The organism is Nocardioides sp. LHD-245 (genome assembly GCF_030929495.1).
Lineage (GTDB): Bacteria > Actinomycetota > Actinomycetes > Propionibacteriales > Nocardioidaceae > Nocardioides.
In genome coordinates this window covers 1-57,671 of the sequence record NZ_JAVFWN010000003.1, presented here as the reverse complement: position 1 = coordinate 57,671, position 57,671 = coordinate 1, and the positions used below count along the sequence as shown (strand labels likewise).

The window sequence follows — 57,671 nt, the reverse complement described above, 5'->3', positions numbered from 1 at the left end:
GGCGTTCCCCGGCAAGTCCTACGCCGTCCTCGAGATGCGCGACTCCCTGGGCGGCACGTGGGACCTGTTCCGCTACCCGGGCATCCGCTCCGACTCCGACATGCACACCCTCGGCTTCGGCTGGAAGCCGTGGAAGGGCGCCAAGGCCATCGTCGACGGCCCCGACATCCTCGACTACCTCCGGGAGGCGGCGGCCGAGAACGGCATCGACCGCCACATCCGCTACCACCACAGGCTGGTGCACGCGGAGTTCTCCACCGAGGACGCACGCTGGACCGTGACGGTGGAGCGGACCGACACCGGGGAGACGATCGAGCTCACGTCGAGCTTCCTGTGGTCGACGTCGGGCTACTACCGCTACGACGAGGGCTTCACCCCCGACTTCGCGGGCGCCGAGGACTTCGAGGGCCGGATCGTCCACCCGCAGCTGTGGCCCGAGGACCTCGACTACCAGGGCAAGCGCGTCGTCGTCATCGGCTCGGGCGCCACCGCCGTGACGCTGATCCCCGCACTGGCCGACTCCGGCGCCGGGCACGTCACCATGCTGCAGCGGACGCCGACGTACATCATCAGCCAGCCGACGTACGACAAGGTGTCGGCGCAGATGTACAAGCGGCTGCCCGACAAGGTCGCGCAGACGCTCGTACGCACCCGCTACCTCACCAGCCGGATCGCGTTCTACGAGTTCTGCCAGGCCCGGCCGAAGGAGTCGCGTGCCCTGCTGCGCAAGCTGCTCGAGCGCCAGCTCCCGAAGGACGTCAGCTTCGACGAGCACTTCAAGCCGCCGTACGACCCCTGGGACCAGCGGCTGTGCGCCGTCCCCGGCGGCGACCTGTTCAAGGCGCTGCGCCACCACACGGTCGACATCGTCACCGACCACATCGAACGGTTCACTCCGAAGGGCATCCTGCTGACGTCGGGCAAGGAGCTCGAGGCCGACATCATCGTCACCGCCACCGGTCTCAACCTGCAGATCTTCGGCGGCGCCACCCTCGGCATCGACGGCACCAAGATCACCCCCGCCGAGACCATGGCTTACAAGGGCCTGATGCTCAGCGACATCCCGAACTTCGCGTTCATCATCGGCTACACCAACGCCTCGTGGACCCTCAAGGCCGACCTCGTGTGCGAGTACGTCGTCAAGGTGCTGCGCCACATGGAGAGCACCGGCACCCGGATGGTGGTGCCCCGCCGCGACCCGGCGGTCGCCGAGGAGCCCTTCCTCGACTTCGAGGCGGGCTACGTCATGCGCTCCATCGACGCGCTGCCCAAGCAGGGGGCGACCTTCCCCTGGCGGCTGAAGATGAACTACTTCAAGGACGTGCTGGTCTTCCGCAAGCCGGTGGCCGACGACACCCTGGAGTTCACCGCCTGAACGGCGCTCGTCTCGTCGACCGCCTGCCCCAGGCAGGCTGGTCACGTACGCCGGAACCTCGCCGAGCGGTGGCCGAGCCCCACTCCGGTCAGGTCACCCACGCGAGCAGGACGTCCAACGCGGCGACCGGATCGACGCCGGTCGGCTCGGTGGCGCGCCGGCTGGTGAGCGCGGCCAGTCCGTGCACACCCGACCAGAGCGCGAGGCACTGCTCGGGCGAGGGGGACCGGCCCGTGGTGCGGGCCACGACGGCGCCGAGGTCGGCGAACCACCGACCGGTGATCTCGCGCAGGTCGCCGCCGGCGCCCTCGAGGAGGTCGTGCCGGGAGCACAGCGCGAAGAGCTCCGGGCGCTGTCGGCCGAAGTCGAGATAGGCCCGCGCGGCGCGGCGCAGGTCGTCGTCGGCCAGGGCCGGCGCGATCCGCGCGTCCAGCTCCTCCAGGCCGCGTCGGGCGATGGCGGCGAGCAGACCGTGGTAGGTCGGGAAGTAGCGGCGCGGGGCCCCGTGGGACACCCCGGCGGCGCTCGCTATCGAGCGCAGCGAGATGCCGGCCAGGCCGTGCTCCTCGAGTAGCTCGGTCCCGACGGTGACGAGGCGGTCGCGCGGATCCACGTAGACATTGTCTACGAGCATCGGGCAGACTGCCAGTAGACAATGTCTACGGGCCGTCGGCCGGGAGGAGCACACATGTGGTTCTGGGTGTTGAGACGGGTCCTCCTCGGGCCCGAGGTCCGCTGGTACACGCGCCCGCGGGTCACCGGCCTCGACCACCTCCCCGCGACCGGCCCGGTGATCGTGGCGGCCAACCACCGCGCCGAGGTCGACTCCTTCGTGCTCTCGCTGGTGCTGCCGCGGCAGCCGCGGTTCCTGGCGAAGGCGGAGTACTACGACGGCACCGGGCTGCGCGGCCGGGTGGACCGCTGGCTGTGCTCGGCGACCGGTCAGATCCCCGTGGACCGGGCCGGCGGGGACGCGGCGGCCGCCTCCCTGCGTGCGGCGGAGGGCCTTCTGCACGACGGCGGGGTGTGGGCGATCTATCCCGAGGGCACCCGCTCCCCCGACGGCCGGCTCCACCGCGGCCACACCGGGGTGGTCCGGGTCGCCCGGGCGGTGCCGGACGCCGTCGTGCTGCCGGTCGGCCTGCTCGGGACGGAGGCCGTCGATCCGCCCGTCCGGGCGACCCACGGAGCTGGCGCCGCGGGCGGGTCACGGTCGCGGTCGGCGCACCGGTCGACGTACGCGAGGGCGAGGTGCGGGAGGCGACCGACGCACTGATGGAGGCGATCGGCGAGCTGACCGGACAACGGCCGCTCGACAGGTACGCCGCGCGCCGCTGAGCCGGGTGCGGCGGCGGCACCCGATCATCCGGGGGATCTCGGCCGACCGGCCCCAACGCCTCTTGTGAGAATGGTCGCGTGCACTCCCCCGCGGACCTGACCGTCGGCTCCGCGTCACCGGTGGTGGTGCGCCGGGCCGGCTGGACCGTGCGTCGATCCCTCCGCGGCGCCGTGTCCCGGGGACTGGCCCTGTGGCAGCTGGTGATGGTCTGGGCGGTCCTGACCTCCACGACGACGCGATCACCGGCCCTCCTGGTCCTGCTGCACCTCGCCCTCGGCCTGTTCGCCCTCGCGGCCCGGCACCGGACACCGCGCGTCGTCGCTCTCCTGGTCGCGCTCTACGCGCTGCTGCTCCTCGACTACCGCGCGATCGCCGACGCCGGAGACGCCTTCGGCTTCGTGACCACGTGGACCTCCGTCCTCACCGCGGCCACGCCCTTTCTGGTCCTCTCCTTCCGGAAGGCCACCGCCACTGCCGCTCTGGCGCTGATCGGCCTCGTCCTGGGGGCACGGACGTTGTCGCTCGACGGCGGCTCGCTGGTCGTGGGCCTGGTGCTGGCACTCACCATCGCGGCCGCTGCCGCGCTGATGCGCGCCCAGCTGCTTCTCCTGGCCGCGCGCCTCGACACCGAAGGTGTCATCGAGGAGCAGGCGCTCCACGCCGCCGCCGTCGCGCAGGCGGTGGCGGCGGAGATCGCCGAGGACGCGCGCACGGTTCACGACACCGCCATCAACACGCTGGGTGCGCTGGCGTCTCCCCGGTCGTGGAAGTCCGACGGCCCGACGCTGCGCGCCCAGTGCCGCCGGGACGCGGCCACCGTCGAGTCGCGTCTTCTCCGTGACCGCGAGACGGTCGGCGACGACATCGGACAGCCGCTGGTCGACCACCCAGCCATCGCCGTCCGACGCACCGGCCTCAACGACCGGGAGTTCCGGCGCTACAGCGCCCTGCTCCCCCGCCCGACCGCTCTCGGGCTGCGGAGTGCCGTCGCGGAGCTGATCCGCAACGCCGAGAAGCACTCGGGCGCCGAGCGCGTCGTCGTCGATGTCCGCCTCTCCGGTTCAACTCTGGTGTGCAGCGTCGCCGACCGGGGCCGCGGATTCGACGGGCTGCTCGTACCAGGCCGCGGCCTGGCGGAGTCCGTCGTCGGGCGGGGTCGCGACGTCGGCTTCACCACCAGCATCGCCACCCGAGCAGGCGACGGCACGACCGTCACGCTGCGCTGCGCCCTCGACGGGCCCCTGCGCGGCGACGAGCCCACTGCCGTGGTCGAGCCGGGCGCCTCCCATGCCGTCCTGGGGCGAGCGGCCTCTCAGATCTGGATGGGGCTGGTGATCGGCGTCGGCCTGGTGATCACCGCGGTGACGCCCTCACCGCAGCGCTGGCCGATGGCGGCGATGGTCGGCTCGCTCATCGTGCTGGGGGGAGCGGAGTACGTCGCCACCCGGCGCACGAACCGGGCCCCGCGGTGGCTGACCTGCACCTACGCGGCTGCGATCCCGCCGCTCTTCACCTTCGGCGCCCTGGTCCCGGACGCCGCCACCACACCCGTCAGCTACTGGCAGGCGCTCAGCGTCACCCCGCTGCTGTCGATGCCGCTGGCGCGCCGTCGTCCACAGCGTCGAGCGCCGAGCGTGCTGCTGGCGTCCTCGGTGCTCCTGGCGAGCAGCGTGGCCGTGGCCGGCGGCGTGACCGTGGCCGGAGCGGGCACCGCCGCGCCGACCGCCGTGCCCGCGTGGGCCCTGGCCCAGCTCGGCCTCTTCGCGGGCATGGCCGAGCTCCACCGACTCTTCGGCACCATGACCGCGCAGTTGCACCAGGAGCAGCGCGAGGTCCGGCGACTTCGCCTGGCGACGGCCACCGTTCACGCCCGCACGACGGCCCGCCGTCGTTGGACGGCCGCGGAGCTCCACGCCTCGCTGGAGGTGCTGAAGCGGATCGGTGCCGGCATCGACGACCCCGACGACCCGGCCGTCCGCGAGCGGTGCGGGCGCGAGGAGCACTACCTACGACAGGTCGTCTCCCTCAGCGCGATGCAACCTCATCTGAACCCGTGGCTGGCGCGCGCCATGACCGACGCGCGATCGCGCTCCGTCACTCTCACGGTCAAGAGCGACGACACCGCCACCGTCGGTGAGCCGGCGGCGTCCGTGGTGGGGACTGCCGTTCTGCGGATCGTCGGCGGCGCTCCGTTCGGCGCCCGGCTCCAGGTCACCGTTCTCAACACACCGGGCGCCCTCCGGGCCTTCCTGGTGTCCGACGGATGGTCGCTCGCGCCCTGGGCGACGATGCCCCTGCCACCGGGGTGGCGGTCGTCCCACCGGGAGCTCGGCGCTCAGGAGGTGCTCGAGCTTCATCTCTCCGCATCCACGCAGAGTCCCGCGCCGGGTCGGCGCCGTCTCCGATTCAATCTGCGCCGGGTCGGCGCCATCTCAGATTCAGACTGCGCCGGGTCGGGGCTCACCAGGCGAGGTCGTGGACGAACTCGCTGAGCTGGGTGAGGTTGCGGCACTCGATCATCCGGACGATCTCGCCGTAGGTCGGCGCGGCGGAGTCGCCCGTGCCCCAGTTCCGCTCGTGCTCGGGGTTGAGCCAGAACGCCCGCTTGACCGAGCCGGTGAGCCTCTTCAGGGTGTCCTCGTGCAGGTCGCTGTAGTTGGAGCGGGCGTCGCCCAGGATGAGCAGCGTGGTCTTCGGCGTGAGGGCGTCGAGGTGCGCCTCCTCGAACTTCGTGAACGCCCGGCCGTAGTTGGTCCGCCCCCACAGCGCCGCGTGGCTGGCACTGGCCGAGAGATCGGCGAGCACGTCCACGGGATCCGCGCCGGGGCGGAAGTGCCCGGTGACCTCGTGGACGTGGTCGATGAACGTGAACGCCCGCATGCTCTGGAAGACCTCGCGCAGCGCGAACACGAAGAGCAGCGTGAACTGGGCGAAGTTCGCCACCGAGCCGCTGACGTCGCAGAGCACGACCAGGTCGGTGCGATGCGGGCGCTTGGGCCGATGGTGGGTGGTGACGGGGACACCGCCGGTGGCGATGGAGGCCCGGACGGTACGCCGGAAATCGAGCGGGGCCGTGCGCGCATGGCGGGAGTGCTGCTCCTTGGCGAGGCGGGTCGCGAGCCGGCGGGCGAGCGGGAAGATCTCCTTGCGCATCTCCTCGAGGTCGGTGCGCCGGGCCGCCATGAACGCCAGCTTGTCGATGCTGGGGCGGATCGCGACCTCGGCGACGTGGTCGGGTCCCTTCTCCTCCGCGATGCGGCGGCGGGCGTCCTCCTCGACCATCGCCGTGAAGGAGCCGATCCGACGGTTGGCCCGCCGGCGGGTGTCCTCCTCGTCGGCGCCCTCGCCCATCAGTCCCGCGACCAGCCGGTCGACCAGCTCCTGCGGAGCGACGCGCTGGAGCGCGGTGTAGGCGGACCACGACGACAGACCCGGCCCACGGCCGGGCATCGCGCCGAAGACCCCGACCATCTCGGCCGCCATCCGGCGTAGTTCCGCCTCGTCGATCTCCTGCGCCTCGAGGGCCTCGGCGAGGCGGTCGCGGAAGTCGACGAGCGCGGTCGCGTTGTCCCGGACCGCCCCCTCGCCCGCGTCGGGGCCGCCGGCCTCGTCGCCGCCGACGGCGGCGGCCCCGTCGCCCACCATCGCGGGGAAGTAGACGTCGAAGAGCGCATCGAAGGTCGTCCGCTGCGCCTGCTTCTTGACCAAGGTGGCCGCGAAGACATCACGCACCGTCGCCCGGTCGCCCCAAGGCACCGCGCCGAGCGCGGCCAGGGCGTCGATGTCCTCGGCCAGCGACACGGACAGTCCGGCGCCCCGCAACGCCTCGACGAACGCCAGGTGGCGGTCGAGGAGCCCGGACTGCTCGGCGTACTCGGTCACGACGGCCTCAAGCCCGGGCGAGCTTGAGCTCCTTGACCGCGCGCTCGTGGTCGGACTGGTGCTTGAGGACGGCGCCGAGGGTCTCGGCGATCGCCTTCGCGTCGAGGTCGCGGATCTCCAGTGCGATCAGGGTCCGCGCCCAGTCCACGGACTCCGCGATCGAGGGTGCCTTCTTCAGCTCCAGCTCCCGCAGCCGGGCCACGGTCGCCACCAGCTGCTCGGCGATCCGGCCGTCGAGGTCGGGCACCTGTTGCTGGAGGATCTGCCGCTCACGCGCGGCGTCCGGGTAGTCGATGTGCAGGTAGAGACAGCGCCGCTTGACCGCCTCGGACAGCTCGCGGCTGGCGTTGGACGTGAGGACTACGAACGGCCGGCGGGTCGCCGCGACGGTGCCGAGCTCGGGGATGGTCACCTGGAAGTCGCTGAGCACCTCGAGCAGCAGTCCCTCGACCTCGATGTCGGTCTTGTCCACCTCGTCGATGAGCAGCACGGTCGGCTCCTCGCGGCGGATCGCCGTCAACAGCGGCCGGGTCAGCAGGAACTCCTCGGAGAAGATGTCGTCGTGGGTCGCGTCCCAGTCGACGCCGCCCGCCGCCGTGCCACCGGCGTTGGTGGCCTGGATGCGGAGCAGCTGCTTCTTGTAGTTCCACTCGTACAGCGCCCGCGCCTCGTCGAGACCCTCGTAGCACTGCAGCCGGACCAGGTCGGCGCCCGTCGCGCGCGACACGGCCTTGGCCAGCTCGGTCTTGCCGACGCCGGCCGGCCCCTCCAGCAGCAGCGGCTTCTCTAGTGCGCCCGCGAGGTACGTGGTGGTCGCGGTGGCGGCGTCGGCCAGATAGCCGGCGGTCGCGAGCCGGGCGGCCGCGTCGGCCGGAGCGTCGAACCAGGTCATGGATGCCATCCTGCCGTGCGGGCGTGTCGGACGCGTCACGCGGTCGTGACCCGAGCGGCCCGCGGTCGTTGTGATCGACAGTGGGGAAAGGCCCGGCTCCGGGCGATCAGCAAGCTGGCAAGGGGGACGTCGTGAACGACTCCGTCGCGTCCCTGGGGTGGGTCCGGGTGGCGGTCCACGCTGTCCGCACGGCGATCACGGTCGCCGCGCTCACCCTGCTCGTCGGCTTCGGGGCGATCAGCCCGTCGGCGTCGCCACGGCCGGCCGGTCCGACGTCGCATCTCGACATGTCGTCGGGACCGCTCGACGCGATGATGCAGGCCAATCGCTGCTCGGTCACCGGCTTCGACCGCAGCGTGATCCCCCGCAAGGCGATCGTCCGCACGCCCGGCGGCACGACGAAGCTGGTCTCCTTCGACCGCGGCTGGGCGGTGTTCAGCGGCGAGGTCGCCGGCGAGCTGGTCGCGGTCTGCCTGGGGCCCGACGCCGCGCCGGCCGCCCGCCTCCCCTGACCTCGGTGTCCGGTCAGATTCCGCTCAGGGAGTGCGCAGCAAGCGCTGGCGGTGGGCGATGACGCGCTGCAGCTTGCGGGTGACATCTCGGTCGAAGGGAAGGGACGTGACGTCGTCGAGCCAGTCGTCCGCCGCGTCGGCCGTCTCCGCGACGGCACGCCGGGCGGCCCGCTCCGGCAGCCCGAGGGCCGCCCCCAGCGCCCGGAACCGGGCACCGGTGAGGTTGCCGTCCCGTGCGCCGTCCACCGACAACGCGAGGGTCGCGTCGCCGTAGGGCTGCGACGACGGCAGGTCGTACGCCGGCGCCGGCGCATAGCGACCCCGGGTGTCGGCGAGCACCGAGAAGTTCTTCGCGTGCGCATCGCCGTTGGCGGTGAGGTAGGCGAAGGTGGCCTGCCGCAGCAGCTCGAGTGCCGCCGGGCGGGGGGCGGCGCACACCGCCGCCAGCGCGCCGAGCGTCTCCTCCAGGCTGCCGAGATACTTCGCTGCGGGATAGCGTCCCCGCACCTGACAGCCGTCCTCGACCGCGAAGGCGCGCAGCCCGTCGCGGTCTGTCTTGCGGTCGAACCGCTCGACCACCAACCCGGCCTGACCCTCGGCATCGCTCCGAAGCTCGCCGGAGACGGTAGCGATCCGGGAGCGCGCGGAGCAGCCCAGGAAGAAGGCCTCGTTCTCCACCAGTCGGGGGTACTCCGGCGGATTCAACTTGAGGATCCATGACGCTCCTTCCGCCGTGACAGGCACGTTGATCATGGCGAGGGACACCTTGTCCTGCACGCCGGCGAGCGCGGTGTGGTCCACCGCGACGTCGACCGAGGCGCGTACGTCGGCGAACCGGAGGTCAGCGAAGGAGGCGACCTGCAGATGGGCCCCGACCCGCTCGGGCGGCGTACCCTCGGGCACGACCTGGACATCGCCGACCGGATCGCTGCCGACTTCCACCAGGAGCGAGAGGTCGTCATCGACCGAGGTCTTCACCGCGCGGCGCAGCGCCGACAGCCGCCGCCCCTCGGGGAGCAACCCGGCGAAGAAGGCAGGCACGGCACCACCGACGGTCTCCACCGGCGCGGGCACGACAGGCAGCGTGGTCGCGATGGCCGGCCCTGCGTTGCGGAGCCAGTCGGCGGTGTAGGCGAAGATGACCCGGTCCGGAGTCCTGGTGAGGTGGGCCGCGAGGACGCCCCCCTTGTAGACATCGGCACGCAGGACATCCTTGGATGCGGGACGGTCGCTCACGGCACCGGCCCGAGGAGGTGCTGAGCGGCCGGCGGGACGCTGATCCCGCTCACCCCCTCGACCACGCCGAGGCCGAGCCCCAGGACGTCGAGGACGGCGAGGACCTTGTCGAGCTGGACAGTCGCCTTGCCCCTCTCGAGATCGTGCACGAACCGCGGCGAGCAACCCGACAGGTCGGCCAGCTCGTCCTGGCGCAGGGCGAGTTCCTCGCGACGGGCGAAGACCACGGCGGCGAGCGCGCCGCGCTGATCCGCGCGTACACGCAGATCAGCGCGGGATCTCCGTTCCTTGGACATGAGACCTCCTTGTTCTGTGCGTCCGCGCAGATCAAGGAGAAAGTTTACGCGGATCGACCATTCTCACCACTGATCTGCACGAACGCGCGGCTTTCGGCAGTCGCCCACGCCTTCGCCATCGGGGTGACCCGAATTCACCCGTCCGCAGCTGGCCGGTGGGGCCGTGCGCCGCGGGAGCCCGGGGCTGACTACCGTGGGCCTGCGCACCGACGTACGAAGGAGCAGTGGTCGCCCGTGTCCGCAGTCCGACCTGCCGCAACGCTGCTCGCCGTTCTCCTCGGCGCCACCTGGCTGGGCGGGTGCTCCTCCGCCGACGAGGATCCGGAGCCGGCGGCCCCCGCCGCAGAGCGGTCCGAGGTCGTGCGGGTCCCCGAGGACGCGCCGACCCTCGGCGAGGCGCTGGAGTCGGTCGCCGAGGACGGCCTCGTCCTCGTCGGCCCCGGCACCTATCCCGAGCAGGTGCTGGTCGAGGTGCCGGGTGTCACGATCCGCGGCACCGACCGCAACGCGGTGGTGATCACCGGCGAGGGCCGGCGCACTTCCGGGATCGTCGTGATCGCCGACGGCGTCACCGTCGAGAACCTCACCGTCACCAGTACGACGCTCTACGGCGTGCTGTTCACCGGCGTGCACGAGGGCCGCGACGTGCTGACCCCGGGCCAGGACGGCTACGAGTCGTTCGACCCGGAGCGCTTCCCGCCACTGGAGCGCTTCCGGATCGACCACGTGACCGCCACCAACAACGGCCTCTACGGCATCTATGCGTTCAACACGCGGCACGGCATGATCGTCGACTCCTGGGCGTCGGGTTCCGCCGACAGCGGGATCTACGTCGGCCAGTGCCGTGAGTGCGACACCGTGGTGGCCGGCAATGTCACCGCCCGCAACGCGGTCGGCTTCGAGAACGCCAACGCATCCGACTCCCTGTCGATCGTCGGCAACCGGTTCAGCGACAACCGGGTCGGGATGACCCTCACCTCCAACTACCAGGAGGCGTTCGTCCCCCAGCGCGGCAACCTGGTCGCCGGCAATGTCATCACCGACAACAGCGAGGCGCGGTCGCCCACCCAGGCCGACGGCGGCTGGGGCATCGGCATCGGCGTGGGCGGCGGGCAGGACAACCGCCTGGTGCGCAACCTGGTCGCCGGCAACCCGCGTGCCGGCGTGCTCCTCGACAGCGTCGAGGACGTCCCGAGCACCGGGAACACCCTGGAGGGCAACGCCTTCCGCGGCAACGGGGTCGACCTCGCGAACACCTCCGACGCGCTCGCCCCGGCCACCGGCAACTGTGTCGCCGACGCGGCCGGGCTGTCGCTCCTCCCGCTCGACCTCCTCGACCGCTGCGGCGCCGGCGACCAGCCGGCGGCGACCGGGGCCGACCTGCCGGGCGGCCAGGCACCCGCGGGGATGAGCTTCCTCGAGGTGCCGCTGCCGGGTGAGCTGCCGTCGCTCGACGCCACGGACGACGTACCGGTCCCGCTGCCTGCCACGATCATCCATCCGGACCTGGGCACGATCACGGTCCCGCCGGCGTCCCTGCTGGCCGACGTCGGGCGGGGCTAGGGCCGGTGGACGAGGAGCGGCAGCCGGCGACGAGCCGGCGGCGGCTGCTGGCCGGGTCCGCCGCCGGCCTGGTCGTCGGCGGCGGAGGTGGCCTCTGGGCCGGGACCCGGTGGGGCAACGACGCGACGACGACGCCTGCCGCGTCCGCACCCCCGACAGGAGCCGCCGGCCCCGACGGGCGCGGCTCCCCCGTCGCGGCGACCGGGGACCGCCAGGCCGGCGTCGACCGGCCCGCCACTCCTCCGCGCCAGCTGGCATTCGTCGTTCTCGGCGAGGGTGCGGGCGCGCCGCCGGACCGGGCCGCCGTCGCCGCCCTGCTCGCCCGTCTCGGCGAGGACATCGACGCGCTGACCGCGACCGACCCGGCGGATCCGAGGATGCCCGACGGGCCGGGGAACCTGACCGTCCAGGTGGGGATCGGCGCCGCCTGGGCGGACGCCGCCGCGCCGGGTCTCGGCGACCGGGTGCGACTGCCCGCCTTCCGCGGCAGCGACGCGCTGCCCGACGAGCTGCGGGACGGCGACCTGGTGCTGGCCGTCGCGGCCGACGATCCCGCGCTCCCCGACCACGTCGTCGACCTGCTGCTCGCGGGTCTGGCCGGACCCCACGGGCTGCGGGTGCTCTGGGTCCAGCGGGCCTTCCGCTCGCCCGGCGAGGGTGCGGTCGTCCGCAACCCGCTCGGCTTCCGCGACGGCATCATCCAGCCGGCGGACGCGGCCGCCATGGACGGCGGGGTCTGGATCGCCGACGGACCCGCCGCGGGCGGGACGATCGGCGTCGTCCGCCGGTTCGTCCTGGACACCGCGGCCTTCGGCGCGCTCGATGCCGAGGCCCAGGCATCCGTGATCGGGCGCCGCCCCGACGGTACGCCGCTGAGCGGCGGGGATCCCGACGGCGAGGTCGACCTGACGGCGAAGACCCCGCACGGGGAGTACCTGGTGCCCGCCGACTCCCACGCGCGGGCCGCCCACCCCTCCTTCACCGGCTCCCCGCTGATGGCCCGCCGCAGCTACGCGATCCGGATCGACGGCGAGGGCATCGCTCCGCGGCCGGGACTGCTCTTCTGGAGCTTCCAGAACGACGTGGCCGTCTTCGCCCGCACCCAGCAGCGGATGGACCGCGTGGACCGGCTGATGGACTTCGCGACACCGACCGCCGAGCTGGGCTATCTCGTGCTGCCGGGGTTCACCGCGGACCGGCCGCTCGGCAGCGGCCTCTTCGGGGCCTGACGCCGCAGCGTCAGCCTCCGGTGCGCGACGCCAGCACCTCGGCGGCCCGGGCGCGCAGCGCCTCGTCGGCACCGTCCGACGCGGAGTCGGCGCCGTCACGGACCACGTCGATGCGAGCGAACTCGCCCTGGGCCTGGCCGAGATAGGCCTCGAAGCGGAGCAGCGCACCGTCCTCGTCGATCCAGTACCGGGTCCGACCGTCCCCGGCCGACCCGCCCTCCGCCGACGGCGACGCCGTCGCCGCGGCCTGCTGGGGACCTTCGAGGACGGAGACCTTCGCGCCGTCCACCTCGTCGGAGCGCAGGTAGCGGGCCGTGCTCTGCCGCAGCAGCGCGGGGTTCTCCGGCCGGTCGCTGCCCAGGTTGAGGGCGAGCGCCAGGAAGACGTCGTGGGGGTACTGCGTCGACAGCGCGCGCTGGGTCCACGCTCCCGGAGCGGGAGGTGGGTCGCCGGCCGCGCCGGGGGCCGTGGCGACCGTCGCCAGGTCCCAGGCGGCGAAGCCGCCGTCGGTCTCGCCGCCCTCGCGAGTCTCGAAGGTGCCGTAGGCCAGGTGCTCGCGCAGGTCGAGAGTGATGGCGTAGGAGATCGCGGGCGAGCCCGGCCAGGCCATGGCCACGCGTACCGGGGAGGCGGAGTAGAGCTGGAAGCGCACCAGCGCCAGGGCCTCGGCCTCCGCGCCGCTCAGCGGCCGCGGCTTCTCCGGCGGCGGCGCGGCGTCGTCGTCCGATCCGCATCCGGTCGCCGCCACGGCCAGGCCCGCGGCGCCGAGCGCGCCGCCGAGCAGGGTCCTGCGCTGCACTCGTACCGTCATCTGCCGCTTCCTTCGTCCTCGCCCGCCCGGAACCATGTTCTCGGACCGCCCCTGACGAACCTCACCCCGGGTCCCGCTGACGCGGGAGCCCGGGGTGACGTTCGTCCGTGCTACTGAGCCCCCCAGCTCAGCTCACGGGGACCAGGGTGACCACCAGGTTCTTGCGGTAGTGGAACCGGCCGTTGCCGTAGGTCACCTTGTCGGTGCAGGTGACCAGCTGGACCCGCGACTGGCTCGTCATCGAGAACAGCTTCTTGGGCAGCAGCTTGGACCGGAGGTACCGCTTGGTCTTGACGACCTGGTACGTCCTGACCACGCCCGCCTTGTCGGTCAGCTCGACCGTCTGGCCCTTCTTCGCCTTCTTGAGGTCGAAGAACGCGCCGGGCCGGTCGTGGTTGTCGGAGACGTGACCGACGATGACCGCTGTACCGATGACGTCACCCAGCTCGGCCGAGGTCCGCAGCCAGCCGGTGAGGTTCCGGTTGCCGGGGACGTTGGCCTTCTTGCCGGTCAGGCCGATCGGCTTGACCTTGGCCTGGATGCCGAGCTTGGCGAACCCGAGCTTGGCCGGCCGCGTCTTGCGGGCCGCGCCGCTGCGGTCGGCGCTGCCCTCGAAGCCGGTGTCGATCACCCGGACCGGGTTGACGGCCCGGCGGACCAGGCTGGTCTCCTCCTTCAGCCCACACGCGTGGGTCGCGGCCTTGTTGAGGTCGTCGGCGGTCGTGCTGGCCACCCAGGTGTAGTGACCCGGTGCGTTCACCGTGATCGACGGTGTCCGCACCGTGCCGTTGGCCGGGGTGAACGCCACCGTGCCGACCGCGGTCGCGGGCGTGCAGGTCGCGGCGCCCGGGCTGCTGAACGGGCCGTACAGCGTGGCCGAACCGGTCGACGTACCGCCGGGGCGGAAGCCGCTGATGGTGACGACGTCCGACAGCGCGACCCCGACCTTGGCGGTGGCGTGCGACGTCTGGGTCGTCAGCGTCACGTCGTTGGGCAGCAGCACGAACCCGAAGTCCAGCGTCAGATCCTGGTCGCCGTCGTCGGTGAGGTCGCCCGACGTTGCCGACCACGTCGACGAGTCGGCTCCCCGGTCGCCACCCGCACCGGCCTGCGTCGGCCCGTACGGCGCCAGCGCCGTCTGCGTCGACGGGGCGTCACGGTCGATGGAGACCGTGTAGTGCTGCCCGGCCGGCAGCACCGGCAGGTCGTCGAACAGGTACTTCCCGTTGGCGTCGGTGGTGACCGGGCCCACGGGGTTGCCGTGAATGTCGGTCACCGTCTCGCCGCGCGGACCGGTCAGGACCAGCACGACACCCGGGATGCCCGACTCGCCCGCGTCCTGGATGCCGTCCCGGTCGGCGTCGGCCCACACGAAGTCGCCGACGGAGACCGCCGGACGGACGAAGCCGAAGTCGAGGGTCGGGTCCCGGTCGCCGTCGCCGGTCAGGTCACCCGACTCCGCCTCCCACGTCGAGGAGTCCGTGCCCGGCGTTCCCTGACCGGTCTGGGTCGGGATGTAGTCGGACAACGCGGCGATCGTGGACGGGTCGGTCCGGTCGATCTTCACCGTGTAGTGCTGGCCGGCCGGCAGCACCGGCAGGTCGTCGAACGAGTAGTTGCCGTCGGCATCCGTGGTCACCGGTCCGACCGGGTCGCCGTTGACGTCGGTCACTGGCTCGCCGTCCGGACCGACGATCGTGAGCACGACGCCCTCGATCCCGGGCTCCCCGGCGTCCTGGACGCCGTCACGATCCGTGTCCGCCCACACCAGGTCGCCGACCGACACCTTCGCCGGCACGAAGCCGAAGTCCAGGGTCATGTCCCGGTCCTGGGCCTGCGTGAGCGGCCCGGACGTGGCGCTGCCGGTCGAGGAGTCCTGGGCGGGATCGCCGCCCTGTCCTGCCTGGGTCGGCACGTACGGCGCGAGCGCGGGCTGGCCGTTGTCGATCGTCACCGTGTACCGGTCGTCCGGGTCAGGCAGGACCGGCAGGTCGGTGAAGACGTAGTGGCCGTTCGCGTCCGTGGTGGTCGTCCCGATCACGTTCCCGTCCGGGCCCAACAGGGTCAGGGTCACCCCGGGGATGCCGGGCTCGCCCGGGTCCTGGATGCCGTCACCGTCGCTGTCGACCCACACGTAGTCGCCGACCGAGACCGGCTTCGGGGTGAACCCGAAGTCGAGGGTCAGGTCCTTCGCGCCCGCGGTGGTCAGCTCTGTCGAGTCGGCCGTCCACAGCGAGGAGTCCAGCGCGGGGTCGCCGCCCTGGCCCGCCAGTGTCGGGTTGTACGGCGCGAGGGCGGTCTGCGTCGACGGCGCCGTCTGGTCGATGGTCACCGTGTAGTGCTCGCCGGGCGGCAGCACCGGCAGCTTGTCGAACACGTAGTGACCGTTCGCGTCGGTCGTCACCGGGCCCACCGGGTCACCGTTGACGTCGACGACCGGATCGCCGTTGGAGTCCGTCAGCTCGAGCACGACGCCTTCGATCCCGGGCTCGCCCGGGTCCTGGATGCCGTCGCCGTCGCTGTCGACCCACACGTAGTTGCCGACCGACACCGACGCCGGGCTGAAGCCGAAGTCGATGGTGTGGTCGTTCTCGCCACGGTTGCCCGTCGTGATCGACGCCTGCGGATAGTTGGCGACGATCGTGCCGTCGGAGTCGAGGCGGTCCTGCTCGGGACCGGTGCCCTGGTCCTCGTCCGAGAGCCCGACTCCGGCCAGCTTCCCGCTGCCGGTGTAGTCCTCCGGCTTGTCGAGCCGGATCACGTAGTCGGTGTTGAACTCGACGTCGTCGTCGATCGAGTCGAAGTAGTACTCACCACGGCTGTTGGTCACGGTCGTCGCCACGAGGGTGACGCCGTCGGCGGCGTACAGGTTCACGGTGACACCGGCGATGCCGTCCTCACCCGCGTCCTGGATGCCGTCGTCGTTCGTGTCGTTCCAGACCCGGTTACCGATCTGGATCGGCGCCAGGTCGCAGAGCACCTCCATGTCGGCCATGCCCTGGCCCTTGCTGAAGTTGTCGGCACCGGTGATCCGGTTGCCACCGCCGTTGCCACCGTTGGCCTGCAGGCTCTCGGGCGAGGTCGGCTGGGTGCCGCCGTCACCCGAGATGAGCGGCTGGCCGGTCTCGCGGTCGAGGCGGAAGTAGCCCTGCGTGAAGATGCCGCCGGCCGGGTCCATCGCGCTGCTGACGATGCCGCGCTCGCCGCGGCTCAGCGCGAGACCACCGAAGGCCTCCTCCTCGTGGACACCACCGTCGCCGCCGAAGTACTCGTCCGACACCGCGGTCTGGGCCCGGTTCTCCTTGCCGCAGCCACCGTTGATGTCGAGCACGAAGTCGCCGCCGCCCGCCGGGGGGCAGGCCTTGTTGATGTCACCGGCGACGACATAGTCGATGACGCCGACGAGGGCGCCGGTGCCGTCGGTGTTGGCGTAGTAGCGCGAGCTGGCGCCCATCTGCTGGTCACCGGTGCGGTCGCGGAAGGCCATGACGAGGTCACCGTTGTTCTCGATGACGATGTCGTCCATCCACGCCTGCGGGTCGGGCAGCCGGCCGCCGCTCTTGAAGTTGCAGCTGATCCCGTCCATCCACGGGCGGAAGGTCGTGCTGTGCACGCCGTCCGCGGTGTCGCGCGGGTCGCACTGCGCGGCGAGGAACCACTGCGCCTCGCGCTTGCGGTTGATCGTCTGGTCCATGACCGTGCCGGTCTGGGTGTAGGTCGATGCGTCGAAGCTCAGGATGATCGCCCGCTGATCGGCGGGGTTCTGGGTCGACTCGGCCGAGCAGACGCCACCGACGTAGAGCACGCCGTTGCGCTCACCGAGCGCGCCTGGGCGCCAGTCGGAGGCCGCGGCGCAGCCGGGGTTCGCGGACAGGTCGACGACGTGGGTCGGTGCGCCCATGGTGGCGGCGGTCGCGTCGTACACGTAGAGCTTGCGGTCGTTGAGGTTGATCACCTGGAGGTCGTCGCCGTCCTCGGAGATGTCGAGGTCACCCAGCGACTCCTTGCCCACGGCGGGGGCGAAGTCCCAGTCCTGGCGCAGGCCGGCGGTCTCGAAGCTGTGGGCGCGGGTGCCCGGGTTGGGCACCGTTCCCCACACGGTGGTCGCGCCACCGTCGCGCGGCGTCACGTAGATGGCACCGGCGCCGCCGGGGCCGTAGGCGATGCCGCGCTTGGCGAAGGCCGCCGAGAAGATCCGCTTGTCCTGCTTGCGGTAGCCGATGCCGTAGACCGCGCCGGTGTCGGCCTTGGTGGCGATCGAGGTCTTGCCGCGGTCGTTGCCCCACGCCCGGTAGGGGGCGGTGAAGAGGGTCTCGGCAGTGCCATTGTTCGCGAGCGCGCCGCCGGGCGTGAAGATCGGCTGCTGGCAGGCGTTGACGATCAGCGGGTTCGACTGGCAGTAGTCCCGGACGTCCCAGAAGGCGGTCGTGACGTCGACCGTCTTGTCGGCCGCCACCGTCACGAACTCGTCGTTCGAGGAGAGCCACTTGGCGCTGGGGGTGTCGGCTGTGCCGGTCTTCTCCCGAGCGAACGCCGGCTGGAGGGTCGCCGGGTCGGGGTTGATCGCCTGCACCCGGTAGCTGCCGGGCGTGCCGACGACGGTGACGAGACCGTCCGCGTCCGTGGTCAGGTCCTGGGTGACACCTGCGGCGTCCGTGACCCGCACGGTGACGCCGGCCAGCCCGGGCTCGACGAACGGGTCGTCCCAACTGCCGTTGCCGTTGTAGTCCTGGACCACCCGCACCTTCACCGTGCCGTCGCCCGGTGCCGCGTACGCCGGAGTGGCGATCTGCGTCCCGCCCAGCACCGCCATCCCCGACACTGCCACGACCAGGGCCGTCAGTCGTCGGGCGGCGTATCTCGGCACGGGCGGCGCCAACTGTTCGAACCAGCGCTTCTTCAACGTGTCACTCCTCGGTCGGGGCATGCCGTGGACATGCGCGCGATCGTATTTCCGGGTCGGACCGCCCGGACGGTTTCGGTAAAAAGAGATGAACGGGGGCGAGTGGCACTCACCCCGGAGTCCCGAAAAGGGCTCACCAGACAGGACGGATCGGCGCCTCGGGGCATCTCAGGCCCCCGACCAGTCGGGGACGTCATAGGTCCATTCGGGCGGCATCAGGGCGACTTTCCGCAGCACCTCGCCACGGCTCGAGACGCCGAGCTTGGCGTACAGGCTGCGGATCTGGGTCTTGACGGTGTTGATCGAGACCCCCAGCCGATCGGCGATGTCGGCGCGGGCGGTCCCCTCGAGCAGCAACCGGAAGACCTCCCGCTCGCGCGGCGACAGCGGGGCCGACAGCGCCGGGCCCGGCACCCAGCCGCCCGCCGCGTCCCGGGTGGCCTCGGCCAGCTCCGCCGGCAGTCGGCCCTCCCGGAGCGCGAAGGCGACCAAGGGCCGCGGCAGGTACGACACGAACGAGCGCCAGCCCTGCCGACGCGCCAGGTCGACGACCACCCCCAGCAGCCGCCGCGCACTGTCCTCGTCACCACCGGCGAGGCACGCCGCCGCCTCCAGGCCGCGGAGGCGGGCCGACTCACGCGGGGTCAGGTCATGGGCGGACCGGGCCACCCGGGCGGCGTAGCGGACCGTCTCGAACTCCCCACTGACGTAGAGCACCGTCGCCTCGGCGACCGCCGACCACGGCGAGCGGGAGCTGCCCGGCTCGACGGCCACCCAGGCCTCACGGACGTTGCCCAGAGCCAGGTTCAGGTCGGCCTGCGCGGCCCGCGCGACCTCCGACGCGATCCCCTCCCCGGAGTCCGCGGACGCGGCGACCTCCGCCTGGGCCAGCAGGCGCAGGCCGGCCTCGTGCCGACCGGTGAGCAGCAGGAACTGAGCGTGGGCCCAGAGCGCGAGCGGCCACAGCATGCCGTACGACGCGGGCGTGCGCGCCTGCACCATCCGCCCGGCGCCGGGCAGCGCGCGACGGTCGACGAACAGGATCAACCGGGTCAGTCGCAACGCGTCGGCGGTCGCCGTGACCACCCGACCGGGACCGGCCGCGAGCTCCTCGGCCCGGACGAGGTGCTCCTCGGCGGCGAGCAGCTCGCCGGCGACGGCGCACACCAGCGCCAGGTGGGCGCCGAGATGCGCCCGGCCGGCCGGCGACCCATGCAGTCCCTCCGCGTCGTACGCCGTCTGGATCAGGTTGCGGGCCCCGGCGACATCGCCGCCCAGCAGCGCGGTGAGGCCGTACTGCAGGCGGGAGAAGGCGAGCAGCGCCGGGTCCAGGTCGCCGTCGGGTGCGACCGCCGTCCGGGTCGCGACGGGCCGCGCGCCGTCCAGCAGCAGGCGGGCCTGCAGGAGCTGCCCGCTCGCGCGGTGCTGGAGGCTGGAGAGCAGGTGGGCGAGCAGGATCTCGGCGTCGGGTCGGCGACCGCGGCGGATCCGGGCCATCGCCTCGTCGACCAGCGCCCAGGCGCTGTCGCCGGTCACCTGGCCACTGGCCACGGCGACGAACCGGAGCCCGGGCCTGCTGGCGATCGCCTCGGTGGGCAGCCCGTCGACGAAGGAACGCAGCACCGCGGGCTCGCACGTGTACCAGAGCTCCACCCAGTCGGACTCGAACGCGTCGATCGCCTCGCTCACCCGTCCGGCGGCCACCAGCGCGCCGAGGGCGTCGACGGAGGGAACCGTGGACATCGGGCGGACCCTCCTTGCCGGGGCTCGGCCCCGGACCGACCCCGGGGTGCGCTCTGCTGCGTCGGGATGCAGCGTGACGGAGCGCCGGTCCCGGGTGGTGCGATGTCCCCCGGAGACGGCGGTTTTGCCCCCCGATCGGGGGACGCGGCATCACCCGCGGTCAAGGTCGACCGGCCATCAGCCGCCCGGCACCGAGAGGGTCGGCCCTCAGCGGTGGAGCGGTTCGCTCATCCCGTCACCGCACCGTCGGAGACGGGCGTCGCGTACCAGATCGTGCGGTGCGTCCAACGCCCCGGACCGAGCCGCTTGCCCGAGCACACCACGATCACCAGCTGTTCCGGCCCCCACCAGCGGAAGGCCTTCTTGCGGGGCACTTTGGCGGCGGCGTACTTCTTGCGCTTGGTGACCTGGTAGCAGGCGGTCGCGGAGGCCTTGCCGTTGGCGAGCCGAAGCCGGTCACCCACGCCCAGCGAGCGGAGCAGCGCGTTGCCGAGCGCGGAGTTGTCGGGCCAGGTGTGCGCCGCCATGATCACGGTGCCCTTGCCGCCGCCCGGCCGAACCTGCGGGTCGAGGCCCATCAGCCACTTGCCGCGCTTGGTGACCGGTGGCGTGCCGACCGCACCCGCGGGGGTACGGCGCACGCGGACGACGCTCACGGACCGGCCGATCGCCGGGACGCTGGCGGTCGCTGGGGAGAAGGGGCCGGCCGGCGTGGTGCAGGCCGCGGCACGCACCCGCTCGGCCGGGATCGCGTCCGCGCCGGGAACGGCGACACCCCCGAGCGCGGCGGCGACGGCCAGCGCCGCGGCCACGACTGCGCGCGCGGCGCCGCGCCTGCGGGTGACCCGCGCCTGCTCGACCCGCTGCAGTCCGGCTTGTACGGGGGGCATGGGTACCTCCAGGAAGTTGATGCCTGACGTCCGTCGAGATCCTCGCTTCTCCGACGGGGGCGACGAAGACCTGCGGTCCCACACGTCGCCACGGACGCTAGCGGCGCGATCGAGGCGCACCCGGGCTTCCGCAGATCCGGTCGGGAAATGTCCCCCGAAGAGAGGACAGAGCCAGGTGACGAACGCCGACGTCTCCTGCACTCGACACCGTTGGGCACAGGGAACTCGGTCTATCCGCGGTCGTTCTCGACGGGCGACGGAATCATCAGGCCGTCCCGGATCGCCTCCCGGTTGAGGTCGATCTTGGTCCGTACGGGACGGCCCAAGTCGGCGTACTTGACCTTCACCCGCTCGAGATACTTCTTGACGGTGTCGCGCTTCACGCCGAGGGCGACGGCGACCGCGTCGACGGTCAGGCCGGACGCGTAGAGGACCAGGGCGCGCTCCTCCTGATCGCTGAGCCGGGGCCGCTGGGCGTCCCCGGCCATCACGCCCGCCAGCTCCGGAGTGACCCACTGGCGGCGCCGAAGCACCGCCCAGACCGCGGCGACGATGTCCTCCTCCGTGTCCCGCTTGCCCACGAAGCCGGAGACTCCGGCGCGGACCATGGCACGCACGAGCGGCACCGAGGCCATCGCGGAGAGCACCAGGACACGCAGCCCGGAACGGACCAGCCGCTCGACGACGGCCGGGTCCGCGTCGCGACCGCGGTCGACGACGAGGTCGAGGACGATGAGGTGCGGCAGCGCGTGCGGCGAGCCCGCCATCCAGGCCGTCAGCTCGTCGAGTGTCTCGCAGGAGCGCACGACCCGCAGGCCGGGCTGCCGGCTGAGCAGCTCCTCGGTACGCAGCCGCTGCAACCGGTGGTCCTCGACGATCGCGACGCGCCAGTACGCGGGCCCGTCCTCCTCTACCTCTGTCACGGACTGCGCCTCGGTCACGGGTGAGAGCCTTCCTGAAGCTCGCGCCGTCTCACCACCTGCGTCACCCGACATCTGCCGACGTCTCAAGCCCAGCTGAGCCCGTCATCGACCGCATACGGTGTGGGGCTCCCCTGTTCTCGGTGCCGTTCCCTCTCGCCTCGGCCTGGTCCTACGTCGCACGCTCCGTCCCGTCACCCGTTCGGGGGGCATTTGAGCCGAGTTACCCAATTTTGGGGAGCCCGGGCACCGGAAGGGCGCTACAAAACCGGGCATGTCCGCATTGACTACCCCTTCCCGTCGTCGCGTGAGGCTCGCCGGCATCGCCGCGCTGGCCACCGCGACAGCCACGATCAGCATCTTCGGCAGCGTGCCGAGCTCGCACGCCGATCCCGCCCCCGCACCCGAGGAGCCCACCGTGCTCCCCCTCGGTGCGTTCGAGGTGACTCCCGCACCCGGCTCCTGCGCAGCAGTGGTCACCCTCGAGGGCGCCAACGGCGGCACCGCCGTCTCCGGCGGCGACGACGACCCGGAGACGCCCGACGACGACCCGCTGCAGGTCGGCGGCGGCCAGGGCGCCCGGATGCAGTTCCGGATCCCGGTCGCGCCCACCGACGTGATCACCGGCTTCGTCGGCGCCGGCGGCACCGGCGGCGGCCTCGGCGGCGCGTCCGGCGACGACAAGGGCGGCAACGGCGGCACGGGCGGCCACAGCGGTGGTGGTGGCGGTGGCTACACCAACTTCGTCATCAACGGCGCCGAGGTCGCCCTCGCCGGCGGCGGCGGCGGCTCCGGCGGCGGCCACAACCCCGATGAGGGCGGCGGCGGTCACGCCGGTGTGGTCGAGGGCGCCGGCGTCTGGGCCGGCCAGGAGGGCGCCAACGGCAACGACGCCACCGCCGACACGCCCGGGGCACCCGGCGGCGGTGCCGGCGGCGGCACCGACTCCCCCGGTGCTGGTGGCGTCCACGCCACCGACAACGACAACAACGGTGCGGCCGGCGACGGCCGCAACGGCGGCAACGGTGGCGGCCCCAACGGCCTCGACCAGGGCGGCGGCGGCGGCGCCGGCTACTACGGTGCCGGCGGCGGCGCCACCACCTACGGCGACGTGAACGGCGCGAACGGCCTGATCATCGGCGGCGGCGGCGGCGGTGGGTCCAGCTACTTCACCACCGCCCAGGGCGCGGTACTCATCGAGCAGGCCGAGGGCGAGTCGCTGGCCGAGGACGGCCCGAGCCGCAACGGCACCGGCGAGATCGAGTGGGTGCCGTGCAACTACGACCTGTCCGTCACCAAGACGGCCGCGGCCGAGGTGTTCGAGTCCGGCACGCCGGTGACTTACACCCTGGTGGTGACCAACAACGGTTCCGACCTGATGGGCATCGACGACACGGTCACCGTCACCGACGACAAGGCCGGCGGCGGCACCCTGGTGTCGGTCCAGGCCAGCGGCAGCGGCACGCCGTTCACGTGTGACACCGCGGTCGGGGCGGCGATCCCCGCCGACGGCGAGCTCGACTGCTCGCGTCCGGTGGGCGACGACGTCCGCGGTCTCGACAACGGCGAGAAGCTGACCCTCGTCTACAGCAAGGTCCTCACCGGCTCCGCGCCGGTGCTGAACAACGTGAGCGTCACCGACCGCGGCAACCCGGCCAACAACACCGCGGCGGCCACCGTGCAGCCGGCGGCCCCGAGCGTCGCGCTGGTCAAGAAGGCGACACCCAAGAAGGTCGCCAAGCTCGGCCAGAAGATCAAGTACACCTTCACGGTGACCAACACCGGGAACATCGCGCTGAAGACCATCACGATCGCCGAGCAGCAGTTCAGCGGCAAGGGCAGCCTGACCCCGAAGTGCCCGGCGCTCGCGCCGACCGGCCTCGCCCCTGGCGCCAGCATCACCTGCACGGCCAAGTACAAGGTCCACAAGCGTGACCTGGTCGCCGGCAAGGTCGTCAACGTGGCCACGGCCACCGGCACCACCCCCGCCGGCAACCCGGTCCAGTCGCTGCCGTCGAAGGCCAAGGTCAAGACGCCCAAGGTGAAGAAGACCAAGAAGCTGGCGGGTACGCCCGCCACCGGCGCCCGGGGCCTCTCCGGACGCTGATCCAGGCAGACATCTCCCTGGGGGGAGGATGTCCAAGGCGAAGGGGCCGCACCTGACCGGGTACGGCCCCTTCGTCATGCGTGGACCGGGCCTGGGTGGCGCGCGGGTCCATCGTCACCCGCGCTCGACGTACCCGTCGTCGAGGGCGATCCGGCTGAGGTCGACCTTCGAGCGCACCGGCCGGCCGGCGGCGGCGTACTTCGCCTTCACCCGGGCGATGTAGGTCTTGGCCGACTCCGACTTGACGCCCAGCGCCTCGGCGACCGCGCCGAGGGTCAGTCCGGAGGCGTAGAGGACGAGAGCCCGCTCCTCCTGGTCGCTGAGCTGCGGGCGGTCGACGTCGGCCGCGATGACGGCCGCCAGGTCGGGCGTCATCCACTCTCCTTGACGCAGCACCGTCCACACGGCGTCGATGACGTCCTGCTCGGAGTCGCGCTTGCCGACGATGCCGGCCACGCCGGCCTTGATCACCGAGCGGACCAGGCCGGGCGACGCGAGCGCGGAGAGGACCAGCACGCGCAGACCGGCATCGATCAACCGGGCGACGACATCCGGGTCCACGCTCGGTCCGCGGTCGACACTGAGGTCGAGGACGAGCAGGTGGGGACGGCCGGGCACCGGGGTTCGCTGGACCCAGGCCAGGAACTCCGGGAGCGTGCTGCAGCTCGCGACGATGGTCAGTCCCGACTCACGTCCCAGGATCTCCTCGGTACGGCGACGCTGCAGCAGGTGGTCCTCCACCAACGCCACGCGCCAGACCTCGGTCTTCGCCTCCCCCGCGCCCACGGAACGCATTCTGGCAGGTCCGGCATCCGACTGTGCACAGGTGAGTCGAACTCACCCCCGCTCCCGGGTGTCGGAGGACGTCGCGGCCGGATCGGCGCGAAGGTGCCGACTGCCGCCGCGACCGGGCGGCCGGTGCGGCAAGGTGGTCGGGTGCAGATCGTCCGAGTGCCCGGTCGTGGGCAGCGCCGGGACCTGGTCCACCGCCTGGTCCGAGACCTGCTCCGGCGGACGTCGCCCTTCGTCCCGGACCTCAGCGGCTGGGCGACCCGCAGCCTGACCGACGCGCTGACCCGTGCCTTCCTGGTGGGGACCGCCGGCTGGCAGGTCGTCATGCTGCTCGCCGTCGTCGCGTCGCCCGGCCCGGTGTCCGCTCTGCTCCCCCTGCTGGCGGCTCATGCCGCGGCGCTGGTCGCGACCCTCGCCACGCGGGCCGGCCGACTGCCGACCTGGGTGCCGGTGCTGGCGGTCTACGCGCTCTTCCTCGCCGACTGGGCGGCGGCCGACTCGATGGACGACCCGCTGCTGTTCGCGGCCTGCTGGATGATGAACCTCGGTGGCGTCACGCCGGCGTTCGTCCTGCGCGGGCGTACGGCGCTGGTGCTCCCAGCACTCTCGTCGGTACTGGTGCCCGCCGCCATGCTGGCGCTGCGGCCCGATCTGCCGACGACCCTGCCTGTTGCGGTCGTCGTCACCGTGTGGGCCATCGTGCTCGCCACGCGGGTCGGGCAGTCGTATCTCTTCGACTTCGCGGCCCGGGCCGACGCCGAGGCCGCGGCGGCGCACCGTGACCAGGCGGCCGTGGCGTCCCAGGCGGCCGCCAGCCGCGCGGCGGCCGAGGACACCCGGGTGCTGCACGACACGGTGATCAACACCCTGGCCGCGATCGCCAGCGGCGGCGGCGCGGTCCGCGATGCCGAGGCGGTCCGCCAACGCTGCGCCCGCGACATCGCGACCGTCACCGCGCTGCAGGCCGGTGCCGAGCCGATCGGCGACGACGACGGCATCCGCACGGCGTCGTACGACGCCCGGATCCGGGTCCGCCATCTGGGGCTGGATGACGCCGCGCTCACGACGATCGAAGACACCCTGGCGCCCCTGCGCCTGCGCGCCCTACGGCGCGCGACCACCGAGCTGGTCCAGAACGCGGCCAAGCACGCCGGCGTCGACGAGGTCCGGGTGCATGCGGAGACGCACGGCGGTGATCTCGTCGTCACCGTGGCCGACGACGGTGTCGGCTTCGACCACCGGGCCGCTCGCGCCGGGCGCGCCGGTGGGCTGACCACGTCGGTGTTCGACCGGGCGCGCGAGGCCGGCATCGACGTCGATCTCGACACGGCCCCGAGTGCCGGGACGCGGGTCCGACTCACGGTTCCCGGCGGATCCGCCCCCATGGCGCGCCCCGACCGCCGGGGTGACATCACCCGCATCGTGCGGGTCCTGCGGCGGCGGGCCTGCCTCGTCTACGCCGCCGGCGTGTCCGCTGTCGGCTTCGTGCTCGCGGTCGGCAACCATCCCGGCGAGCTGACGTCGGAGTACCTCATGGCGACCATCGCCACCCTCGGCACCGCCCTGGCCTGGTGGTGCACCCGGAACCGGCGGACGCTGCCGGCCTGGGCGGCCCTCGTCCTCGCGGGCGCGTGTGGCGTGGCCTTCGTGCTCTCCGCGGCCGCCGTCGACTACGGCCGTGACGATCCGGTGCTGTGGCAGGCCGTCGGTGCCACCGGGCTCCTCGTCCTCCTCGCCGAGCTGGGGCCACGCCCGACCACCATCGCGTGGGCGGGCCTCGGATACGCCGCCGTGGTGCTCACGGTCGCCGTCGCTGTCGGAGAGTCCTCCTCGGCCGCCCGGACCATCGTGCTGATCGCCGGTGCCGCGGCGCTCGGACTGATCGGAGCGTGGCGGAGTTTCCAGCACGCGATCGGCGCGATCGGCGTCCGCGCCGCCGCCGATCAGCGCGCCGCCTGGGCCGCGCGCACCCGGCTGGTCGAGCGCGAGGCCGCCGACCGCGCCCGGGCCCGCTGGCGCACGGTCGGGCTGAACCGCTCCCTCGGGCTGCTGGAGACAGCGCGCGTGGCCGTCGATCCCGGAGATCCGGCACTGCGGGCACAGTGCGCGGTCGAGGAGGCCTATCTGCGTCAGCTCACCCTGCTCCATCCGGATCTGGTGCACATGGGCGAGTGGTTCGCCCGGGCCCTGAGCGACGCCCACGACCAGGGTGTGCGCCTGGTCGTGCGCGCCGGCGGCGAGGACCTGCCCGGAGACGTCTCGGCGGAGCTGGGAAACCTGCTGCTCTCCGTGGTGGCCGACACGCCGCCCGGCCAGGAGCTGACGGTGACCCTCTTCCCCGTACCGACCGGTGCGCGGATGACGCTCGTCGGCGCCCATCCGCACCTCGGCGCCGGCGTCCGCGCGACCGCGGGGCCGCTCGCCGCCGGCGCCCGGGTGCTGGCCGTCGCCGACCAGGAGGTCGCGGAGATCGTCGTCGGCATCAGCGCCTGACTCGATCAGACGTTGTCCGTCGGCGGACGGAGCGGAAGGAGGCGCACCGAGACCTGCTCGTCCACGGGCAGCGAGCCGTTGGCGCGCGTCTCCAGCTCGGCCGCACTCGCAGCGGCCAGCGCGCTCGGGAAGGGGCCGAGATACTCCGTCAGCCACGTGCTGCGGACCATGACCGCGTAGGGCTGGTCCATCCGGGCGACCAGCTCCTGCGCCCAGAGCTCGACGATCCGGTCGAGCCTGCGGGTGGACTCTCCGGGGTCGTCGCCCGCGGCGCCTTCACGAGGTGGGATCACATCTGGTGGACACGCGACCCGACGTTTGATGATGCGCATGCCGTCAGTTGCCCGGACGCGTGGGCTCGGGATCGCCGGCCGGGTTCAGCCGGCCGCGCCGGAGCGGCGGGTCCGGGGGCGACGGTGACGACCGCGGTCCCGTCGTCCACGCTGTCGACCTCGACCCGCCAACCGTGGCCCGACCAGGGGTCCTCGCCGGCCTGCAACAGGTCGGTGTACGGCGGGGCGCTCCGCTGCGCGATGTGCCGGCGCCGGAGCGGGTCGCACGGCGTGCCACACGCCGCTGCCGACGCGTCGACCCAGGTGATCGCGATGCCCGACTCGGGGAGATGGCGGTCGAGACCGTCCGCGGTCAGCAGCTCGACGGTGAGGAACCGGTCCGCGGTCAGCGGCAGCTCGAGCAGGCGCAATCCGGCCGGGCCGGCCGAGCGGCTGATCCGGTACGTCGAGGCGGTGCCTTCCCGACGTACCCGGACCACGTCGCTCGCCGGGATCCATCCGGCGTCCGCCAGGTTGACGCCGAGCGTGCCGCCGGCGTGGTGCTCGTCCGGGAACACGGCGCGCGGCGCGGTGCTGTCGCTCATCATGTCCAGCGCGCTGTCGTACTCCCCCGCCGGGCTTCCGGAGTGCGGCCAGCCCAGGGTGTGCCCCAGCTCGTGCTCGACCAGGTCGAAGGCCGGGAGCGGGCCCCAGGCGGGGTGGAAGTCGCTGGCGCCGACGTACGCCCCGCGCCGGGAGACGCTCGCCGGACAGGGTGCGTCTGCCTGCGCGCAGCGCGCACCGGGGTTGCCGAGACCGCCGTGGGCGTCGGCACGGTGCTCCGCGTTCGCGACGGCCAGGACGACGTCCGCCGTACGGCGCGACCCGTCCTGGGCCCGCGCCATGCACTCCTCCCCGCCCTCGTCGGCACGCAGGGACAGGACCCCGCCGGCGACGAAGCGCGGGACGTACCGGCCGTGGGAGAGGGCCGCGAAGTAGCGCCGCACGTGCTCGTCGAGCTGGTCCGCGACAGTGGCCGGGTCGAGATCGAGCCGCAGCGGCGACGGCTGGTAGACCGGAGCCCCGGTGTCGAGCGGGACCGCGCAGACCCAGACCTCGATGGTGTCCTGGTTCCCGGCCGGGGGCGGCCGGCCGGCGGTCCCCGGGAGCGGTCCCGAGAGCGCCAGCAGGCCGACCGCCGCCAGCGCCACCAGGACCCACCGTCCCCGATGTCTCGTGGCCACTGTCACCTCAGCGGCGGCCCGACCATCCAGCCCACCAGTGAGTAGCGGACGCCCGACGTCACCGGCGTGACCTGGTGGCCGACCGTCGACGGGAAGACGACGACCGAGCCCTGGTCGCGCAGCTGGGGCTGGGCCAGCAGCTGTCCGACGCCGTTCATGAACTCGAGATCGCCGCCCTCGTAGCCACTCGGGTCCGAGAGGTTGACGGTCACGCTGACCTTGCGCTCGAGCCCGGTGCCGAGCTGGCCGTAGTCGGTGCTGTCATAGCTCAGCGCGTCGACGTGCCAGGTGAACTGGTCGCCGACGTCGTAGCGCAGGATGCTCAGCGTGCCGAGACCGGTCACGTCGAACTTCCACAGCAGGTTCGCCAGGTTGGCGAAGTGCGACACCAAGGCTCCGGCCCAGTGGCCCGGCTCGATGAAGGTGTGCCTCGTCTTGCGGGACTCGGAGATGATCTCCACGGGGCGGTCGGCGAGCTGCACGGTGGCGGCGTACAGCTCCTCGTCGGCGAACGAGCTGATCACCGCCTGGCACACCTCGGGCGGGATCACGCCGTTCCAGAGCCGGTAGACGATGCTCCGTGGAGACGGGGGCGCCGCGGCGTCCCCCGTCTCCACGAGGCTCTCACTCATGGGCGGCCGGTGTGCGGGAACGCCGGACCACGACCACGCCGGCCGCGGTCATGGCGGTGCCGAGCGCGAGCATGCCGAGCGTGGTACCGGCCGCACCGGTCGCCGGCAGCCCACCGGTGCCGTTGCCGGCCGCGGCGCCTTCGACCGCACCGTCGTCGTCCTTCTGCCCGCCGTTCTTCCCACCGTTCTTGCCGCCGACATCGCCCGCGCAGACCTCCGGGAAGGTCCGCACGGTGCCGTCGGTCGCGGCGACCGCGTGGACGACGCGGGAGCCGCCGGCTCCGGGCGGTCCCGGAGGTCCGGGCGGTCCCGGCGGTCCCGGAGGCCCTTCCGGGCCGGAGACGCCGTCTTCGCCGGCCCAGCCCTGCGGGCCGACGGGTCCCTGCGGGCCCGCCGCTCCGTCTTGGCCGTCGAGGCCCGGCTCGCCGGCGGCGCCGCTGGGTCCCTTCGGTCCGGGGGCGCCGGCCGGGCCGGGCGCGCCGGTGACGGTCGCGACGCAGGCGGGGTCGAAGGCGGAGCAGTCGGTCGCGACGACGGCGTGGACGACCCGCGCCGATCCGGCACCCGGAGGTCCGGGCGGTCCAACAGCTCCGGGTGCGCCGGGGGGACCCATCGGCCCGTCGGCGCCCGGCTCGCCGATCGGACCGGTCGGCCCTGGCATGCCGGCGGGACCGTCCGACCCGTCCGCCCCGTCCAGACCCGCCGGGCCATCGTCGCCCCGAGGACCGGTCACGCCAGGAGCGCCATCGGGACCCGGGATCACGACGACGCAGACGCCGGGTACGGCGCCGCAGTCGACCGGACCAGGTGCGGCATGGACCAACCGCCCCGCGCCTGCTCCCGGCGGACCAGGCGGACCAGGCGGACCAGGCTCACCCACCTCGCCGGCCGGCCCGTCCCCGCCCTGGGGTCCCCCCGGCCCCTGCGCGCCGGGCGGACCTGTCGGTCCCTGCGCGCCGTCGGCACCGTCGGCGCCGGCCGGTCCCGCGGCGCCCGCCGGCCCCGCGGCCCCGTCGGCACCGGCCTTGCCGTCCGGTGCGCTCGGCAGCAGGCAGGTCACGCCCTCCTGTGCCGCGGCGGTCGGCTCGGCCTGGGCCGGAGAGCCCACGGCCAGAACGCTCAACGTCATGACACCCGAGACGGTGGCCAGATATCCCAGCTCTGGACGTGGTGGCATGGTTCGTTCCTCTTCTCTCCCTGCGGAGTGATAGTCCAGTGGATGTGTCCGACGGCGGTGGCGGACAAGCACCACCACCGCCGCCGGAGTCTTCGAAGCTCAGCCCAGCGGAACCGCGGTGACCACGACGTTCTGGCGGTAGTGGAACCCGCCACCCGAGGTCGTCACCTTGCCGGCGCAGCTGATCAGCACCAGCTTGTGCTCACCCGTGGTCGAGAAGAACCGGTCGGGCAGCTTCGAGGCCCGCGAGAACCTCTCGATCGAGGTGACCCGGTAGCGCAGCTTCTTGCCGCCCTGCCAGACCGTCACGACCTTGCCCTTGCGGATCTTGGTGAGCTTCCAGAACGCACCCGGCCGGTCGCGCCGGTCGGAGACGTGGCCGGCGATGACCGTCGTACCGATCAGGTCACCGGCTGCGGCGGACTGGCCGAGCTGACCGGTGCGGGCGACATTGCCGGGCACCTGCATCTTGCCGCGCTTGATGCCGACCAGCGACGTGCCGGCGTTGACCCCCAGCGACGGGATGCGGATCCGCTCGACGCTACGACGGCCGGCGACATCTCCTCCCCTGGCGCTGAAGCCCGTGCTGACGACCGGCGCCTGGTAGGCCGGCTTGCGCACCAGCGTCGTCTCCGACACCAGACCACAGGCGTGCGACGCGGCGGTGTTGCGACTGTCCGCCGTGGTCGACGCCACCCAGGTGTAGTAGCCGGTCTGGTTCACCTGGACCGTCGGCGTCTGGACGAGGCCGTTGCCCGGCGTGAAGCTCACCGTTCCGACAGCCTTGGCAGTCGTGCAGGTGATCTCGTCGCGTGAGGCGAACGGTCCGTACAGGGTGGCCGAGCCGATCGCGCCGTGCCCGGGGACGAAGCCGGTGATGGTGACCTTGTCGGAGACGTAGGCACCGGGCTTGACCTGGTCGTGCGAGGTCTCCGTGGTCAGCGAGACCTTGGACTGACCGCCCGCACCGGTGTCCGGCTGCTGGACCGTGGTGGTCTCCGCCGCCAGACCGCACGCGTGGGTGGCCGCCTCGTTGCGGTCGTCCGCGCTGAGGTTGACCTGCCAGGTGTAGAGACCGGGCTGGGTGACCGTGACGGTCGGCGTCGTGATCGTGCCGTTGGCCGGGGTGAAGGTGACCGTGCCGACCACGTTCGCCTCGGTGCAGACGGTGCCGTTCACCGTGGTCACCGGACCGTAGAGGGTCGCGGTACCCGTCGCGGTGCCGCCCGGGACGAACCCGGTGATGGTGACCACGTCGTGCAGGGCCGCACCGACCTCGACCGTGGCCGCGGAGGCCTGGGTGTTCACGGTCGGCGCACCCTTGGAGACGCTCACCGTCTGTGCGGCGTCGTTGATGTCCTTGTGCTCAGCGACCACCGCCGCCTGACCCGTGACCTTCAACTCCTCGAAGGCCACCAGCGACTGACCCGCATAGCCCGACGGAACCGTGAACTCCACCTCCACCGTGCCGTTGGCCGCGGTCGGGGTGAACGTCGCGGTGCCGGTGATCCCGGTCGCCGAACCGTCCGACTTCTTCATCAGCTCACCGGTCACGGTGTACGACGTGCCCGGCGTCAGGTTCTGATAGGCGATCGTGTCCACCACGATCCCGCCGGCAGCGGGGATGGTGTGGTCACTGTCGGCCTTGTCGACCAACGTCGTACCGATCGACGGCGCCGGAGCGGCGGTCCAGGTGACGGCGGCCGAGCCGGTGGTGGTGGCGGTGCTTCCCGCGACCAGGACCAGCGACTGCGCGTGGCTGCCGGCCGTCGGTGTGCCGCCGCTGGCGCTCGGCACCGAGATGGTCATGCCGGTGCCGCCCGCACCCTGCGCGGTCACGGTGACGGTGGCGGAGCCGGCGGTGGTCGAGGCGCGCAGGTCGAGGTAGAGCTGCTGCCCGTTGGCGACGGCCCCGACGTTGATCGGGTTGCCTGCAGCGTCGGTCACGGGGACACCCGGAGCCACGGTCACGCCGACGGTCGGCTGGTTGGTGGTGACCGTGAACGGGCCGACCAGGGTGCCCGCCTGCTGCGCGCCGGCCGGAGCGGTGACGCTCGCCGTGACCGAGGCCGAGCCGGGTGTCAGGGTGTTGCCGTCGTTGATCTTGCCGATGAGGTACCAGTACGCCGCCTCGGCGTTGGCCTCCGAGTCGGAGCCGGCCCAGTTCCAGTTCGAGTCGAAGGTCAGGTCCGTGTAGCGCCAGATGGCGTACTGGATAGCCTCGATCGCGTCGTTCTGCGTGAGACCGGGGACGCCCGCCGCCGTGGCGAAGGCAGACAGGCTGATCGCCGGGTAGCTGTTGGCGACGATCCACATCACCTTGCCGGGGACCGTGGGGTCGGTGTCGTAGTAGTTGGTGCCCAGGAAGGCCGACACGTTGCCGGCGACGCCGGTCGTGCCGGTCTTCGCCGACACGTTGTGCTCGATGCAGTAGGCCCAGTAGTCCGGAGTTCCCGGGTTGCTGGTGTCCGCCGGCACGGGCGAGTACACGCTGTGCAGCCGCGTGCCCGGGTGTCCCTGCACCAGCGTGCCGATCCAGACGGTGTCGCCGGCTCCCGGCTGACTCGCCGCCGACGCCGACGGCGCCAACGACGGCATCACGACTGCCCCCAGGGCGAGCACGAGGCCCGTCACCCAGGTGCGCCACGCGCGGTGGCTCCAACTCCACTTGCTCACTGATCTGTCCCCTTCATCTCTGTCCCCTTCATCTCTCTCCCCTGCGTCTCGACGTCGCGCCCCACGCGACCAGCAGGTCGTTCACGATGGATCTGTGCGTCGCCGGCGCTCCGGGATCGCATCCCGACCGCCGGGATCTCGTACGAACCGAAACGAGCCACGGCGCCCGGAGCGCCGGGACTCCGGCCGAATGCCCCCCGTTCGGGGGACAGGCCGATGCCTCTCATCCGCATGCCCCGTCGACGGTTCGCATGCCTGGGTGACACCCGTCCGAGGTGGATATGACGCGACCCGGAGAAAAAGGTTCTGCCCCGTCGAACGTGGCCTCGTCCACCGACGGGACCCACCTCAGTCGGAGTCGGCCGCCTCCGCATCCTCACGTCCCGGCGACGACACCGAGATCGACCGTTCGTTGTTGCCGGGGTCCACGTCGCGTCCCTCGACACCGAGGATGCCGAAGGTCAGGTACGTCGTCCGCGCGGCCTTGACGTCGACCGTCAGCCGCGTGATCCCGGCCCCGGCCAGGATCGAGTCGGCCCATGGACCGTGCTGGGGGCGGGACGAGCAGGCAGCTCCATCCGCGTCGCCGACGGTCAGGCAGTAGTGGGTGGCGCCGACGCCGCCGAGTGCGACCTGCACGGGATGTCCGTCTCCGTCCACCTGGATCGTGACCCGCCGCCACGCCGGGCCGGCGGGCGACGTACTCCAGACCGGAAGTCCGAGGCGAGGGTCCCCCCACCCGGGGGACGCGGTGTCCGTCGGTGTGTCGGTCGGGGTGTCGGTCGGGGTGACTGTCGAGGAGGGCACCGCGGCGCTGGGGACGACCGGAGGGGCCTCCACCCGCGGCGGCGAGCCCTCCGCGGCTGCCGAACCGGCGTGGTGCCCCAGCTCGTCGGTGGACCGACTGCGGGCCGGCGGCGGGACCGCCCGGGCGGTCGGTCGGGCCGTCGGTCGGGCCGTCGCAGGCGACGACGGCGGGCGCCGCGGGGGGTGCGCGGAGGAGTCGGGGGACGCCGGCGCCGCCGACCCCACCCCGGCCTGGGTCCGCGCAGCCGTAGCTGGCGCGTCGACCACGTCCGGGCCGGCCAGGCGGATCGCGGCCAGGGCGACACCGACGACCGCGCCGGCGACCGCCGTCGAGGCGAGGACGGCTGTCAACGTCTTGCCCATCGACCCGTTGACGACGGTTCCGATGCCACCGACCACCGTCGTCCCTGCCGCTCCCGACGCGGCGACCGACAGGGCCACGGGAGCGAGCAGTGCGCTGACGTCACGACGTGCCTCGCCGAGCTCGACGATGGCGACGGGACAGGAGCCGCACGCCTGCAGGTGCCTGTCGACCGCCTCCCGCCGTGCGCGGGTGAGGTGACCGTTGACGTACCCCGGCAGGTAGGTGACCACCTTCTTGCACTCGGTCGATTCAGAGGCCTGGGCGTACTGCGCGAGGTACGCGTCCGCGAGCCCACGCCGGGCCCGCAGGGCCAGCGCCGCGACGGCGTTGGCCTTGATGCCGAGGAACTCTCCCACCTCCTCGTGCGGAACCCGGTCGACCTCGCAGAGCCACAGGACCTGCTGCCAGCGGGCGGGCAGCGTCGTGAACGCGTCCCGCACCACCCGGTTGGTGAGGTGCGTGCCGGAGGTGTCGTCCTCGACCAGCAGCGGGATCAGGTTGTTCGGCTCCGTGGTGAGCTCCCGGCTCTGCCCCCGCAGTCGGTTGACGGCGACATTGTGGACCGTGACGCTGAGGTACGGCCGGAACGTCGTCGTCGGCCCTCCGCCGTTCTTGAGGATGGCGAAGATCCGCGCGAAGGCTTCCGCGACCGCATCCTCCGCGTCTCGCCGACCGACGACCCGTCGCGCCACGCCGAGCGCATACGCACGGTGACGGACGAACAGGATGTCGAACGCCGGCTCGTCTCCCCGACGGACCCGATCCAACAGCTCTTCCTCGGAGCGAAGCTCCATGATCCCCCCTGAGCCCGGCCCGACGCCGCGACGCGGCACCTCGCCGGGCCACCCGTACGGCCCGTGGCCGTAAACTTGTCCCGGCCGCAGGCTAGGTCGGAAGTCCACCTCGGGGGGCCCGAACGCCGTCCTTGGGCCGGCGTTTGTCACCCGAAAGGGGGGCAGCGGGGACCTGTCGGTCAGCCGAGCGACTTCTCCAGCAGGGTGAACTCGAGGTCGTCGCGCTGCGGCAGCCCGAACCGCTCGTCGCCGTACGGGAACGGCCTGCGGTGCCCGGTGTCGACGTACCCCCGGCGCACGTAGTAGGCGATCAGGTCGGTGCGCTGCCGGATCACGGTCATCTCCAGATGGGTGCTGCCCCAGGTGGCTGCGGCGAACTGCTCGGCGCGCTCCATCAGCTGCCGGCCGAGGCCGCCGCCCTGCCGGGTGGGGTCGACCGCGAACAGCCCGAAGTACGCGCGCTCCCCTCGCCGCTCCACATGGCAGCAGGCCGTGAGGCGACCGTCCTCGGCGTCGACCGCCACCAGCACCACGCTGTCCGCCGCCTCGACCACCCGCGCGACGTCGTCGACATCGGTGCGCTGGCCCTGCAACAGGTCGGCCTCGGTGGTCCAACCCTGGCGCGACACGTCGCCGCGGTACGCCGACTCCACCAGCGCCACCAGCGCGGGGACGTCGTCGGGCGTAGCTGTGCGGAAGTCGTAGCCGGCGCGCATGGGTCCATCCTCGCCGGGCAGGTGGGCGGATCGCCAACCCGAGCAGCCCAGGAGCGGGGTGCGCGGGTCAGCCCCCGTAGCGCTTCAGCGGCCTGTCGATGAGATGCGCGGCTCGGCGGGTCGCCTGCTTCTCTTCAGCGGAGCCGACGAGGTGCGGTGAGTACTGCACGCCTGGAGACCGCTCTTGCCTGCCCCGCTCATACGCGCGCACCGTTCAAGAGTGAGATGCCCTCACGATGGATGGATTCGATGAGGGGGTCCTCCTCCTCGACCATCTGGTCCCATCGTGCCTGACTCAGGGTCACCCATTGAACGTGGTTGCCGGTCCACCGGTAGACGTCTGCGGCGATGTCGCCCATGGAGTCCCTCCATGGGTCGCTGTCCTCGGTTGGCCGGACGAGCAGGAGGTCGATGTCGCTGGTGTCGTCTCCGTCGCCACGCGCGACGGATCCGAAGAGCGTGGCCTTGACAGGCGTGGGGTCGAGACGACGGACGGCATCAGTCAATCGTTCGACACGCCCGGTCGTTCGTCTCACTATCAACCCCGTCAAGGACTACCCGCCCCAGAAATGACAAGGACCCGGACCCACTCCCGCGGGTCCGGGTCTTGCGGATGTCCTGCGACATCACATGACGGGCTTCGGAGAGAATCCCCTGACCTGCGGTGTCGATGGCGGCGCAGGTGGCGTTGCCCCGCTCGTGGCGAGGCTTTCCCCCGGCCTTGGTTCAGACTTTGTGTTTGCAGTCTGAGCCGAGGCCGTCGTGAAGGCTGGCGGGGTTGCGGAGGGTGCGCCCGCAGAGGACGCAGCGTGCGCCACGGTAGATGTCGGCGGGCGGTGGCTGGGTCGGGGCGGCTGGGGTGGTGTCGAACAGGGCTGCGTGCCGTGAGACGAGCCGTGGGTGGCGCTTGCCGAGGAGCGCGTGCATGTCTGCGGCACTGCGAGGCGGGTTCCGCATGTTCTCAATGAGCAGTTCGAGGGCGTGCCGGTGGGTGTCGGCGTTGAAGCGGATGGACATGAACAGGTCGGGGTCGACGGCCGCGATTCCTGCACCGGTGAGGTCGGCGAGCGAGAAGTCGGCGATGTTCCTGGTGATGATGAACGCGGCACCTGCTGCGACGGCGTCGGCGAGGATCTGGCGGTCCTTGGCGTCGGTGGCCTCGTACCGGCTGGGGTCGTCGCCGGTTGGTCCGAGTTCGCGACCGAGGCGACTGCGCAGCGCGGAGAGGTTCTTCGCCGAGGGCGGCAGGTGCCGGTTTGCTTCGGTCTCGGCGTAGGCACTCCACGTCGCCCCCAACCCGGCGGGGACGCTGCCCATGAGCAGGAGGCTGCGGGTGACGGGCGAGGCGAGGATGTTGGCGTCGAGGAACAGCAGGCGACGGTCAGTCGCCATACAGGTCGGCTTCGAGTTCGTCGCTCGTGGCTCGAACCATGTCGCTCATCAGGGTGTCGTGGAAGCGTTCGAACTCGCGGACGGGGATGCGGTGGTGGGAGCCCACCTTGATGGTGTGGATCTCCCCAGCACTGATGCGGCGGGAGATGGTGGACCGGGACATGCCGAGCCGTCGGGCGGCTTCGGCGGGGGTGAGGGTCTCGACGTGCGCGGTCAGGGACACGACCTCGCCTGCCTGGGCGGCGTCGGTGAGGTATTGCCGGATGGCGTCCCAGTCGGCGTGCGCGGGGTCGATGGTGAGCGGTTCCTTCACGTCCACAGGATACCACCTACTGCACAGTTGCGTGTTCTAAGTGTGCAGGCGTTCAGTCGTCATCGATCCCAGCGAGAACTACCAGCCACGAAACCCGAAATGAACAACACCCGAACCTACGTTTCCGTAGGTCCGGGTGTCCGCGATGTCCTGCGACATCACATGGCGGTGGCGGAGGGATTTGAACCCTCGGTGGACTTGCGCCCACAAACGCTTTCGAGGCGTTCTCCTTAGGCCGCTCGGACACGCCACCGCGGGAGACCTTACCGGAGCGGCGGGGCACGCCCGAAATCGCCCACAACCACCTCGCGGTCGGCTGCCGGCCGGCTGTCTGCCGACCGCGACGGCGGCCGATGCAACCCGAATGCAACCTCTGTCCGGGATCGTCGGCGCGAGAGACGCTCGTCGGATGGGGAGAGACACCGTGCCCGGACTCAGGACGCCCACCGCCGCACTGCGCGGACCCCGCGGACGGAGCGGGATGCGCGCCGAGGTCGCGGCGTCCTGGCAGCGGTCGGCGGCGGCCGGGGTCGATGTCACGCTGCGGGAGGCGCCGATCGCGCTGGAGACCCCGGACCTGCGCGGGCAGCGGGAGGCACATCCGCTGGCGCGGGTGTTCCCGCTGCTCGACGACGTGCTCGGCCGGGAGGTGCGTGCCTGCGGCGCGGTGATGGCGCTGGCCGACGCGGAAGGCACCCTGCTCTGGGTCTGCGGTACGCCGGAGCGACTGCGCGAGGCGGAACGGATCGGGTTCGTCGAGGGGAGCAACTGGGACGAGCGACTGGCCGGCACCAACGCCCCGGGACTCGCGCTCGCGACCGGCCGTGACGCGCTCATCACCCGCGACGAGCACTTCCGCTCGTCGGTGCGCTCGTGGAGCTGCGCGGCGACGCCCATCCTCGACCCGGGGACCAGCCGGCTGCTGGGCGTCCTCGACGTGACCGGCGGGGACGCGATCGTCGTACCGCAGACGATGGCGATGGTGCGGGCCGCCGCCCGCCTGGCCGAGGCCGAGCTCGCCCGGCAGGCGCCGCCGCCGGCGCGCACCGGCCGCGACACCGGGCTGCGGCTGGTGCTCGAGCTGCTCGGCCACGACGAGGCACTGGTCAGCGTCGACGACGGGCACGGACGCCTCCACCGGGTGCGGCTCTCGCGGCGCCACAGCGAGATCGTCGCGCTCCTCGCCGCCTCGCCGACGGGCCTGACCGGTGACGAGCTGGGGGTCCTGCTCTACGAGGCCGACGGGGGTACGTCGACCCTGCGTGCCGAGCTGAACCGGCTGCGCGGGCTGCTGGGCGACGAGCTGCTCGCCTCGCGCCCGTACCGGCTCGGCGCGCCGGTGAGTGGCGACTGGCTCGCGGTCGAGGCACAACTCGCGGCGGGCGACCTGCGCGCCGCCATGCGCGGGTATGCCGGACCGGTGCTCCCCCGCTCCACCGCGCCCGGCGTCGTGCGGATGCGCGAGGCCCTCACCGCGTCGCTGCGGCAGGCGCTGCTCCGCTCGCGGGCCGCGGACCTGATGTCGACCTGGACCCGGTCGGGCTGGGGACGCGACGACTACGAGATGTGGCTGGCCCAGCGGGCCGTCGTACCGGCGTCGTCGCCGATGCGGGCGCTCGTCGACGGACAGGTCGCCCGCCTCGACGCCGAGTTCGCCTGAGGCGCCGGAACCTCACGCAACCGACCTGCAACGTCGCGCTCCCTACCGTCGTGACCGCCGTCACACGGACGGTCCCGACACCTCTAGGGAGCAGACATGACCGTCTACGCCGCGCCCGGACAGCCCGACTCGCTGGTCGCCGTCGAGAGCCGCTACGGCCACTTCATCGGTGGTCAGTGGGTCGACCCGATCAAGGGCGACTACTTCGAGAACGTCTCGCCGGTGAACGGCAAGGCGTTCACCGAGATCGCCCGCGGCACCGCCGAGGACGTCGAGGCCGCCCTCGACGCCGCCCATGCCGCGGCACCGGCCTGGGGCCGGACCTCGCCGGCCGAGCGCGCGACGATCCTCAACCGGATCGCGGACCGGATCGAGGAGAACCTCACCGCGCTGGCCGTCGCCGAGACCTGGGACAACGGCAAGGCGGTCCGCGAGACCCTCAACGCCGACCTGCCGCTGGCGGTCGACCACTTCCGCTACTTCGCCGGCTGCATCCGCGCCCAGGAGGGCGGGATCTCGGAGATCGACGAGAGCACCTACGCGTACCACTTCCACGAGCCGCTCGGCGTCGTCGGCCAGATCATCCCGTGGAACTTCCCGATCCTGATGGCGGTCTGGAAGCTCGCGCCCGCGCTCGCGGCCGGCAACGCCGTCGTGCTCAAGCCGGCCGAGCAGACCCCGTGGTCCATCCTCAAGCTGATGGAGGTCATCGGCGACCTGCTGCCCGACGGTGTCGTCAACGTCGTCAACGGCTTCGGCGTGGAGGCGGGCAAGCCGCTCGCGTCGAGCTCGCGGATCGCGAAGATCGCGTTCACCGGCGAGACCACCACGGGCCGGCTGATCATGGAGTACGCCAGCCAGAACATCATCCCGGTGACCCTCGAGCTCGGCGGCAAGAGCCCCAACCTCTTCTTCGACTCCGTCGCCGCCGAGCCCGACGCGTTCTACGACAAGGCGCTCGAGGGCTTCACGATGTTCGCCCTCAACCAGGGCGAGGTCTGCACCTGCCCGTCGCGCGCACTGGTGCAGCGCAGCATGTACGACCGGTTCGTGCCCGACGCGATCGCGCGGGTGAAGGCGATCAAGCAGGGCGACCCGCTCGACGACACGACGATGATGGGCGCCCAGGCCTCCCGCGAGCAGCTCGACAAGATCCTCGGCTACCTGGAGGTCGGCCGGCAGGAGGGTGCCCGCGTGCTCACCGGCGGTGACCGGCTGGTCCTCGACGGCGACCTCGCCGAGGGCTACTACGTGCAGCCGACCGTCTTCGAGGGCGACAACTCCATGCGGATCTTCCAGGAGGAGATCTTCGGGCCGGTCGTCTCCCTGACCAGCTTCGACGACGAGGCCGACGCGCTGAAGATCGCCAACGACACCCTCTACGGCCTCGGCGCCGGGGTGTGGTCGCGCGACGGGTCCCAGGCCTTCCGCGCGGGCCGCGAGATCCAGGCCGGCCGGGTGTGGACGAACAACTACCACGCCTACCCCGCACACGCCGCGTTCGGCGGCTACAAGCAGTCCGGCATCGGCCGCGAGAACCACAAGATGATGCTCGACCACTACCAGCAGACGAAGAACCTGCTGGTGTCGTACAGCCCGGACGCGCTCGGCTTCTTCTGACGGGAGCGGGGGTGTCGGTGGCGCGGTCTAGCGTCCGGGACATGGCACTGACCCTGGGCATGATCACCACCGACTCCGCCGACCCCGTCCCGCTCGCCGCCTGGTGGGCGAAGCAGTTCGACGCCGAGGTCGCCGACCCCTACGGCGGCGAGTTCCTCCTCGTCCGCGGCGGCACCCTCCCGCTCGCGCTGGCGTTCCAGAAGGTCGACGACCCGACCCCCGGCAAGAACCGACTCCATCTCGACCTGGGTGCTCCCGATGTGGACGCCGAGGTCGAGCGGCTGGTGGCGGGCGGGGCGACGATCGTCGGCCGGCGCGGCGAGGAGGGCTTCTCGTGGGTCACCCTGAAGGACCCGGCCGGCAACGAGTTCTGCATCGCCGCGGCCGACGAGGCGGCCGCCGAGCTCTGATCCTCGGGAGGGGTCAGCCGCGGCGGCCGAGCAGCGCGAGCAGCTCCACCAGTGCCGGCGCCCCCACGGGCACCGGGAGCACCTCGCCGAAGGCGTCGCCCCGGAAGGCCGCGGCCTCCGGCGTCGAGAACGGGCGGACGAAGGCCAGGCACGCGGCGACGTCCTCCTCCCGCACGGCGTAGGGCACGCCGAGCGCGCTCGCGAGGTCCCAGCCGTGCACGACGACCTCGTTGAGCGCGACCGCCGCAGCCTCCGCGCCGGACATCTCCACCGGCCCGGCCATCGTGTCGCCGTCGTACGCCGCCGGGGCGCGCCACGCCTCGGCGAGGTCGGCCAGGCTGCCGTCGATCCGCGCCCGCCAGCCCGGCTCGAGCCGGGTGGCGTCGCCGCTGCCACCCTGCTCGGAGCCGGGCACCTGCTCCTTGCGGGCGGCGCCCGCGAAGGCGAGGGCGAGCCCGCCGACGTGGTCGACCAGGTCACCGACGGAGTACGCCGAGCACGGGGTCGGGAGGGTGAGCTGGTCGTCGCCGACCGACGTCACCAGGTCGCGCAGCGTGGTGGTGGCGGGTCCGAAGTCGAGTGTCGTCATGCCTCGTACGGACCGGCGGCGCGGACCGGACTCATCGGCGGTGGGTGGCGAAGAAGTCGTCCAGCAGCGTGGTGGACTCCGCGGCCAGGACGCCGGCGACGACCTCGGGCCGGTGGTTGAGCCGGCGGTCCCGGACCACGTCCCACAGCGAGCCCACCGCACCGGCCTTGTCGTCATAGGCCCCGAAGACGACGCGGTCGACCCGGGACAGCACGGCGGCGCCGGCGCACATGGTGCAGGGCTCGAGGGTGACGACCAGGGTGCAGCCGGCCAGCCGCCACGCGCCGCGCGCGACCGCGGCCTGCCGGAGGGCCACCACCTCGGCGTGGCCGGTCGGGTCGGCGTCCCGCTCCCTGACGTTGCGGCCGGTGCCGACCACGACTCCCGAGCCGTCGACCACCACGGCACCGATCGGGACGTCGCCGGTCCTCAGCGCGGCGGCGGCCTCGACGAGCGCCGCCCGCATCTGCTCCTCCCAGCGGGCGACCGGGGCCGGCGCCGTCACGCGGAGGTGAGGCCGACGGCGTCGTCGAAGAGGTCGCCGAAGCCGAGGCCTCGCGCGATCTCGGACAGCATCTCGTCGGGGTAGAGCTCGTCGTCGTCGAGGATCGCGGCGAGGTCCATCGCGTCGACGCCGAGGTCGCTGAGCAGCTCGAGGTCGCCGGCGGGCTCCGGGTCGTCCTCGTCATCGACCGCCGGCAGCCCGAGGTGCTCGACCACGATCGCGGCCAGCTCCCACTCGGTCGCCGCGGTGACGTCGGAGAGCATCACCCGGGTGCGCGGGCCGGCGACCCGGACCACGACGAAGAAGTCCTCCTCGACCGCCACCAGCCCGACGGCACCGCCGTCACCGGGGAACCGGCGCAGCGCGCCGGCCAGGGTCTCGACATCGACGGCGTGGTCGGGCGCCAGCTCGGCGACCTGCCACACGCCCTCCTCGCGGTAGGCGGCGAGGGCGAAGTCGACCGACTCGATGGCCGTCCCACTAGCGGTCATGGCATCAGCGTGACACGGGACGGGGCCCAGGGCCAGAGGATTTCCCGGCGCGGCCTTCTCGGGGCTGCGCCGCGGCCGCGGCCGTCCACGGGTCCTCGGCACGCACCGGCCCCACGCGGACCAGCACCTGCTCGCCGTACTGATGGATCTCGAGGTCGAGCTCCGGGTCCCAGTCGCGCTCGCGGACGAGTGCGACGACCCGCAGATCGTCGGCGACCAGCCGGAACTGCAGGCCCTCGCCCTCCTCGAAGAGGGAGACGGTCACGGTAGCGCCCGGTGCGACCGCCGAGGTCGCGTCGATGAGGTAGGTCCCCAACGCCTCGGCTGCCTCGACGGCGATGTCCCGGGTGCCGGCCCGGACCTGCAGGTTCACGCCGCGCTCCCGCGGCCAGCAGCGCTTGGCAGAACCACGCGCCGACATGGACCAGGTCGGGGGCGAGCAGGATCACCTGGCGCAGATAGGTCTCCTCGCGCCCGCTGCGCCGCTGCGCCTCCGCGGAGGCCGGATCCATCGATCCGCTGAGCTCGCGCATCAGGTCCGCGGCGCTCTCGATCCCCGCCAGGCGCCAGCGCGCCCGGATCAGGGTGGCCGCCGCCCGGAGGTCGGCCGCCTCATCTGCGCGGACAGTCATCTCGTGCTCGCGCACGGCGCGGGCGGCGATCCAGCGGAGCTGCTGGTTGAACAGGCACCACCCCGCCACCCACACCAGACCGGTGACCAGGACGACCAGAGTCGTGGCCGTGGCTGCCGACGTACCAGCGAGCACCAGTGCCGCCGTCACGCCGACGGCGGCATAGGCGAGCACGCCGCACGCCACGGCCCGGCGCGACCGGGCGCCGGCCACGAGGATGAACAGCGGGCCGATGGGCGCCACCGCCTGCCACGCGAGGTTGTAGCCGGAGCCGAAGTCGACGCTGAGCCCCGAGACCAGGAAGGCGGTCGGCGCGACCACCACCAGCGCGCCCGTCGCGACCCGGGTGAGACGCCCGCGGCGACGCCAGCTCCGCCACACCAGTCCGGTGCTGGTCACCACGAGAGCCGCCAACAGGTAGTCCGGGGTGAGCTCCCCCGGATGGTTCGACGCGCCGATGACGATGCCGCCTGCCGCGACCAGGGACGACATCAGGAGGGCGCCGATCATCCGGATCCGGTCGACGTGGCCGCGGAAGTCGGCGGGCTCGTCCTGACCTCCGGCCGCCGGGTGCCACACCATCTCCGCGCGGACACCCTCGCCCGGTGCGGACCGGAGGTCGAGGGTGATCCCGTTCTCCGCCAGCCGGGCCCGGACCGAGGTCACGAGCCCGCGCTCCCGGGTTCTCGCCGCGGCGAAGCCGCGTCCCCGATCGCTGACGACGACCCGGATCCCGTCGCCCTCGTCCCGGATGTCGACGGTCGCCTCCGCCACGCCCGCGTGCTTCTCGGTGTTGGTGACCAGCTCACCGATCGCCCCGCCCAGCGCGGCTCCGACGCCGGCCGGCAGCTCCGCCCAGCGCGCGGCGAGTGCCGCACCCTCGAGGCCAGGCAGGGCGACGTCGATCGTCCGCCGCGCGAGCGGCTCCTCGGGCGACGCCGCGGGGGATGCCTCGAGCTCGGACGCGCTGATCAGCTGCTCCAGGACCAGGGTGTCGGCCCGGCATCGCGCCCGGACCGCCTCGACGTCCGCGACGGCCGAGCCACCGCGGGCGATGGCCGCCAGCGTGTTGATCGCGGTGTCGTGGACCTGGCGCTGCTCCTCGGCCGCCCGCCGCACGGTCGCCGCCTGGGCGTCGAGACGCACCAGAGCGCGTACCGACTGGTCGTGGTTCACGTCGACCGACCGCACGAAACGCAGCAGCGGCTCCAGGCCGGGTCGGCCGACGACGATGGCCAGGGGACCGCTCACCGCGGCCGAGATCGAGATCTGGACGCCGTAGTCCTGCGCCACCACGCCCATCGCGGCCGCCGCGACCAGGCAACACAGCACCGAGAGCACGACGTCGGCGCGTCGCCGCAGCACCAGGCCCTGGGCCACGGCCGCGAAGATGAAGATCTGGTACGACGCCACCGCGAACGGGGTCGACGGGCCGGCCGTGTGCGCCCAGTCGATGACGAACACGGCGCACTGCAGGAGGAAGACCCATCGCGCGGGGATCCGTCGGAGCACGCTGGCAAGGGCGGCGACGACGAGGAGCGCGACGTTCACGGCCACCATGACGGTGGGGTCGTGGTGTCGCTCCGGACCGACGAGGTACGCCGCGATCACCACCGGTGTCCACACCACGATGCCGCAGAGGAACGCCCAGCGGACCGCCTGCTGGAAGCTGGAGGTCGCCCACCCCCGACCGGTCACGCCCGCCTCCCTCACCCGAACCGGACCGCTCCGGACGCCCGGGCACGGGCGATCCGGGGAGCACGAGGAAGATATCGGACGCGTTGTCGGCCCTCCACGGGTGCCGGGCCGGTGCCGGGCCGGTGCCGGCGGGCGTCGCGGACACCTGTCGCTCTCGAGCGACGTGCCGTCTCCCCGGTCGCGTCGCTAGGCTCGGCCCATGCGCACCCTGGTCGTGGATCACCCCCTCGTCGCCCACAAGCTGACCGTGCTCCGCGACAAGGGCACCGACTCCCCCACGTTCCGCTCGCTGGCCGACGAGCTCGTGACCCTGCTGGCCTACGAGGCAACCCGCGACGTCCGCGTCGAGCCGACACAGATCGAGACCCCGGTCGCGCCGACGACGGGCATCCGGCTCGCGACACCGCGCCCGCTGGTGGTGCCCATCCTCCGGGCGGGCCTCGGCATGCTGGACGGCATGGTCCGGCTGCTGCCGACCGCGGAGGTCGGCTTCCTCGGGATGGTCCGCAACGAGGAGACGCTCGAGGCGACGACGTACGCCGAGCGGCTGCCCGACGACCTGTCCGGTCGCCAGTGCTATGTCGTCGACCCGATGCTCGCCACCGGCGGCACCCTGGCGGCGGCGATCCGGTTCCTGGTCGACCGCGGCGCGGACCACATCACCGCGGTCTGCCTGCTCGCGGCCCCCGAGGGCTGCGCGCGGCTCGAGAAGGAGCTGGGCGACCTGGAGATCCCCGTGACGATCGTGACCGCGGCGATGGACGAGCGGCTCAACGAGAAGGGCTACATCGTCCCGGGCCTCGGCGACGCCGGCGACCGGATGTACGGGATCGCCGCGGGCTGATCCGCCGACCGCACCCATCCGGCCGGCACCCGGTCGGAGACCCCTTGCCGGGCACCCCGGCGAGGCACCCGAGGCGGTCCGGCGCAAGCGTGCATCCCCTAGATGTACGTCACACGTAAGACGCCCCCCGCGAGGGGGTGCGCTCTGTGTAGGTTGGCTCGCGTTTATCCACAGAAGGGCTGGAGGCTCGATGCTGATCGGCATCCCGCGCGAGTCGAAACAGGGCGAAACCCTGGTAGCGGCGACCGCGAAGACCGTAACCCAACTGACCAACCTCGGCTACGACGTGATCGTCGAGTCGGGCGCCGGCGACCTCGCCGACCAGCCCGACAGCGCGTTCACCGGAGCCGGCGTGCGGGTCGCGACGACGCAGGAGGTGTGGGCCGCCGACGTCGTCGTCAAGGTCAACGCCCCCACGGACGAGGAGATCGGCCGACTCCGCCGCGGTGCCACGGTCATCTCGATGATGGCGCCGGGCCGGAGTCCCGAGCTGCTCGCGAAGCTGCAGGCGCAGGGCGTGACCGCGCTGGCCATGGACGCGGTGCCGCGGATCTCGCGCGCGCAGTCGATGGACGTGCTGTCCTCGATGGCCAACGTCGCGGGCTACCGCGCCGTCGTCGAGTCGGCCCACGAGTTCGGCCGGATGTTCACCGGCCAGGTCACCGCCGCCGGCAAGATCCCGCCGGCCCGGGTCTTCGTCGTCGGCGCCGGTGTCGCCGGCCTGGCCGCGATCGGTGCCGCGTCCGCGATGGGCGCCGTCGTCCGCGCGTTCGACGTGCGCCCCGAGGTCGCCGAGCAGGTCGAGTCGATGGGCGCGCAGTTCGTCCACGTCGACATGGAGCAGGAGGTCTCCTCCGACGGCTACGCCAAGGAGATGTCCGAGGCCCAGGTCGCCGCGACCGCCGCGATGTACGACGAGGAGGCGCGTGCCGCCGACATCGTCATCACCACCGCGCTGATCCCCGGACGCCCGGCGCCCAGCCTGCTCACCGCCGAGACCGTCGCCGGGATGAAGAACGGCTCCGTGATCGTCGACATGGCCGCGGCCAACGGCGGCAACGCCGCCGGCACCGTGGCCGACCAGCGGGTCGTCACCGCGAACGGCGTGACGATCCTCGGCTACACCGACCTCGCCGGCCGCCTGGCCGCGCAGACGTCACAGCTCTACGGCACCAATATCGTCAACCTGCTCAAGCTGCTGACGCCCGAGAAGGACGGCAACCTCGGCCTGGACTTCGACGACGTCGTCCAGCGCGGCATCACCGTCGTCGACGGACGGGCCGCGGGCGATGGTGGAGCAGCGCAGATCACGTGGCCGCCGCCGGCCGTGCAGGTCTCCGCCGCCCCGGCCGCCGCTCCGGCCGCCGCCGCCCCCGTCAAGGAGGCCAAGCCGCCGATGTCGGCCGGCGCCAAGGTCGGCTGGGTGCTGGGCGCGATCGGCCTGTTCTGGCTGGTCAACGCGCTGGCCCCGACCGAGGAGCTGCGTCGCCACTTCACCGTGCTGATGCTGTCGATCGTGATCGGCTACTACGTCATCGGCAAGGTGGCGCACGCCCTGCACACCCCGCTGATGTCGGTCACCAACGCCATCTCCGGCGTGGTCGTGGTCGGTGCCCTCGTGCAGATCGCGACCGACGACACGCTGGTCCTGGTGCTGTCGGCCGTGGCGATCCTGCTGGCCTCGATCAACGTCTTCGGTGGGTTCGCGGTCACGCGCCGCATGCTCGCGATGTTCAGCAAGGGAGCCTGATCCATGGACATCCTCTCCATCACCGGCGCGGCCTATATCGTCGCGGCGCTGCTGTTCATCCTGTCGCTGGCGGGCCTGTCGAAGCACGAGTCGGCGCGCAGCGGACTGACCTTCGGCATCGTCGGCATGGCGGTCGCCCTCATCGCGACCGTCGCCGCCGTCATCGACGTCAGCGAGTTCATCGACAACCGGGCGCTGGTCATCGTCCTGATGCTCGCCGCCATCGCCATCGGCGGCGCGATCGGCCTGTGGCGCGCGAAGATCGTCGAGATGACCGGGATGCCCGAGCTCATCGCGCTCCTGCACTCCTTCGTCGGACTCGCGGCCGTCGCCATCGGCTGGAACGGCCACATCCTCGGCTCGCACGAGTCGATGGACAGCCTGGTCAACATCCACGAGGCCGAGGTCGCGATCGGCATCTTCATCGGTGCGGTCACCTTCACCGGCTCGATCGTCGCCAACCTCAAGCTGTCGGCGAAGATGAACTCCGCCCCGCTCATGCTGCCGGGCAAGAACGTCATCAACGTCGGCTCGCTGGTGCTGTTCGCGATCCTGACCGCGATCTACGTCTCGATGGACACCTACGACAGCGCCTCGGCCGACGTCCTGCTGGGCGTCATCACCCTGCTGGCGCTCGCGCTCGGCTGGCACCTGGTCGCCTCCATCGGCGGCGGCGACATGCCGGTCGTGGTGTCGATGCTCAACTCGTACTCCGGTTGGGCCGCGGCCGCCTCGGGCTTCCTGCTGGGCAACGACCTGCTCATCGTCACCGGTGCCCTCGTCGGCTCCTCCGGTGCCTACCTGTCCTACATCATGTGCAAGGCGATGAACCGCTCGTTCATCTCGGTCATCGCCGGCGGCTTCGGCATCGCCGCCCCCGCCGGGGACGACAAGGACTACGGCGAGCACCGTGAGATCCAGGCCGATGCCGTGGCCGAGCTCCTCGCGGGCGCGTCCTCGGTGGTCATCACGCCGGGCTACGGCATGGCGGTCGCGCAGGCGCAGTACCCGGTCGCCGACCTGACCGCCAAGCTGCGGGCCAAGGGCGTCGACGTCCGGTTCGGCATCCACCCCGTCGCGGGTCGTCTCCCGGGCCACATGAACGTGCTGCTCGCCGAGGCCAAGCTGCCCTACGACATCGTGCTCGAGATGGACGAGATCAACGACGACTTCCCCGACACGGACGTCGTCCTGGTCATCGGCGCCAACGACACGGTCAACCCGGCCGCGTCCGAGGACCCGGCCTCGCCGATCGCCGGCATGCCGGTCCTCGAGGTCTGGAACGCCAAGGACGTCATCGTCTTCAAGCGCTCCATGGCGGCCGGCTACGCCGGTGTGCAGAACCCGCTGTTCTTCCGCGAGAACAGCCAGATGCTGTTCGGTGACGCGAAGGACAAGGTCGAGGAGATCGTGCACCACCTCAACTGATCGCGACGATCACCGCGGTACGACGGGCCGGTCCCCACGGGGCCGGCCCGTCGGCGTACCCGGTGACGCCGGTTCATCACGGTATGTAGTCGGAGCGCCGCTTCTGTAGCGGGGCCCCGCTACAGAAGCACGGTCTCACCTACATACCGTGATGAACCCGCAGCTCGACAGCCGACAAAACAGCCGCCGGCCGGCTCAGAGAACGATCTCGGCGAGCGTCTCGTAGCGGGGCGAGCGACCGGGGCCCTCACCGAGGTGGGACGCGATCACCTGGACCGATGCGAGCGACCAGGGCGGTCCCTCGTAGGTCTCGAGCAACCGGACCCAGCTGGTCAGCTCGGTGGGCCGGCCGCCGGTGCGGGCGACGGTGACGTGGGGGCGGAACCGCTGGCCGTCGACCTCGATGCCGCAGGCGACGGCGGCGTTGCGGGCCCGGACGGAGGCGGTCGCGAGCGCGTCGACGCCGCCCGTGACGCCGGTAGCGAGTACCCGGCCCTCGGCGACGTTCGGGAACACGACGGCACCCGCGAGGGAGAGGTCCGCGGGCGCGAGCCCGTCGAGGACGTCGGCGAGGCGGTCGACGTACGCGTCGACACGGTGGTCGGCGGCCTCGGGCATGAAGGCGAGGGTGAGGTGCAGGTGCTCGGGCCGCGTCCAGCGGAAGGGCGCGGCCGCGCGACGGGGCTCGAGGAAGGAGTCGAGGTGCTCGACGGCCTCGTCCGGCGGGACGACGGCGGTGAAGATCCGGGGCATCTGTCGCCTAGACCTGGGTGCCGACCAACTGGCCGATGCCGTGGGTGACCGCCATGGCGAGCAGACCGCCGAGGACGTTGCGCAGCACCGCGCGACCGGGCGAACCGTAGCCGAACCGGGCACTCAGCCAGCCGGTGAGCACGAGTGCGGCGACCACGGCCACGACGGTGACCGGCACCCGCAGGTCAGCCGTGACCAGAACGATCGTCAGCAGCGGCAGCAGCGCGCCGACGGTGAAGGACAGCATCGAAGCGAAGGCCGCCTTCCACGGGCTGGTGAGGTCGTCGGGGTCGATCCCGAGCTCGACCTCGGCATGCGCCGCCAGCGCGTCGTTGGCGGTGAGCTGGCGCGCCACCTGGAGCGCCAGGTCGGGGTCGAGTCCCTTGTCGACGTACAGCCCGGCGAGCTCGGCGAGCTCGTCCTCGGGGTCCTCACGCAGCTCCCGGCGCTCCTTGTCCAGCAGCGCCTCCTCGGAGTCACGTTGGGTGCTGACCGAGACGTACTCACCCGCGGCCATGCTCATCGCGCCCGCGGCCAGGCCGGCGATGCCCGCGATCAGGATCGCCGACCGGTCGCTCGTGGCGCCGGCGACGCCCAGCACGATGCCCGCTGTCGAGACGATGCCGTCGTTGGCGCCGAGAACGCTCGCTCTCAGCCAGTTGAGTCGGTCGTTGAAGCGCTGCTCGTGGGGTTCGTCCCCGTGGGGCCCGATCGCCTGTCCTGTCGCCTCTGCATCGACCACGCCCTCATGATCCCCCAGAACCTCGCTCCCGTGCGATCGACTTCCCGCCGACCCGGCTCAGATTGAACGGGCTGAGACGCCGACCCGGCTCAGATTGAAGTTCAATCTGCGCCGGGTCGCGGCGTTTCGGAGTTCAATCTGCGCCGGGTCGCGGCGTTTCGGAGTTCAATCTGCGCCGGGTCGCGGTCAGACTGGCAGCTCGAGCTTCTCCAGCAGATCGGCGCGCGGCGGCACGAAGTAGTCGATGTTGACGCAGGGCCCCTCGGTGGGCTCGACATAGTGCTCGGCGCCCCGCGGGACCAGCAAGAAGGAGCCGGGGCCCATCTCGTGCGGTGTCCCGGCGACGTGGTAGCGGCAGCGCCCGGAGGCGATGAAGACCAGCTGGTCGAAGTCCTCGTGCGCGTGCGGGTTGAGCGTCATCCCCACCTCGAGCTCGTGATGGGCGATGAGGACCTCGTCGGTGGCGAAGATCCGGCGCCGCACGCCGGGGCGGATCTCCCGCTGGGGGAGGTCGTCCCAGTTGACGACCTTGCCGAACAGCGACGGGTTGAGTGCGGTCACGCTTCCTCCTCAGGTACGACGGCCCGCAGGCCGTGGGCGAGCAGCTGCAGGTCCGAGCTCACGAGCACGTACGACGCCGCGGCCAGTCCCAGCCGGTCGGCGTCGGCCAGCGCGCCGGTCCACCCGCCGAAGGCGGCACCCGCCTCGTCCGCCGCCGAGCGCACGGCCGCGACGGCGTCCGCCAGCTCGGCCGGGGCGGGCAGGCCGAGGCTGACGGCGAGGTCGGTCGTGCCGACGAAGGCGACGTCGAGCCCGCGGACCACGTCGACGAGGGGCTCCTCGACGCGGGTCTCGATCTGGCCGACGAGCAGCGGTGGGTCGGCCGCCTCGATTTGCAGGAAGTCCGCGAGCGGCACCGATCCGAAGCCCGCGGCGCGGTTGGCCAGGCTGACCGAGCGGGCGCCGGCCGGTGCGAACCGGCAGGCGTCCCGCAGCCGCGCGGTCTCGGCCGCCGAACGCAGCGTGGAGAGCTGGATCCCGGCGGCGCCGTTCTCCAGCAGTCGCGCGACGAGCGGGGCGTCGACCTCCGGCAGCCGCACCAGCGCGGGGATCCCGCACAGGGCGGCGTGCCGGACCAGGCCGATCGCGTCGTACTCGGTGAGCGTCGAATGCTCGAGGTCGACCACGACGAGGTCGAGCCCTGCGCGGCCGGCCAGCTCGACGACGTCCGGCGAGGCGAGCTTGACGAAGGTGCCGACCTGCCGGCGCCCGCTCGTCAGACCCTCGCGGACCTGTCGCCGCAGCTGGTGGACGGTCCTCACGCCGACGCGCCACCTCGCCACGGCGTGGTCTCGACGAGTGCACCCTTGTGTACGACGGTGGTCGGCTCGAGGCGCGGCGCGGCGATGGAGTTGCCCGAGGCGTCGGGCAGGGTGACCTCGGCGGTCTCGGTGAGGACGGTGACATTGGCCATCCCGCCGACGTCGAGGCGGCCGTAGCCCTCGCCGTCGAGGCCGAGGACCTGCGCCGGGACGATGGTCGCCCGGCGGATGCACTCGTCGAGCGGGGCGCCGAGAGCGCGCAGCTTCGAGATGCTGGTGACCAGGTCGAAGACCGGGCCGCGCCAGTTGCGAGCGCTCGTGTCGGAGCTGAGGATGTCGGGCAGGAAGCCGTCGGCAATGGCCTCGCGGGCGACGTCGAAGCTCAGGTTGCTCTTGCCGTGGGCGGAGTCGAAGAGGACGCCGCGCTCACGGGCCGCGTTGACGCCGGGGAGCACCTTGCCGTTCTCGTCGAGGATGCCGTGGGGCTTGCCGGTGTAGCAGTGGGCGACGATGTCGCCGGCGCGCAGGTAATCGAGGACGGCGGGGACCGGCTCCTCGGTCTCGCCGATGTGCACCATCAGCGGGAGGCCGGCCTGCTCGGCCAGGCTGACCGACTTCTTGAGCAGCGCCTGCCAGTGGTGGCCGACGACGTCCTCGGAGAGCCGGATCTTGAAGCCCCGGACGATGCCCGGGTGGTTGGCGGCGGCCTCGAGCGCGTCCTCGACGACGAGGGTGTCGGGGTTGAGCAGCTCGCCGAAGCGGAAGTCGATCAGGCCGAGCACCGAGACGTTGAGGAAGTTGACGACACGGATCTCGTTGGCGTCGACGACGACCTTGCGGAAGGCGTCGAACGTCGAGGCACCCGCGGTGCCGGCGTCCGCCACCGCGACGACGCCGCGGCGCAGGTGGGCCTCGTCGGCCGGGGCGCCGACCTTCGAGACGTCCTGGAAGATGTGGCTGTGGCCCTCGACCAGGCCGGGGACGACGGTCGAGCCGCTGCAGTCGATGACCCGGGCGCCGTCGGCGGCGAGGTCCGGGCCGATCGCGGCGATCGTCGTACCGCTGATCGCGACGTCGGCGCGCTCGTTGCGCCCGTTGGCCGGGTCGAGGACGGTGCCGCCGGTGAGAACGAGGTCGTACCCCTGCTTGTCGGACATTCTGCTGGCTCCTTGTGAAGGTCGTGGCTGGGCCGGAGGGAACGGGCGGATCCGGGACGGATCACCCAGGCGTTGGGCGATTCGGCTCAGCCGGTCGACGCGCCCACGGTGGTGACGAGCGGCAGCACGGGTCCGACCTCGATCCGGATGCGGTCACCCGGGGTGAGGAAGAGGTCGAGATCCTGGCCGGTGCCGGCCGGGGTGCCGGTGAGCACGACGTCGCCCGGCTCCAGCGCGGCGTACCAGGAGATCCGGGAGATCAGGTCGGGGATCGCGAAGATCATCCCGGCGCTGGTGTCCTCCTGGCGCAGGTCGCCGTTGACCCACGTCCGCACGGGGATCGCGTCGGCGTCGGCGAGCTCGTCGACGGAGCAGACCGAGCTGCCGAGCGGGTTGCACCCGGGGAAGCTCTTCGCGAGTGTCGGCGTCGCCGTCCGCTTCATCACGTCGCGTGCCGTCATGTCGTTGGCGGCGGTGATGCCGGCGACGGCCGACCAGACCTCGTCCGGCCGGGCGCGGTGGAGCCGGCTGCCGATGACGACCGCGATCTCACCCTCGTAGTCGAGCTGCTCGGTCGCGTCCGTGGGGAACGGAACCTCCGCGTCCGGCGAGAGCATCGCCGAGGACGCCGCCAGGTAGAGGATCGGCTCGGCCGGCAGGTCTCGCCCGGCCTTGGCGGCCTTGGAGCGGTAGTTGAGGCCGACGCCCCACATCGCCCGGGGCCGGCCCAGCGGCGCGAGCAGCCGGGTGCCGCCGGTCGGGACGCGACCGGTGACGGCGCAGTCGTCGAGGCAGGCGAGCGAGCCGGTCGCCTCGACGACCGCGCCGAGATCGGGGTACGGGGTCGCGAGGAGGGCGATCTCGTCGCCCTCGACTCGTCCGATCCCGTGTTCGGTAGTGACCGCATGCATGACGGCTATCTTTTATTGCGAGATGGCATCATGTCAAGCGATACGCATGCGAGATGGCATACCTCAGCGGCCGGGGGCATCCACAGGTCCAGAACCCCCATGGCGACTGGGTTTTCGGGCAGCACGAACACCCGGCACCAGGGATCCGGTGCCGGGTGTTCGTGGGTCAGATCACGCCGAGACGCAGGCCTACAGGTCGAGGACCAGGGTGGGCGTGCAGGAGCGGCTGACACAGATCATCATCGATCGCCCCGTCGCCTGCTCGGTCTCGCTGAGGACCTCGTCCCGGTGGTCGGGCGTGCCCTCGAGCACCCGCGTCTCGCACGAGCCGCAGAAGCCCTTCTCGCAGTCGTAGGCGATACCCGGGACGGCCTCGCGGATGACCTCGATCAGGCGCTTGTCGACCGGGACGTCCACGGTGACGCCCGAGCGCCGGAGCTCGGCCCGGAAGGGAGTGTTGCCCTCCGTCGACGTCAGCCGCGCCTCCATCTCGTCGCTGGCGGCGAACCGCTCGACGTGGAGGTCGGCGCGGCGGCCGAGCTCGTCGCAGATCCGCTGGACCTCGGCGATCATGGCGCCGGGACCGCAGCAGTAGACCGCCGTGCCGACCGGCGTGGCCGCGATCGCCGCCTGCAGGTCGGGGAAGCCGTGCTCGTCCTGAGGCACCAGATCGACGTCGATGCCGGGCAGGGCGGTCAGCTCGTCAGCGAACGCCATGGTGGCGCGCGAGCGGCCGCCGTACACGACGCGCGCGGGCCGGCCCCGCGCGGCGAGCGAGCGGGCCATGGCCAGGATCGGCGTGACCCCGATGCCGCCGGCGATGAGCAGGTGGCCGTCGGCGTCGACGAGCGGGAAGTGGTTGCGCGGTCCGCGGACGGTCAGCTCCCGCCCGGCGACCGCGATGTCGTGCAGCTCCGCCGAGCCCCCGCGGCCGTCGCGCTCGCGCAGCACGGCGACCCGGTACGACGAGCCGTCGTCGAGCGGGCCGCACAGGGAGTACTGCCGCAGGCGGCCGGACGGCAGCCGCACCTCGAGGTGGGCACCCGGCTGCCAGCGGGGCAGGGCGCCGCCGTCGGTCGCGCGGACGGTGACGGCGAGGACGTCCTCGGCGACCAGGTCGGCCGCGTCGAGGACGACCTCGTAGGTCTCGTTGCCGTGGCTCGCACCCTGGAACTGGTCCACCTGGTCACCGACCCGCGGACCGGGCGTGAAGGTCGCGGGGATGACGTCCCAGCCCATGTGGTTGCCGCGCGAGGCGTAGCCGACGACGTTCTCGCGGTCGACCTTGTAGTCGGGCAGCCGGGTGAGGACCTGGTGGATCATCTCCTGGAACATGGCACGCGCCAGGTGCGCACCCGGGCAGCGATGGGTGCCGATGCCGAAGGTCAGGTGCCGGCTGGCGTCCCGGTCGAGACGCACCTCCTGCGGCTCGCTGAACACCTCGGGGTCGTGGTTGGCCGCGAACCAGGGCACGAGCACCCGCTCGCCCGCCCGGACCGGACAGCCGCCGATCTCGGTGTCGGTGGTCGTGGTCCGCGACATGGCGGTCACCGAGCCGTAGCGGCGCAGGAACTCGTCGGTCCCGTCGATCAGCAGGTCGGGCGCGTCGATGAGCTGCTGGCGCAGCTCCGGGTGCTCGTCGAGGTGGACGAGCACGGAGCCGGTCAGCGAGGTCGTGGTGTCGACGCCACCGGTGATCGCGATGCCGATCACGGAGAACAGCTCGGCGTCGGTGAACTCGCTGCCGTCGGCCTTGCGCTCCTTGAGGAGCAGGCTGATGACGTCGTCCTGCGGCTGGGCCCGGCGCTCGGCGATCAGCTCGGCGAGGCGCTTCTCCATGTAGGCCATGCCCTCGTAGGCACGCTGCGCGCGCTCGCTGCCGGGCTCGGAGGTGAAGACGTCGTGGATCGGGCGACCGATCCGCAGCCAGTCCTCCTCGGGGAAGCCGATCCAGTCAAGCGTGACCGCGCTGGGCAGGGGGTTGGTCAGCACCTCGACCAGGTCGGCACTGCCGGACTCGATGAACCCGTCGACGATCCGGGAGGCGTGCCGCGCGATCATCGGGCGCAGCCCGTCGACGGCGGCCGGCGACAGGATCAGGTCGAGGAGTCGGCGGTACTCCACGTTGTCCGGCGGGTCCAGCTCGAGGGGCTGTTGCATGTTGCCGCCGAACGGACCGCTCGGGATCACGATCGCGGTGCCTTCGAGATTGCCCGCCGCCCGGGTGGAGGAGAACAGCGCGTCGTTGCGGGCGACGTGGAAGACGTCGGCATACCGCGTGAGATAGACGTACCCGTTCTCGTGCGCATCCGACCTGCCTACCGGACACTTGTCTCGGAACGCCGCGTAGTAGCCGACGATGTCATCGCGGCATTCCGGCGAGTGGTGGTCGAATTTCTCGTAGGTTGACATACCCCGTCCTCATCGGCCGTACCTGTGTGAGCGAGCTCTCAAGCGAGAGTAAACCGTCTCGCAAGGCGAGTCAACGTCTCGCATTGCGCAATCATCTGACGTCCTTTACGGTCAGACGACAGCACCTGCGAGGACACGAGAAGGATCTGCTCATGCGAACCAGAGGCGCGATCGTCCGGACGGCTCCCGGCCCCTACGAGGTGGTCGACCTGGAGGTCTCCGACCCGGCCGAGGGCGAGGTCCAGGTCCGCCTGGCCGCCGCCGGCCTGTGCCACTCCGACGACCACATCGCCGTCGGCGACTCCCCCGTCGCCATCTATCCCTTCGCGCTCGGCCACGAGGGCGCGGGCGTCGTGACCAAGGTCGGTCGCGGCGTCACCGACCTGGCGGAGGGCGATCACGTCATCTTCTCCTTCCTGCCCGCCTGCGGCCGCTGCCGCTGGTGCGCCAGCGGGATGCAGAACCTCTGCGACGAGGGCGGGAAGGTCTGGATGGCGCCCGAGGTGCCCCGCCTCCACCTCGCCGACGGCGGCGACCCGGTCGGCCAGATGTGCGGCGTCTCCGCCTTCGTGGAGACCACGACGGTCGACGCCCGCTCCGTCGTCAGGATCGGCGACGACCTGCCCCTCGACAAGGCCTGCCTCGTCGGCTGCGGCGTCGCGACCGGCTGGGGCGCGGCGGTCAACTCCGGTGCCGTCCGACCCGGCCAGATCGTGGTCGTGATGGGCATCGGCGGCATCGGCATCAACGCCGTCCAGGGCGCCGTCCACGCCGGCGCTACCACGGTGATCGCCGTCGACCCCGTCGAGTTCAAGCGCGAGGAGGCCAAGCGCTTCGGTGCCACGCACGCCTTCGCCACGATGGACGAGGCCGCCGAGATCGCCCGCCAGCACAGCAACGGCCAGGGCGCCGACGCCGCCATCGTCACCGTCGGCGTGGTCACGGGCGAGCATGTCGCCGAGGCCTTCGCGGCCATCCGCAAGGGCGGCACCGCCGTCGTCACCGGCCTGGGCAACAACGCCGCCATCGGCGCCCCGATCAGCCTGACCGAGCTCACGCTCTACCAGAAGCGCATCCAGGGCTCCCTGTTCGGCCAGTGCAACCCGACCGCCGACATCCCGGCCCTGCTCGACCTGTACCGCGCCGGCGTCCTCAAGCTCGACGAGATCGTCACCCGCACGTACGCCCTCGACGAGATCGGCCAGGGCTACGAGGACATGCACGCAGGTCGCAACCTGCGGGGAGTCGTGCTCTTCGACTGATTCCCTATGGGGGATGGGCTTGTCAAGCGGTTTGTTTGTTGACGTTGCTCGACGTGGCCGTTGAGGATTGTGGGTGGGGAAGGTCGCCCCGTCGTGATTGTCCGGTTGGGACTTT

At 72.0% G+C, this 57,671-nt stretch carries 47 protein-coding genes and 1 tRNA gene (1 of these 48 running past the window's edge); 15 read left to right on the top strand and 33 right to left on the bottom strand.

From position 1 onward, the window contains the following. On the top strand, positions 1-1,375 hold the 3' portion of the coding sequence (locus RB608_RS05325) for an NAD(P)/FAD-dependent oxidoreductase (RefSeq protein ID WP_308086773.1). Its footprint begins 92 nt before the window's first position; the window shows 1,375 of its 1,467 coding nt (coding positions 93-1,467); its start codon lies beyond the left edge, outside the window; it ends in the stop codon at positions 1,373-1,375. A gap of 88 nt (positions 1,376-1,463) precedes the next feature. Here the strand turns inward: RB608_RS05325 and RB608_RS05320 are convergent, their stop codons facing one another. Then, entirely contained in the window at positions 1,464-1,988 is a 525-nt protein-coding gene (locus RB608_RS05320) for a TetR/AcrR family transcriptional regulator (protein WP_308086772.1), read from the bottom strand. A 75-nt stretch (positions 1,989-2,063) separates the two neighbouring features. On the opposite strand from RB608_RS05320, the gene RB608_RS05315 reads away from it, so the two are divergent. Together RB608_RS05315 and RB608_RS05310 are read left to right on the top strand one after the other, a co-directional pair. Further along, positions 2,064-2,651 carry a lysophospholipid acyltransferase family protein gene (locus tag RB608_RS05315; protein ID WP_308086771.1) on the top strand — a complete coding sequence of 196 codons (588 nt, stop codon included), beginning with the start codon at positions 2,064-2,066 and terminating at the stop codon, positions 2,649-2,651. Positions 2,652-2,791: 140 nt separating this feature from the next. Next, positions 2,792-5,206: an ATP-binding protein gene (locus RB608_RS05310; RefSeq protein WP_308086770.1), complete on the top strand. Its 2,415-nt coding sequence runs from the start codon at positions 2,792-2,794 to the stop codon at positions 5,204-5,206. Here the strand turns inward: RB608_RS05310 and RB608_RS05305 are convergent. Together RB608_RS05305 and RB608_RS05300 are read right to left on the bottom strand one after the other, a co-directional pair. Next, entirely contained in the window at positions 5,175-6,596 is a 1,422-nt protein-coding gene (locus tag RB608_RS05305; RefSeq protein ID WP_308086769.1) for a VWA domain-containing protein, read from the bottom strand. The two genes, RB608_RS05310 and RB608_RS05305, sit on opposite strands and share 32 nt — an antisense overlap. Before the next feature lie 7 nt (positions 6,597-6,603). Continuing rightward, entirely contained in the window at positions 6,604-7,497 is an 894-nt protein-coding gene (locus RB608_RS05300) for a MoxR family ATPase (protein WP_308086768.1), read from the bottom strand. 122 nt (positions 7,498-7,619) lie between these two features. On the opposite strand from RB608_RS05300, the gene RB608_RS05295 reads away from it, so the two are divergent. Further along, a complete protein-coding gene (locus RB608_RS05295; protein ID WP_308086767.1) occupies positions 7,620-8,000 on the top strand; it encodes a hypothetical protein in 381 nt (126 codons plus the stop codon). A gap of 24 nt (positions 8,001-8,024) precedes the next feature. Here the strand turns inward: RB608_RS05295 and RB608_RS05290 are convergent, their stop codons facing one another. Both RB608_RS05290 and RB608_RS05285 read right to left on the bottom strand, forming a co-directional pair. Then, on the bottom strand, positions 8,025-9,236 hold the full coding sequence (locus RB608_RS05290; RefSeq protein WP_308086766.1) for a HipA domain-containing protein: 1,212 nt from the start codon (positions 9,234-9,236) through the stop codon (positions 8,025-8,027). Then, positions 9,233-9,532 (bottom strand): helix-turn-helix domain-containing protein, encoded by a 300-nt coding sequence (locus RB608_RS05285; protein WP_308086765.1) that lies wholly within the window; start codon positions 9,530-9,532, stop codon positions 9,233-9,235. The genes RB608_RS05290 and RB608_RS05285 overlap by 4 nt, the downstream gene beginning before the upstream one ends. A 234-nt stretch (positions 9,533-9,766) precedes the next feature. Here RB608_RS05285 and RB608_RS05280 point away from each other — a divergent pair, with 234 nt between their 5' ends. Together RB608_RS05280 and RB608_RS05275 are read left to right on the top strand one after the other, a co-directional pair. Then, complete coding sequence (locus tag RB608_RS05280; RefSeq protein WP_308086764.1) at positions 9,767-11,095, top strand: right-handed parallel beta-helix repeat-containing protein; 1,329 nt, start codon at positions 9,767-9,769, stop codon at positions 11,093-11,095. Positions 11,096-11,100: 5 nt separating this feature from the next. Beyond that, positions 11,101-12,324: a Dyp-type peroxidase gene (locus tag RB608_RS05275; RefSeq protein WP_308086763.1), complete on the top strand. Its 1,224-nt coding sequence runs from the start codon at positions 11,101-11,103 to the stop codon at positions 12,322-12,324. Between the two features lie 10 nt (positions 12,325-12,334). Here RB608_RS05275 and RB608_RS05270 read toward each other — a convergent pair whose 3' ends face one another. The 5 genes from RB608_RS05270 to RB608_RS05250 form a co-directional block, all read right to left on the bottom strand. Then, complete coding sequence (locus RB608_RS05270; protein ID WP_308086762.1) at positions 12,335-13,135, bottom strand: hypothetical protein; 801 nt, start codon at positions 13,133-13,135, stop codon at positions 12,335-12,337. A 127-nt stretch (positions 13,136-13,262) separates the two neighbouring features. Next, positions 13,263-18,038, bottom strand: coding sequence for an SdrD B-like domain-containing protein (locus RB608_RS05265; RefSeq protein ID WP_308086761.1), 4,776 nt, complete (start codon positions 18,036-18,038; stop codon positions 13,263-13,265). Positions 18,039-18,206: 168 nt separating this feature from the next. Next, on the bottom strand, positions 18,207-19,781 hold the full coding sequence (locus tag RB608_RS05260) for a LuxR C-terminal-related transcriptional regulator (protein WP_308086760.1): 1,575 nt from the start codon (positions 19,779-19,781) through the stop codon (positions 18,207-18,209). 227 nt (positions 19,782-20,008) lie between these two features. Further along, the gene (locus RB608_RS05255; protein WP_308086759.1) at positions 20,009-20,671 is read right to left on the bottom strand and encodes a class F sortase; all 663 of its coding nucleotides are present in this window, start codon (positions 20,669-20,671) and stop codon (positions 20,009-20,011) included. A 230-nt stretch (positions 20,672-20,901) separates the two neighbouring features. Next, the gene (locus RB608_RS05250) at positions 20,902-21,594 is read right to left on the bottom strand and encodes a response regulator transcription factor (protein WP_308086758.1); all 693 of its coding nucleotides are present in this window, start codon (positions 21,592-21,594) and stop codon (positions 20,902-20,904) included. Between the two features lie 304 nt (positions 21,595-21,898). Here RB608_RS05250 and RB608_RS05245 point away from each other — a divergent pair, with 304 nt between their 5' ends. Continuing rightward, complete coding sequence (locus RB608_RS05245) at positions 21,899-23,698, top strand: hypothetical protein (RefSeq protein WP_308086757.1); 1,800 nt, start codon at positions 21,899-21,901, stop codon at positions 23,696-23,698. Positions 23,699-23,812: 114 nt separating this feature from the next. Here RB608_RS05245 and RB608_RS05240 read toward each other — a convergent pair whose 3' ends face one another. Next, complete coding sequence (locus RB608_RS05240; RefSeq protein ID WP_308086756.1) at positions 23,813-24,484, bottom strand: hypothetical protein; 672 nt, start codon at positions 24,482-24,484, stop codon at positions 23,813-23,815. A gap of 150 nt (positions 24,485-24,634) precedes the next feature. Between RB608_RS05240 and RB608_RS05235 the strand changes: the two genes are divergently transcribed. After that, the gene (locus RB608_RS05235; RefSeq protein ID WP_308086755.1) at positions 24,635-26,983 is read left to right on the top strand and encodes an ATP-binding protein; all 2,349 of its coding nucleotides are present in this window, start codon (positions 24,635-24,637) and stop codon (positions 26,981-26,983) included. A 5-nt stretch (positions 26,984-26,988) separates the two neighbouring features. Here the strand turns inward: RB608_RS05235 and RB608_RS05230 are convergent, their stop codons facing one another. The 11 genes from RB608_RS05230 to RB608_RS05180 form a co-directional block, all read right to left on the bottom strand. Next, entirely contained in the window at positions 26,989-27,276 is a 288-nt protein-coding gene (locus tag RB608_RS05230; RefSeq protein WP_308086754.1) for a hypothetical protein, read from the bottom strand. Continuing rightward, complete coding sequence (locus tag RB608_RS05225) at positions 27,273-28,466, bottom strand: zinc-dependent metalloprotease family protein (RefSeq protein WP_308086753.1); 1,194 nt, start codon at positions 28,464-28,466, stop codon at positions 27,273-27,275. Before RB608_RS05225 ends, RB608_RS05230 begins: the two co-directional genes overlap by 4 nt. Positions 28,467-28,501: 35 nt before the next feature. Further along, entirely contained in the window at positions 28,502-29,131 is a 630-nt protein-coding gene (locus tag RB608_RS05220; RefSeq protein WP_257427765.1) for a 2OG-Fe(II) oxygenase, read from the bottom strand. Continuing rightward, positions 29,124-30,308: a hypothetical protein gene (locus RB608_RS05215; RefSeq protein ID WP_308086752.1), complete on the bottom strand. Its 1,185-nt coding sequence runs from the start codon at positions 30,306-30,308 to the stop codon at positions 29,124-29,126. The genes RB608_RS05220 and RB608_RS05215 overlap by 8 nt, the downstream gene beginning before the upstream one ends. Before the next feature lie 99 nt (positions 30,309-30,407). Beyond that, a complete protein-coding gene (locus tag RB608_RS05210; RefSeq protein ID WP_308086751.1) occupies positions 30,408-32,984 on the bottom strand; it encodes a VaFE repeat-containing surface-anchored protein in 2,577 nt (858 codons plus the stop codon). A gap of 348 nt (positions 32,985-33,332) precedes the next feature. Continuing rightward, positions 33,333-34,949 (bottom strand): sigma-70 family RNA polymerase sigma factor, encoded by a 1,617-nt coding sequence (locus tag RB608_RS05205; protein WP_308086750.1) that lies wholly within the window; start codon positions 34,947-34,949, stop codon positions 33,333-33,335. 179 nt (positions 34,950-35,128) lie between these two features. Beyond that, on the bottom strand, positions 35,129-35,665 hold the full coding sequence (locus RB608_RS05200) for a GNAT family N-acetyltransferase (RefSeq protein ID WP_308086749.1): 537 nt from the start codon (positions 35,663-35,665) through the stop codon (positions 35,129-35,131). Between the two features lie 197 nt (positions 35,666-35,862). Beyond that, positions 35,863-36,201 carry a nucleotidyltransferase domain-containing protein gene (locus RB608_RS05195; protein WP_308086748.1) on the bottom strand — a complete coding sequence of 113 codons (339 nt, stop codon included), beginning with the start codon at positions 36,199-36,201 and terminating at the stop codon, positions 35,863-35,865. A gap of 190 nt (positions 36,202-36,391) precedes the next feature. Further along, positions 36,392-36,982, bottom strand: a complete 591-nt coding sequence (locus RB608_RS05190) for a DUF6011 domain-containing protein (RefSeq protein WP_308086747.1) — start codon at positions 36,980-36,982, stop codon at positions 36,392-36,394. Between the two features lie 64 nt (positions 36,983-37,046). Further along, positions 37,047-37,370: a helix-turn-helix domain-containing protein gene (locus RB608_RS05185; protein WP_308086746.1), complete on the bottom strand. Its 324-nt coding sequence runs from the start codon at positions 37,368-37,370 to the stop codon at positions 37,047-37,049. Positions 37,371-37,533: 163 nt separating this feature from the next. After that, positions 37,534-37,623, bottom strand: a tRNA-Ser gene (locus tag RB608_RS05180). A gap of 171 nt (positions 37,624-37,794) precedes the next feature. On the opposite strand from RB608_RS05180, the gene RB608_RS05175 reads away from it, so the two are divergent. The 3 genes from RB608_RS05175 (at position 37,795) to RB608_RS05165 (ending at position 41,060) form a co-directional block, all read left to right on the top strand. Further along, complete coding sequence (locus RB608_RS05175) at positions 37,795-39,030, top strand: GAF domain-containing protein (RefSeq protein WP_308086745.1); 1,236 nt, start codon at positions 37,795-37,797, stop codon at positions 39,028-39,030. Positions 39,031-39,126: 96 nt separating this feature from the next. Beyond that, entirely contained in the window at positions 39,127-40,650 is a 1,524-nt protein-coding gene (locus RB608_RS05170) for an aldehyde dehydrogenase family protein (RefSeq protein WP_308086744.1), read from the top strand. A gap of 41 nt (positions 40,651-40,691) precedes the next feature. Continuing rightward, entirely contained in the window at positions 40,692-41,060 is a 369-nt protein-coding gene (locus RB608_RS05165) for a VOC family protein (RefSeq protein ID WP_308086743.1), read from the top strand. A 13-nt stretch (positions 41,061-41,073) separates the two neighbouring features. Here the strand turns inward: RB608_RS05165 and RB608_RS05160 are convergent, their stop codons facing one another. The 4 genes from RB608_RS05160 to RB608_RS05145 are packed head-to-tail and all read right to left on the bottom strand — an operon-like array spanning position 41,074 to position 44,975. After that, positions 41,074-41,649, bottom strand: coding sequence for a TIGR03086 family metal-binding protein (locus RB608_RS05160; RefSeq protein ID WP_308086742.1), 576 nt, complete (start codon positions 41,647-41,649; stop codon positions 41,074-41,076). Between the two features lie 31 nt (positions 41,650-41,680). Next, complete coding sequence (locus RB608_RS05155) at positions 41,681-42,115, bottom strand: nucleoside deaminase (RefSeq protein ID WP_308087149.1); 435 nt, start codon at positions 42,113-42,115, stop codon at positions 41,681-41,683. Positions 42,116-42,150: 35 nt separating this feature from the next. Further along, positions 42,151-42,645, bottom strand: coding sequence for a tRNA adenosine deaminase-associated protein (locus RB608_RS05150; protein ID WP_308086741.1), 495 nt, complete (start codon positions 42,643-42,645; stop codon positions 42,151-42,153). Then, positions 42,642-44,975: a hypothetical protein gene (locus tag RB608_RS05145; RefSeq protein ID WP_308086740.1), complete on the bottom strand. Its 2,334-nt coding sequence runs from the start codon at positions 44,973-44,975 to the stop codon at positions 42,642-42,644. Before RB608_RS05145 ends, RB608_RS05150 begins: the two co-directional genes overlap by 4 nt. Before the next feature lie 199 nt (positions 44,976-45,174). Here RB608_RS05145 and upp point away from each other — a divergent pair, with 199 nt between their 5' ends. From upp to pntB, 3 genes are all read left to right on the top strand, one after another. Then, complete coding sequence (upp, locus tag RB608_RS05140) at positions 45,175-45,819, top strand: uracil phosphoribosyltransferase (protein ID WP_308086739.1); 645 nt, start codon at positions 45,175-45,177, stop codon at positions 45,817-45,819. Positions 45,820-46,009: 190 nt separating this feature from the next. Then, complete coding sequence (locus RB608_RS05135) at positions 46,010-47,569, top strand: Re/Si-specific NAD(P)(+) transhydrogenase subunit alpha (RefSeq protein ID WP_308086738.1); 1,560 nt, start codon at positions 46,010-46,012, stop codon at positions 47,567-47,569. Positions 47,570-47,572: 3 nt separating this feature from the next. After that, a complete protein-coding gene (gene pntB / locus RB608_RS05130; protein ID WP_308086737.1) occupies positions 47,573-48,997 on the top strand; it encodes a Re/Si-specific NAD(P)(+) transhydrogenase subunit beta in 1,425 nt (474 codons plus the stop codon). A 195-nt stretch (positions 48,998-49,192) separates the two neighbouring features. On the opposite strand, the gene thpR is transcribed toward pntB, so the two are convergent. From thpR to RB608_RS05095, 7 genes are all read right to left on the bottom strand, one after another. Then, positions 49,193-49,750 carry an RNA 2',3'-cyclic phosphodiesterase gene (gene thpR, locus RB608_RS05125; RefSeq protein ID WP_308086736.1) on the bottom strand — a complete coding sequence of 186 codons (558 nt, stop codon included), beginning with the start codon at positions 49,748-49,750 and terminating at the stop codon, positions 49,193-49,195. A gap of 7 nt (positions 49,751-49,757) precedes the next feature. Continuing rightward, entirely contained in the window at positions 49,758-50,492 is a 735-nt protein-coding gene (locus RB608_RS05120; protein ID WP_308086735.1) for a VIT family protein, read from the bottom strand. 186 nt (positions 50,493-50,678) lie between these two features. Continuing rightward, a complete protein-coding gene (locus tag RB608_RS05115; RefSeq protein WP_308086734.1) occupies positions 50,679-51,053 on the bottom strand; it encodes a cupin domain-containing protein in 375 nt (124 codons plus the stop codon). Then, positions 51,050-51,814 carry an aldolase/citrate lyase family protein gene (locus RB608_RS05110; RefSeq protein ID WP_308086733.1) on the bottom strand — a complete coding sequence of 255 codons (765 nt, stop codon included), beginning with the start codon at positions 51,812-51,814 and terminating at the stop codon, positions 51,050-51,052. Before RB608_RS05110 ends, RB608_RS05115 begins: the two co-directional genes overlap by 4 nt. Then, on the bottom strand, positions 51,811-52,971 hold the full coding sequence (locus RB608_RS05105) for an amidohydrolase family protein (protein WP_308086732.1): 1,161 nt from the start codon (positions 52,969-52,971) through the stop codon (positions 51,811-51,813). The genes RB608_RS05110 and RB608_RS05105 overlap by 4 nt, the downstream gene beginning before the upstream one ends. 86 nt (positions 52,972-53,057) lie before the next feature. After that, positions 53,058-53,882 carry a fumarylacetoacetate hydrolase family protein gene (locus RB608_RS05100; protein ID WP_308086731.1) on the bottom strand — a complete coding sequence of 275 codons (825 nt, stop codon included), beginning with the start codon at positions 53,880-53,882 and terminating at the stop codon, positions 53,058-53,060. Positions 53,883-54,071: 189 nt separating this feature from the next. After that, positions 54,072-56,294 carry a cytochrome P450 gene (locus RB608_RS05095; protein WP_308086730.1) on the bottom strand — a complete coding sequence of 741 codons (2,223 nt, stop codon included), beginning with the start codon at positions 56,292-56,294 and terminating at the stop codon, positions 54,072-54,074. A gap of 152 nt (positions 56,295-56,446) precedes the next feature. On the opposite strand from RB608_RS05095, the gene RB608_RS05090 reads away from it, so the two are divergent. Next, on the top strand, positions 56,447-57,556 hold the full coding sequence (locus tag RB608_RS05090; protein ID WP_308086729.1) for an NDMA-dependent alcohol dehydrogenase: 1,110 nt from the start codon (positions 56,447-56,449) through the stop codon (positions 57,554-57,556). The last annotated feature ends 115 nt before the right edge of the window (positions 57,557-57,671 follow it).

Coding starts and splice junctions, on each gene's coding strand:
- RB608_RS05315 (WP_308086771.1), top strand. CDS start 2,064: ATGTGGTTCTGGGTGTTGAGACGGGTCCTCCTCGGGCCCGAGGTCCGC.
- RB608_RS05300 (WP_308086768.1), bottom strand. CDS start 7,497: ATGGCATCCATGACCTGGTTCGACGCTCCGGCCGACGCGGCCGCCCGG.
- RB608_RS05285 (WP_308086765.1), bottom strand. CDS start 9,532: ATGTCCAAGGAACGGAGATCCCGCGCTGATCTGCGTGTACGCGCGGAT.
- RB608_RS05270 (WP_308086762.1), bottom strand. CDS start 13,135: ATGACGGTACGAGTGCAGCGCAGGACCCTGCTCGGCGGCGCGCTCGGC.
- RB608_RS05260 (WP_308086760.1), bottom strand. CDS start 19,781: ATGTCCACGGTTCCCTCCGTCGACGCCCTCGGCGCGCTGGTGGCCGCC.
- RB608_RS05255 (WP_308086759.1), bottom strand. CDS start 20,671: ATGCCCCCCGTACAAGCCGGACTGCAGCGGGTCGAGCAGGCGCGGGTC.
- RB608_RS05220 (WP_257427765.1), bottom strand. CDS start 29,131: ATGAGTGAGAGCCTCGTGGAGACGGGGGACGCCGCGGCGCCCCCGTCT.
- RB608_RS05215 (WP_308086752.1), bottom strand. CDS start 30,308: ATGCCACCACGTCCAGAGCTGGGATATCTGGCCACCGTCTCGGGTGTC.
- RB608_RS05205 (WP_308086750.1), bottom strand. CDS start 34,949: ATGGAGCTTCGCTCCGAGGAAGAGCTGTTGGATCGGGTCCGTCGGGGA.
- RB608_RS05200 (WP_308086749.1), bottom strand. CDS start 35,665: ATGCGCGCCGGCTACGACTTCCGCACAGCTACGCCCGACGACGTCCCC.
- RB608_RS05190 (WP_308086747.1), bottom strand. CDS start 36,982: ATGGGCAGCGTCCCCGCCGGGTTGGGGGCGACGTGGAGTGCCTACGCC.
- RB608_RS05170 (WP_308086744.1), top strand. CDS start 39,127: ATGACCGTCTACGCCGCGCCCGGACAGCCCGACTCGCTGGTCGCCGTC.
- RB608_RS05165 (WP_308086743.1), top strand. CDS start 40,692: ATGGCACTGACCCTGGGCATGATCACCACCGACTCCGCCGACCCCGTC.
- RB608_RS05160 (WP_308086742.1), bottom strand. CDS start 41,649: ATGACGACACTCGACTTCGGACCCGCCACCACCACGCTGCGCGACCTG.
- RB608_RS05155 (WP_308087149.1), bottom strand. CDS start 42,115: ATGCGGGCGGCGCTCGTCGAGGCCGCCGCCGCGCTGAGGACCGGCGAC.
- RB608_RS05150 (WP_308086741.1), bottom strand. CDS start 42,645: ATGACCGCTAGTGGGACGGCCATCGAGTCGGTCGACTTCGCCCTCGCC.
- upp (WP_308086739.1), top strand. CDS start 45,175: ATGCGCACCCTGGTCGTGGATCACCCCCTCGTCGCCCACAAGCTGACC.
- RB608_RS05135 (WP_308086738.1), top strand. CDS start 46,010: ATGCTGATCGGCATCCCGCGCGAGTCGAAACAGGGCGAAACCCTGGTA.
- pntB (WP_308086737.1), top strand. CDS start 47,573: ATGGACATCCTCTCCATCACCGGCGCGGCCTATATCGTCGCGGCGCTG.
- thpR (WP_308086736.1), bottom strand. CDS start 49,750: ATGCCCCGGATCTTCACCGCCGTCGTCCCGCCGGACGAGGCCGTCGAG.
- RB608_RS05105 (WP_308086732.1), bottom strand. CDS start 52,971: ATGTCCGACAAGCAGGGGTACGACCTCGTTCTCACCGGCGGCACCGTC.
- RB608_RS05100 (WP_308086731.1), bottom strand. CDS start 53,882: ATGCATGCGGTCACTACCGAACACGGGATCGGACGAGTCGAGGGCGAC.
- RB608_RS05095 (WP_308086730.1), bottom strand. CDS start 56,294: ATGTCAACCTACGAGAAATTCGACCACCACTCGCCGGAATGCCGCGAT.
- RB608_RS05090 (WP_308086729.1), top strand. CDS start 56,447: ATGCGAACCAGAGGCGCGATCGTCCGGACGGCTCCCGGCCCCTACGAG.